57 protein-coding genes (1 of these 57 running past the window's edge) are annotated in these 54,488 nt (G+C 68.8%); 27 read left to right on the plus strand and 30 right to left on the minus strand.

The features are described 5' to 3' along the window. Positions 1-89 precede the first annotated feature (89 nt). Entirely contained in the window at positions 90-1,142 is a 1,053-nt protein-coding gene (locus ACFXKA_RS32280; protein ID WP_354847052.1) for an NAD(P)-dependent alcohol dehydrogenase, read from the minus strand. Between the two features lie 106 nt (positions 1,143-1,248). Here ACFXKA_RS32280 and ACFXKA_RS32285 point away from each other — a divergent pair, with 106 nt between their 5' ends. Together ACFXKA_RS32285 and ACFXKA_RS32290 are read left to right on the plus strand one after the other, a co-directional pair. Then, the gene (locus tag ACFXKA_RS32285) at positions 1,249-1,986 is read left to right on the plus strand and encodes a ZIP family metal transporter (protein WP_354847049.1); all 738 of its coding nucleotides are present in this window, start codon (positions 1,249-1,251) and stop codon (positions 1,984-1,986) included. A 64-nt stretch (positions 1,987-2,050) separates the two neighbouring features. After that, a complete protein-coding gene (locus ACFXKA_RS32290) occupies positions 2,051-3,199 on the plus strand; it encodes a S1C family serine protease (RefSeq protein WP_379430189.1) in 1,149 nt (382 codons plus the stop codon). On the opposite strand, the gene ACFXKA_RS32295 is transcribed toward ACFXKA_RS32290, so the two are convergent. The 5 genes from ACFXKA_RS32295 to ACFXKA_RS32315 form a co-directional block, all read right to left on the minus strand. After that, positions 3,196-3,762: a vitamin K epoxide reductase family protein gene (locus tag ACFXKA_RS32295; RefSeq protein ID WP_354847044.1), complete on the minus strand. Its 567-nt coding sequence runs from the start codon at positions 3,760-3,762 to the stop codon at positions 3,196-3,198. The two genes, ACFXKA_RS32290 and ACFXKA_RS32295, sit on opposite strands and share 4 nt — an antisense overlap. After that, positions 3,762-4,556 carry a thioredoxin domain-containing protein gene (locus ACFXKA_RS32300; protein ID WP_354847041.1) on the minus strand — a complete coding sequence of 265 codons (795 nt, stop codon included), beginning with the start codon at positions 4,554-4,556 and terminating at the stop codon, positions 3,762-3,764. Before ACFXKA_RS32300 ends, ACFXKA_RS32295 begins: the two co-directional genes overlap by 1 nt. A gap of 163 nt (positions 4,557-4,719) precedes the next feature. Continuing rightward, positions 4,720-5,571: a polyphosphate kinase 2 family protein gene (locus ACFXKA_RS32305; RefSeq protein WP_354847038.1), complete on the minus strand. Its 852-nt coding sequence runs from the start codon at positions 5,569-5,571 to the stop codon at positions 4,720-4,722. Positions 5,572-5,640: 69 nt separating this feature from the next. Next, a complete protein-coding gene (locus ACFXKA_RS32310; protein ID WP_379430190.1) occupies positions 5,641-6,348 on the minus strand; it encodes an ESX secretion-associated protein EspG in 708 nt (235 codons plus the stop codon). A 126-nt stretch (positions 6,349-6,474) separates the two neighbouring features. Continuing rightward, positions 6,475-7,104, minus strand: coding sequence for a TetR family transcriptional regulator (locus ACFXKA_RS32315; protein ID WP_354847032.1), 630 nt, complete (start codon positions 7,102-7,104; stop codon positions 6,475-6,477). Between the two features lie 83 nt (positions 7,105-7,187). Between ACFXKA_RS32315 and ACFXKA_RS32320 the strand changes: the two genes are divergently transcribed. Beyond that, the gene (locus ACFXKA_RS32320) at positions 7,188-8,144 is read left to right on the plus strand and encodes a hypothetical protein (protein ID WP_379430191.1); all 957 of its coding nucleotides are present in this window, start codon (positions 7,188-7,190) and stop codon (positions 8,142-8,144) included. Positions 8,145-8,226: 82 nt separating this feature from the next. Here the strand turns inward: ACFXKA_RS32320 and ACFXKA_RS32325 are convergent, their stop codons facing one another. The 3 genes from ACFXKA_RS32325 to ACFXKA_RS32335 all read right to left on the minus strand — a co-directional run bounded on the left by ACFXKA_RS32325 (position 8,227) and on the right by ACFXKA_RS32335 (position 11,778). Beyond that, positions 8,227-9,468: a saccharopine dehydrogenase family protein gene (locus ACFXKA_RS32325; RefSeq protein WP_379430192.1), complete on the minus strand. Its 1,242-nt coding sequence runs from the start codon at positions 9,466-9,468 to the stop codon at positions 8,227-8,229. Between the two features lie 25 nt (positions 9,469-9,493). Continuing rightward, the gene (locus ACFXKA_RS32330; RefSeq protein WP_354847023.1) at positions 9,494-10,927 is read right to left on the minus strand and encodes an AarF/ABC1/UbiB kinase family protein; all 1,434 of its coding nucleotides are present in this window, start codon (positions 10,925-10,927) and stop codon (positions 9,494-9,496) included. Between the two features lie 110 nt (positions 10,928-11,037). Beyond that, on the minus strand, positions 11,038-11,778 hold the full coding sequence (locus ACFXKA_RS32335; protein WP_379430193.1) for a TetR/AcrR family transcriptional regulator: 741 nt from the start codon (positions 11,776-11,778) through the stop codon (positions 11,038-11,040). Positions 11,779-11,964: 186 nt separating this feature from the next. On the opposite strand from ACFXKA_RS32335, the gene ACFXKA_RS32340 reads away from it, so the two are divergent. The 6 genes from ACFXKA_RS32340 (at position 11,965) to ACFXKA_RS32365 (ending at position 17,431) form a co-directional block, all read left to right on the plus strand. Further along, entirely contained in the window at positions 11,965-13,260 is a 1,296-nt protein-coding gene (locus ACFXKA_RS32340) for a DUF445 domain-containing protein (RefSeq protein WP_379430243.1), read from the plus strand. 136 nt (positions 13,261-13,396) lie between these two features. After that, positions 13,397-13,933, plus strand: coding sequence for a helix-turn-helix transcriptional regulator (locus tag ACFXKA_RS32345; RefSeq protein WP_354847020.1), 537 nt, complete (start codon positions 13,397-13,399; stop codon positions 13,931-13,933). Then, positions 13,930-14,598, plus strand: a complete 669-nt coding sequence (locus tag ACFXKA_RS32350) for a heparin-binding hemagglutinin (protein WP_379430194.1) — start codon at positions 13,930-13,932, stop codon at positions 14,596-14,598. The genes ACFXKA_RS32345 and ACFXKA_RS32350 overlap by 4 nt, the downstream gene beginning before the upstream one ends. 179 nt (positions 14,599-14,777) lie before the next feature. After that, positions 14,778-15,074, plus strand: coding sequence for a DUF2516 family protein (locus ACFXKA_RS32355; protein WP_354847175.1), 297 nt, complete (start codon positions 14,778-14,780; stop codon positions 15,072-15,074). Between the two features lie 181 nt (positions 15,075-15,255). Further along, positions 15,256-16,278: an alpha/beta fold hydrolase gene (locus ACFXKA_RS32360; RefSeq protein WP_379430195.1), complete on the plus strand. Its 1,023-nt coding sequence runs from the start codon at positions 15,256-15,258 to the stop codon at positions 16,276-16,278. A 148-nt stretch (positions 16,279-16,426) separates the two neighbouring features. Then, the gene (locus ACFXKA_RS32365; RefSeq protein ID WP_354847013.1) at positions 16,427-17,431 is read left to right on the plus strand and encodes an alpha/beta hydrolase; all 1,005 of its coding nucleotides are present in this window, start codon (positions 16,427-16,429) and stop codon (positions 17,429-17,431) included. A gap of 59 nt (positions 17,432-17,490) precedes the next feature. Here ACFXKA_RS32365 and purU read toward each other — a convergent pair whose 3' ends face one another. Then, positions 17,491-18,372, minus strand: coding sequence for a formyltetrahydrofolate deformylase (gene purU, locus ACFXKA_RS32370; RefSeq protein WP_354847010.1), 882 nt, complete (start codon positions 18,370-18,372; stop codon positions 17,491-17,493). An 82-nt stretch (positions 18,373-18,454) separates the two neighbouring features. Continuing rightward, on the minus strand, positions 18,455-19,003 hold the full coding sequence (locus ACFXKA_RS32375; protein ID WP_379430196.1) for a GNAT family N-acetyltransferase: 549 nt from the start codon (positions 19,001-19,003) through the stop codon (positions 18,455-18,457). 105 nt (positions 19,004-19,108) lie between these two features. On the opposite strand from ACFXKA_RS32375, the gene deoC reads away from it, so the two are divergent. Then, positions 19,109-19,735 (plus strand): deoxyribose-phosphate aldolase, encoded by a 627-nt coding sequence (gene deoC, locus ACFXKA_RS32380; RefSeq protein WP_379430244.1) that lies wholly within the window; start codon positions 19,109-19,111, stop codon positions 19,733-19,735. Here the strand turns inward: deoC and ACFXKA_RS32385 are convergent. Beyond that, a complete protein-coding gene (locus ACFXKA_RS32385; RefSeq protein ID WP_379430197.1) occupies positions 19,732-20,868 on the minus strand; it encodes a DUF2993 domain-containing protein in 1,137 nt (378 codons plus the stop codon). The two genes, deoC and ACFXKA_RS32385, sit on opposite strands and share 4 nt — an antisense overlap. 112 nt (positions 20,869-20,980) lie before the next feature. Between ACFXKA_RS32385 and ACFXKA_RS32390 the strand changes: the two genes are divergently transcribed. Beyond that, positions 20,981-21,598 (plus strand): hypothetical protein, encoded by a 618-nt coding sequence (locus tag ACFXKA_RS32390; RefSeq protein ID WP_354846999.1) that lies wholly within the window; start codon positions 20,981-20,983, stop codon positions 21,596-21,598. A 72-nt stretch (positions 21,599-21,670) separates the two neighbouring features. Then, on the plus strand, positions 21,671-23,161 hold the full coding sequence (locus ACFXKA_RS32395; protein WP_379430198.1) for a hypothetical protein: 1,491 nt from the start codon (positions 21,671-21,673) through the stop codon (positions 23,159-23,161). 23 nt (positions 23,162-23,184) lie between these two features. Here the strand turns inward: ACFXKA_RS32395 and ACFXKA_RS32400 are convergent, their stop codons facing one another. The 3 genes from ACFXKA_RS32400 to ACFXKA_RS32410 form a co-directional block, all read right to left on the minus strand. Then, positions 23,185-23,985 carry a class I SAM-dependent methyltransferase gene (locus tag ACFXKA_RS32400; protein WP_379430199.1) on the minus strand — a complete coding sequence of 267 codons (801 nt, stop codon included), beginning with the start codon at positions 23,983-23,985 and terminating at the stop codon, positions 23,185-23,187. Continuing rightward, positions 23,955-24,470 (minus strand): DUF2505 domain-containing protein, encoded by a 516-nt coding sequence (locus tag ACFXKA_RS32405; RefSeq protein WP_354846992.1) that lies wholly within the window; start codon positions 24,468-24,470, stop codon positions 23,955-23,957. Before ACFXKA_RS32405 ends, ACFXKA_RS32400 begins: the two co-directional genes overlap by 31 nt. A gap of 75 nt (positions 24,471-24,545) precedes the next feature. After that, positions 24,546-25,031, minus strand: coding sequence for a DUF2505 domain-containing protein (locus ACFXKA_RS32410; RefSeq protein WP_354846989.1), 486 nt, complete (start codon positions 25,029-25,031; stop codon positions 24,546-24,548). Positions 25,032-25,075: 44 nt separating this feature from the next. Here ACFXKA_RS32410 and ACFXKA_RS32415 point away from each other — a divergent pair, with 44 nt between their 5' ends. The 3 genes from ACFXKA_RS32415 to ACFXKA_RS32425 all read left to right on the plus strand — a co-directional run bounded on the left by ACFXKA_RS32415 (position 25,076) and on the right by ACFXKA_RS32425 (position 28,802). Beyond that, on the plus strand, positions 25,076-26,167 hold the full coding sequence (locus ACFXKA_RS32415; protein WP_379430245.1) for a UDP-N-acetylmuramate dehydrogenase: 1,092 nt from the start codon (positions 25,076-25,078) through the stop codon (positions 26,165-26,167). Positions 26,168-26,264: 97 nt separating this feature from the next. Next, positions 26,265-27,473, plus strand: a complete 1,209-nt coding sequence (locus ACFXKA_RS32420) for an Ig-like domain-containing protein (RefSeq protein WP_379430246.1) — start codon at positions 26,265-26,267, stop codon at positions 27,471-27,473. Between the two features lie 15 nt (positions 27,474-27,488). Next, the gene (locus ACFXKA_RS32425) at positions 27,489-28,802 is read left to right on the plus strand and encodes a hypothetical protein (RefSeq protein WP_379430200.1); all 1,314 of its coding nucleotides are present in this window, start codon (positions 27,489-27,491) and stop codon (positions 28,800-28,802) included. Here the strand turns inward: ACFXKA_RS32425 and ACFXKA_RS32430 are convergent. From ACFXKA_RS32430 to ACFXKA_RS32450, 5 genes are all read right to left on the minus strand, one after another. Continuing rightward, complete coding sequence (locus tag ACFXKA_RS32430; protein WP_379430201.1) at positions 28,770-30,341, minus strand: AMP-binding protein; 1,572 nt, start codon at positions 30,339-30,341, stop codon at positions 28,770-28,772. The two genes, ACFXKA_RS32425 and ACFXKA_RS32430, sit on opposite strands and share 33 nt — an antisense overlap. Next, entirely contained in the window at positions 30,338-31,090 is a 753-nt protein-coding gene (locus ACFXKA_RS32435) for a glycosyltransferase (RefSeq protein ID WP_379430202.1), read from the minus strand. Before ACFXKA_RS32435 ends, ACFXKA_RS32430 begins: the two co-directional genes overlap by 4 nt. A 30-nt stretch (positions 31,091-31,120) precedes the next feature. Continuing rightward, a complete protein-coding gene (locus tag ACFXKA_RS32440) occupies positions 31,121-32,020 on the minus strand; it encodes a hypothetical protein (protein WP_354846976.1) in 900 nt (299 codons plus the stop codon). A 6-nt stretch (positions 32,021-32,026) separates the two neighbouring features. Beyond that, positions 32,027-33,061, minus strand: a complete 1,035-nt coding sequence (locus ACFXKA_RS32445) for a 3-oxoacyl-ACP synthase III family protein (protein WP_379430203.1) — start codon at positions 33,059-33,061, stop codon at positions 32,027-32,029. A gap of 136 nt (positions 33,062-33,197) precedes the next feature. Beyond that, on the minus strand, positions 33,198-33,932 hold the full coding sequence (locus ACFXKA_RS32450) for an SDR family NAD(P)-dependent oxidoreductase (RefSeq protein ID WP_379430204.1): 735 nt from the start codon (positions 33,930-33,932) through the stop codon (positions 33,198-33,200). Between the two features lie 59 nt (positions 33,933-33,991). Here ACFXKA_RS32450 and ACFXKA_RS32455 point away from each other — a divergent pair, with 59 nt between their 5' ends. The 6 genes from ACFXKA_RS32455 (at position 33,992) to ACFXKA_RS32480 (ending at position 41,128) form a co-directional block, all read left to right on the plus strand. Continuing rightward, positions 33,992-34,816, plus strand: coding sequence for an alpha/beta fold hydrolase (locus ACFXKA_RS32455; RefSeq protein WP_379430205.1), 825 nt, complete (start codon positions 33,992-33,994; stop codon positions 34,814-34,816). Between the two features lie 119 nt (positions 34,817-34,935). Beyond that, positions 34,936-36,303 (plus strand): D-inositol-3-phosphate glycosyltransferase, encoded by a 1,368-nt coding sequence (gene mshA / locus ACFXKA_RS32460; RefSeq protein WP_354846965.1) that lies wholly within the window; start codon positions 34,936-34,938, stop codon positions 36,301-36,303. Further along, a complete protein-coding gene (locus ACFXKA_RS32465; RefSeq protein ID WP_354846961.1) occupies positions 36,300-36,854 on the plus strand; it encodes a YbjN domain-containing protein in 555 nt (184 codons plus the stop codon). The genes mshA and ACFXKA_RS32465 overlap by 4 nt, the downstream gene beginning before the upstream one ends. Before the next feature lie 211 nt (positions 36,855-37,065). Further along, on the plus strand, positions 37,066-37,989 hold the full coding sequence (locus ACFXKA_RS32470) for an ROK family protein (RefSeq protein WP_379430206.1): 924 nt from the start codon (positions 37,066-37,068) through the stop codon (positions 37,987-37,989). Then, on the plus strand, positions 37,986-38,723 hold the full coding sequence (locus ACFXKA_RS32475) for a phosphoglyceromutase (RefSeq protein WP_354846955.1): 738 nt from the start codon (positions 37,986-37,988) through the stop codon (positions 38,721-38,723). Before ACFXKA_RS32470 ends, ACFXKA_RS32475 begins: the two co-directional genes overlap by 4 nt. A 356-nt stretch (positions 38,724-39,079) precedes the next feature. Next, complete coding sequence (locus ACFXKA_RS32480; RefSeq protein ID WP_379430207.1) at positions 39,080-41,128, plus strand: CocE/NonD family hydrolase; 2,049 nt, start codon at positions 39,080-39,082, stop codon at positions 41,126-41,128. An 87-nt stretch (positions 41,129-41,215) separates the two neighbouring features. On the opposite strand, the gene ACFXKA_RS32485 is transcribed toward ACFXKA_RS32480, so the two are convergent. From ACFXKA_RS32485 to ACFXKA_RS32495, 3 genes are all read right to left on the minus strand, one after another. Further along, a complete protein-coding gene (locus ACFXKA_RS32485; RefSeq protein ID WP_379430208.1) occupies positions 41,216-42,247 on the minus strand; it encodes a medium chain dehydrogenase/reductase family protein in 1,032 nt (343 codons plus the stop codon). An 81-nt stretch (positions 42,248-42,328) separates the two neighbouring features. Continuing rightward, on the minus strand, positions 42,329-42,892 hold the full coding sequence (locus ACFXKA_RS32490) for a TetR/AcrR family transcriptional regulator (protein WP_379430209.1): 564 nt from the start codon (positions 42,890-42,892) through the stop codon (positions 42,329-42,331). 47 nt (positions 42,893-42,939) lie between these two features. Continuing rightward, positions 42,940-43,635, minus strand: coding sequence for an NAD(P)-binding domain-containing protein (locus tag ACFXKA_RS32495; protein ID WP_354846943.1), 696 nt, complete (start codon positions 43,633-43,635; stop codon positions 42,940-42,942). Between the two features lie 88 nt (positions 43,636-43,723). Here ACFXKA_RS32495 and ACFXKA_RS32500 point away from each other — a divergent pair, with 88 nt between their 5' ends. The 3 genes from ACFXKA_RS32500 to ACFXKA_RS32510 all read left to right on the plus strand — a co-directional run bounded on the left by ACFXKA_RS32500 (position 43,724) and on the right by ACFXKA_RS32510 (position 46,212). Beyond that, positions 43,724-44,110 (plus strand): helix-turn-helix domain-containing protein, encoded by a 387-nt coding sequence (locus ACFXKA_RS32500; protein WP_354846940.1) that lies wholly within the window; start codon positions 43,724-43,726, stop codon positions 44,108-44,110. A gap of 165 nt (positions 44,111-44,275) precedes the next feature. Then, the gene (locus tag ACFXKA_RS32505; protein ID WP_379389222.1) at positions 44,276-45,526 is read left to right on the plus strand and encodes a sensor histidine kinase; all 1,251 of its coding nucleotides are present in this window, start codon (positions 44,276-44,278) and stop codon (positions 45,524-45,526) included. Then, positions 45,523-46,212, plus strand: coding sequence for a response regulator transcription factor (locus tag ACFXKA_RS32510; RefSeq protein ID WP_154790977.1), 690 nt, complete (start codon positions 45,523-45,525; stop codon positions 46,210-46,212). The genes ACFXKA_RS32505 and ACFXKA_RS32510 overlap by 4 nt, the downstream gene beginning before the upstream one ends. A gap of 105 nt (positions 46,213-46,317) precedes the next feature. Here the strand turns inward: ACFXKA_RS32510 and ACFXKA_RS32515 are convergent, their stop codons facing one another. From ACFXKA_RS32515 to ACFXKA_RS32545, 7 genes are all read right to left on the minus strand, one after another. Beyond that, entirely contained in the window at positions 46,318-46,674 is a 357-nt protein-coding gene (locus ACFXKA_RS32515; protein ID WP_379430210.1) for a hypothetical protein, read from the minus strand. A 256-nt stretch (positions 46,675-46,930) separates the two neighbouring features. Beyond that, a complete protein-coding gene (locus ACFXKA_RS32520; protein ID WP_379430211.1) occupies positions 46,931-47,410 on the minus strand; it encodes a hypothetical protein in 480 nt (159 codons plus the stop codon). Between the two features lie 22 nt (positions 47,411-47,432). Continuing rightward, complete coding sequence (locus ACFXKA_RS32525) at positions 47,433-47,888, minus strand: Ig-like domain-containing protein (protein WP_379430212.1); 456 nt, start codon at positions 47,886-47,888, stop codon at positions 47,433-47,435. Positions 47,889-48,065: 177 nt separating this feature from the next. Beyond that, positions 48,066-48,611 (minus strand): hypothetical protein, encoded by a 546-nt coding sequence (locus ACFXKA_RS32530; protein WP_354846926.1) that lies wholly within the window; start codon positions 48,609-48,611, stop codon positions 48,066-48,068. A 55-nt stretch (positions 48,612-48,666) separates the two neighbouring features. Continuing rightward, positions 48,667-49,293: a hypothetical protein gene (locus ACFXKA_RS32535; RefSeq protein ID WP_354846924.1), complete on the minus strand. Its 627-nt coding sequence runs from the start codon at positions 49,291-49,293 to the stop codon at positions 48,667-48,669. Positions 49,294-49,327: 34 nt separating this feature from the next. Beyond that, the gene (locus ACFXKA_RS32540; protein ID WP_379430213.1) at positions 49,328-50,164 is read right to left on the minus strand and encodes a hypothetical protein; all 837 of its coding nucleotides are present in this window, start codon (positions 50,162-50,164) and stop codon (positions 49,328-49,330) included. Positions 50,165-50,271: 107 nt separating this feature from the next. Next, complete coding sequence (locus ACFXKA_RS32545) at positions 50,272-51,192, minus strand: hypothetical protein (protein ID WP_379430214.1); 921 nt, start codon at positions 51,190-51,192, stop codon at positions 50,272-50,274. Between the two features lie 65 nt (positions 51,193-51,257). Between ACFXKA_RS32545 and ACFXKA_RS32550 the strand changes: the two genes are divergently transcribed. The 3 genes in view from ACFXKA_RS32550 to ACFXKA_RS32560 are tightly spaced (at most 22 nt apart) and all read left to right on the plus strand, a layout consistent with a single transcriptional unit that may run on beyond the window. Continuing rightward, positions 51,258-52,250: a Ppx/GppA phosphatase family protein gene (locus tag ACFXKA_RS32550; RefSeq protein WP_354846918.1), complete on the plus strand. Its 993-nt coding sequence runs from the start codon at positions 51,258-51,260 to the stop codon at positions 52,248-52,250. Further along, the gene (locus tag ACFXKA_RS32555; protein ID WP_379430215.1) at positions 52,247-53,971 is read left to right on the plus strand and encodes a hypothetical protein; all 1,725 of its coding nucleotides are present in this window, start codon (positions 52,247-52,249) and stop codon (positions 53,969-53,971) included. Before ACFXKA_RS32550 ends, ACFXKA_RS32555 begins: the two co-directional genes overlap by 4 nt. A 22-nt stretch (positions 53,972-53,993) precedes the next feature. Continuing rightward, positions 53,994-54,488, plus strand: the 5' portion of a protein-coding gene (locus ACFXKA_RS32560; RefSeq protein ID WP_379430247.1) for a sugar phosphate isomerase/epimerase family protein. The gene runs 426 nt beyond the window's last position; 495 of the gene's 921 nt are visible here — the first part of the coding sequence; the start codon lies at positions 53,994-53,996; its stop codon lies off the right edge, out of view.

A 54,488-nucleotide genomic window follows, 5' to 3' on the forward strand; every position in this document is an offset into this window, starting at 1 on the left:
CCCGCCGGGGCGTGCTCGGCGTCGCGCGCGGCGCGCCCGGGGGGGGCGGCGGGCGGCGCGCCCCCCCCCCCCCACCCCCGACCGCGGCCTCACATGGTGGCGGCGTCGATGACGAAGCGGTAGCGCACGTCGGAGGCGATCACTCGCTCGTAGGCCTCGTCGATGCGGTCGGCGGCGATCACCTCGATCTCCGCGCCGATGCCGTGCTCGGCGCAGAAGTCCAGCATCTCCTGGGTCTGCGGAATGCCGCCGATCATCGAGCCGGACAGCGAACGGCGGAGGCCCGCCAGCGCGGAAGCCCGCACGCTGTAGGGCTGCTCGGGTAGCCCGAGCGCCACCAGGCTGCCGTCCAGCCGCAGCAGTTTGAGGTAGTCCTCGATCGGCAGGTCGGCGGAGACGGTATTGATGATGAGGTCGAAGGATCCGCGCAGCTTCTTGAAGGTGTCGCGGTCACCGGTGGCGTAGTAGTGGTGCGCCCCGAACCGCAGGCCGTCCTCCTGCTTGGACAGCGAGTGGCTGAGCACGGTGACCTCCGCGCCCATGGCCGCGGCGATCTTCACGCCGATGTGCCCGAGCCCGCCCATACCGATGATGGCGACCCGCTTGCCGGGTCCGGCGTGCCAGTGCCGCAGCGGCGAGAACAGGGTGATGCCCGCACACAGCAGCGGCGCGGCCACATCCAGCCCGATGCCCTCCGGAATGGCCAGCACGAAGCTCTCGGTCACCACGATCTGCGTGGCGTAGCCGCCGAGGGTGCGCCCGCCCGCCTGCTGTTCGGCGGGCACCGGGCTGTTGTAGGTCCAGACCGCCCCGTTCTCGCAGTACTGCTGTTCGCCGGCCAGACAGGGGTCGCAGTGTCCGCAGGAGCCGACCAGGCAGCCCACCCCGACCCGATCGCCGATCCGGTGCCGGGTCACCTCGGAGCCGACCGCGGCCACGATGCCGGCGATCTCGTGGCCGGGCACGCACGGATAGGCGGTCCCCCGCCACTCGTTGCGGGCGGTGTGGATGTCGGAGTGGCAGATACCCGCGTACTTGACGTCGATCAGCACGTCGTAGGGGCCCAGTTCGCGGCGCTCGATGGCGATTTTCTCGAAGGCCGCGTCCGGGGCGGAGACCGCGTAGGCGGTAGCAGTGCTCATGAGGTCATGCCTACTCCCGCATGCCCGCAATGACCAAGCGATCGTTCGATTTCTCACCCGCGGCGCGGCCTGGCACTCCGGCCGCCAACGGCGTCATGCTGGCGGAATGGCCATTCTGCTGTCCCTGCTCTCCATGTGCGCGACCCTGATCGGCGGGCTGCTGGCGGTGCACATCGGTGATCGCAAGCGGCTGGTGCTCGGCCTGGCCGCGGGCGTCATGCTGGGCGTGGTGGCCTTCGACCTGATGCCCGACGCGTTGGAGCAGGACGGCCGCATCGCGCTCGGCGTGCCGGTGCCGCTGCTGGCCGCGGTGGTCGGTTTCTTCACCGTGCACGTGATCGAGCGCTCGATGGCCCTGCACACCGGCTACGAGGACGAATTCGTCGCGCACCGGCACAATCACGACTTCTCCTCGCTGGGCCTGCTCGCGGGCGCGGGCCTGGTGTTCCACTCCACCCTCGACGGCCTCAGCATCGGCTTCGGTTTCCAGGCCGGCGCGGCGGTCGGCGTGGCGGTGGCCATCGCGGTCATCTGCCACGACTTCGCCGACGGATTCAACACTTTCACCCTGACCACGCTGTACGGCAATGCCCGCACACGCGGCCTGATCATGCTGGGGCTGGATGCCGTCGCCCCGGTGGCCGGCGCGATCATCGGCACGCTGGTGCGGGTGCCCGCCGAACTCGTCGGCTTGTATCTCGGCTATTTCGCGGGCTTCCTGCTCTATCTCGCCACGGCCGATATCCTGCCCGAGGCACATGCGGGCAAACCCGCCCGGGGACCGCTGCTGTGCACCCTGGCCGGGGTGCTGGCCATGTTGGCTGTTGCGGCACTGAGCCATTGAAATACTGGTACACCAATAGACAGACATGCTCGAGCCGGCGGGCGAACCGCAATCGGGAGGGTCCGTGGACAGCGACACGCGCGGGGTTGATCCGGCGGGCGGCGCTACCGGCCCCTACCCGGTCCGGGGCCGTCGGCCCGGGCGGGGCGGGCGCACCCTGGCACTGGTCGTCGCCGCCGTCCTCGGCATCACCGGATTCCTGGGCTACCGCGGCGAACTGCCGCGCTGGCCGTTCCGCGACGATGCCACCACGGCTGAGCTGGCCGGCCCGTCGCTGCCGCCGCTGGATGTCGATCTGGTCTCACGGGTGGCCGAACCAGCGCTGGTGAACATCACCGCCGGCATCCGGCCCTACGGCCTGGGCGCGGCCGGCTCCGGCATCGTGCTGACCGCCGAGGGCGAGGTGCTCACCAGTCACCACGTCATCAAAGGCGCTGACACCGTGACGGTTTCGGATGTCGGCACCGGCGCGACCTACACCGCCACCGTCGCCGGCTACGACTCCGGCGCCGATATCGCCGTGCTGGATCTGAACGGCGCCGGCGGGCTCCCGGTCGCCCATATCGGCAACTCCGCCCCACTGCACCTGGGCGACGCCGTGCTGGCCATCGGCAATGCGGGCGGCACCGGCTCACCGACCGCGGTGGGCGGGCCCATCACCAATCTGGATTCGGCCATCGTGGCGCGCAATGCCGCCGACCTGTCGCGGAAATCGCTGCACGGCATGATCGAGGTCGCGGCCGCGGTGGCCGCCGGGCAGTCCGGCGGCGCGCTGGTGGACCGCTACGGCTCGGTCATCGGCGTCATCACCGCCGCCTCGGGCGACATGCAGAAGGCAACGGGCAAGGGCCCCAACGGTTATGCCGTGCCCATCGACACCGCCATGAATGTGGTCCGCCAGATCCGTTCCGGCACACCGACCGACACCGTGCACATCGGCCCGACCGCCACCCTGGGCATCCTCACCTCCGACGCGCAGCCGGCCGGCGCGCGCATCGACGTGTCCATCTACGGACTGCCCGCCTACGAGGCCGGACTCACCGACGGCGAGGTCATCACCGCCCTCGACGACCGCCCGGTCACCAGCTCACAAATGCTGAAAGCCGCACTCAACGCCCACAGACCGGACGATGTGGTGCGGCTCGAGGTCAGCGACCCGAACGGCGGGCACCGGACGGTGAACGTGACGCTCACCGTCGGCCCGCCCAACTAGAACTTGCTGTTCCAGTACGACTGGAACTGGAGGTACACGATCAGGATGACCACCGCGTAGAAGACGGCGACCAGCGTCCACCGCCACTCCACCAGGATCTGCAGCAGTCCCCGCGAGCGTCCCCACAGCACATTGGTCACGATGGCCAGCAGCGCCGGCGTCACCGCCCACACCACCATGCACCACGGGCACAGCGCGTGAATCTTGAACACCGCGTCCCACACCAGGTAGCAGATGGACGCCACGCCGAGCAGCAGGCCGAACCACATGGCGCCGAAGAACCAGCGCGGCAGGGCGATTCCGCACACCAGCAGCACGCCGACGGTGACGAAGACCGAGAACCCCACCACGCCGATGATCGGATTGGGGAATCCGAACATCGACGCGGTCGGCGATTCCATGACCGTCGAGCACGAGAGGGTCTGATCGATGGAACAGATCGGCTTGTAGCCGGGCTCGGTCAGCGACTTGAACTTCTCCACCAGCAGCGTCACCGACGCCGCCCAGCCGATCAATGCACCCAGCAGCAGCGGCCAGGCCGAGCGGGGACCTGCCGCGATCATCACTTGCTCGCGTTCTCGATCGCCGAGGTCATGCCGCCCGGGCTCATGAGCGTCTTGGCATCCTGCACCTGGCTGCCGTTCACGTACACGGTCGGGGTGGACTGCAGACCGGTGGCGAAGACCGCCTTGGTCTCGTCCTTCACGAACTGGATGTACTTGCCGTCCCGAATGTCCTGTGCCACCTGCGGATCGGTGTATCCGGCGTCGGCCGCGATCTGGACGAGCTGGTCATCGGTCATGCCGTTGCCGTTCTCCGGCGGCTGCTTGCCGAACATGGTGCCCAGCCAGGCCTGGAACTTCGACGGGTCCGCGGCCGCGACCACATAGGCGGCATTGGCCGCGCGGGTCGAGTACTGGTTGCCGTTGGAGGCCCGGTCCAGGAAGGAGATGATGTTGTAATCGATGGTGGCGGAACCGTTCTGGACCGCCTTGGCCAGCACGTCGGAGTTGTAGCCCTCGAACATCTTGCAGGCCGGGCACTGCAAGTCGGCGACGATCTGGATCTTCGCCTTGGCGTCCGGATTGCCGATGCGGATGGCGCCGCCGGGGGTGACGTTCGGCGGAGTCGCGCCCGAGCTCGGATCGTGGGTGACGGCCGGGGCGAACGACGCCGACGACGCGGCCGGCGCGCCCTTGTTGTCGTCGTGCTTGCGGATCGCCAGACCGATGCCGATGGCCGCCACCAGACCGACCAGGACCGCGGCCACGCCGACCTGGATGAAGATCTTGCGGTTGCGTTCGGCCCGCGCCGCTTTCGCGAGCGGATTTTTACGGTCACCCGGTTTAGTGCTCACCTCTGTGCTCACCACGCCTTCCGTTGTCACGACACGTGCGCGCCCATCTTCACCCGAGAACCTGAGAGATTCCTGCATGTGCGCGTGCCGAGTCGCGCCCGGTCCGCGGCGACGAGCGATTTTCCGTGGTCAGCGGCGAGAATTCACCCGGTAGCGGTGTTTATCACCCCTGGATGAGACGTTTTTTCTGTTCGGCGATATCGAACTCCGCGGGCGGCCAGTCCAGCTTCAGGCCCTGCAGGGCGTCGATGAGCAGTTCGGTGACGGCCAGCCGTGCGTACCACTTGGAATCGCAGGGCAGCACGTACCAGGGCGCGTAGTCGGTATTGGTGCGATCCAGCACCGCCTGGTACGCCTCCTGGTACTGCGGCCAGTACGCGCGCTCATCGATATCGCCCGGGTTGAACTTCCAGTACTTGTCGGGCCGGTCCAGCCGCTGCATGAGCCGCTTCTTCTGTTCGTCCAGCGAGACGAACATGGCCACCTTCACCACGGTGGTGCCGTCGTCCACCAGCTTGCGCTCGAACTTGTTGATCTCGTCGTAGCGCTTGCCCCACACCTCCGGCGCGACCAGATCGTGCACCCGCACTACCAGCACGTCCTCATAGTGCGAGCGGTCGAACACGCCGAGCTGCCCGCCGCGCGGCAGCTTCTTGCGAATGCGCCACAGGTAGTGGTGCTTCTGTTCCTCCGGCGTCGGCACCCCGAAGGCCGCGTGGTCCACGCCCTGCGGGTCCACCGAACCGATCACGTGCCGGACGATGCCGCCCTTGCCCGCGGTGTCCATGCCCTGCAGCACCAGCAGCACGCTGCGGGTGTCACCGGAACGGCCGTTGGCATAGAGCTTTTCCTGCAGATCCGACAACACCGCGCGGCGTTCCTCGAGCAGGGCCTCGCCGGCGCGCTTGTCGCCCTTGAAACCCGGAGTCGCGGATGTATTCAGATCCTTCACCCTGACGCCATCGGCGCGTAGCGCCTTGGTGACCGGTTTCGACCAGGATGTCGCCTTCGCCATTCATCATGCCTAGCACGGGGGCGTGGTTTCCCGCAGGCAACCGCGCCGAACTCCGACCGGTGCCCGCACTCACACCCGGGCCAGCCGCACCAGGTGGGCGGCCAATTCCTCATCGGTGACCGGGGTCAGGGTGAGGTCGGCGGCCGTGGTCAGCAGATAGCGGCCGTCGCCGGAGAAGTCCAGCCAGGTGCGATGCCGGGTCGGCGGCGACAGCGGATTCGCCGGTTCGACCGTGACGGTGATGAATCCGCGCCCGTCCACCGGATCCCGCAGTTTGCGGCGGAAGCGGTCGGCCTCCGCGCCGGTGCCGGCGGCGTCGGGATACAGCACCGCCTGCTGCGGTTCGCGCAGCGGCTCCAGCCGTCCCGGCGGCGCCGATCCGATGACCTCCACCAGTTCCCGCCCCAATTGCTCAGCGGGACACAGCGATACCGTCACCGCGTCCGGCAGTGAGACCAGAATGCCCACCCGCTGCTGTGCCACCGCCGCGAAGGCGAGAATGCGCCGGGCCTCCGGGCCCGCGGTGCGCTCGCCGTACAGGGTGACGGTGGTGGTGTCGGTGCGGGCGCACAGGGTCAATGCCGCGGCCAGGTCGGGATCGGTGCGGCGCAGGAAGCGCGCCGGCGCTCCGCCCGGGGTATTCGGCCCGAATTGCGATGCGTCGCCGGGGTTCTCGGGTGCCGCCGGAGTCGTGTCGAGTGGATAGGGACGGCGTTCCAGATCGGTTTCGCGGGTCCAGATCATCGCGAACTCGTCCGGGGTCAGGATCCATTTCACGTGGCCGACCCCCCTTTCTTGGGTACCACCTCCGTCCCGTCCGCGACCCTACCGGAGAGATTCTGCGGGTGCTGCCTGTCACCGGCACGCGCAATCTGTGACCTGCCGCACTCCTTCGGCGGGTTGCTATCGCCGGGTGGCGAAATCGGCGAGTCCCGCTACCGCCGTGTCGAATCCGTCGGTCGCCGCTCGGATCACGGTGGCGCGCACCGTCTCCGGGTCCGCGCCGGCCAGCGTGGCCCGGCGGATCTCCGCGTGCAGCGCGCGATCCAGGCCCGCCAGGGCGGCCGCGACGAGCCGCGCGGTGGGGTCGTCCGGGCCGGTGCCGGTGGCCTCGGCGAGCGCCTCGGCCAGCGCGGTCTCGGTCTGCTCGCCGAGCCGGCGCAATCGGGCCTGCAGGGCGGGACTGTCGTCGATCAGGCGCCAGAAGGTGGTGGCGCCGGGGGAGAGGCCGAGGGTGGGATCCTCGCGCCGCACCCGGTCGAGGAAGGCCCGCCGCACGGCCGCGGCCGCCGACTCGCCCGGTACCCGGTCGCGCACCGCGGTGGCGAGCCGGTTCGCGACCTCGTCCTGACGGTCGAAGAACAGGTCCTCCTTGGTCGGGAAGTAGTTGAACGCCGTGTTGACCGACACGTTCGCGGCGCGCGCCACCTCGGCGACGGTCACCTTGTCGAAGCCCTTCTCCACGAACAACGCCATGGCGGCGTCGGCCAGCGCGGTCCGGGTGGCGCGCTTCTTCTCCTCGCGCAGTGCCAACGACCACTCCTTCCTGTCGCGGAGCAGTATAGGTGTGACACTAAAATTGGTGCGACACCAAAATTTGAGATACGGTCGGACCCATGACGCTCAGATTCGGCATCTACGCCGGCGGACTGGCCGGCGATCAGTTCGGCAATGTCACCCCCGGCCCACCGGAACAGGCCGACCGCATCACGGCGGCCCTGGACGAACTGCACGGCGAGCATCCGTTCGTGGTGCGCGGCTACGTCCTCTACAGCGACGCGCGCGGCGGATTCCAGCAGGCCCCGCCGCAGCCCTGGCAGTACGCCACGGCGCACCGGAAACTCGATCTGGTGGTGTGCTTCCACGAACCCGGCGACGACCTCACCGGCTGGCTCGCGTTCCTGCGCAAGCAGATTCGTGACTACGGACCGGTGCTCTGCTCACTGCAGATCGCGGAGGAGCCCAACCATGCCGGACCCGGCGGCAACGGCGGCTACCCGCAGGTCCGGCAGGCCATCATCGAGGGGGTGCGCGCCGCCCGCGCGGAGGTCGACCGGCTCGGCCTCGCGGTCCGCATCGGCTGCAACGCGACACCGATCTTCGATCCGGCACAGGAGTTCTGGACCGATCTGGGCCGGCGGGGCGGGCGCGAATTCGCCGCCGCGCTCGACTATGTCGGCCTGGATTTCTTCCCCGACGTCTTTCGCCCGATCGCCGCCGAGAGCCTGGAAGCCGCCATCACCGCGGTGGTGACCGCCTTCCGCCGCGAAAGCCTGTCCGCCGCAGGCATTCCGGCCACCACCCCCATCCACATCACCGAAAACGGCTGGGCCACCGGGCCGGACCGGTCCTGTGCGCGGCAGGCCGAGATGCTCGGGACCGTGGTGCGCCTCGTCGACGGCTTGGCCGGCGAGCTCAACATCACCACCTACGAGCACTTCGGCCTGCGCGACTCCTACAGCGATCAGGGCGATATGAACCTCGAATTCGGGCTCCTGCGTTCGGATTACACGCCGAAGCCCGCCTTCGATCGCTACCGCGAGCTCATCGCGGAATACAGCACTCCGGCGTGATCGCCGTGGCGCGCCGGACGTGATCGCCGTGGCGCGCCGGATGTGATCGCCGAGGCGCGCCGGACGTGATCGCCGCGGCGCGTCAGACGGGCGCGACCTCGATGGTGATGCCCGCCGCGCGCAACCGCTCGGTCAGCGCGTCACCCATGGCCGAGGCCGGGGTGAGAATGCCCGCCAGCTCCGGCAGGCTGTCGAACGCCAGGCACAGGCCGGACTGGCCCAGCATGACCGAGGTGGCCTGATAGCCCGGGTCACCCTTGCCGGCGAAGGTGCACTCGTACTTCGCGCCCGAGGTGGTGTGCGCGAAGGTGCGCATGGTGAACCAGCCGCTGCGCCGGGCCTGCTCGCTCGGCCCGGTGCCCGGCTTGGGCACGATGCGGTCGATCAGCCTGCGGCCCACGGCCACTCGCGAGAGCACCGCGCCCGCCGCCATGGTGGCCACGATCCCGCCCGCGATGCCCGCGGCGACCAGCGGCGCGGTGGCCGAGGAGCCCGCGCTCATGACCTCCCGGTAGCGGAAGTTCTTGCCGTACGGCCAGCCCAGCAGGCCATTGGAGCGGCGCACGATCTTGGTGTTGTGCGCGCCCATGACGAAGGTCGCCACCCAGCCGTCCAGGCTCGGATCGATGGCCGAGGCCCGCGAGAGCGCCTGATCGCTCTGGCGGCCGACATCGGGCTCCATGGCCTTGTCGGGGCTCAGCGAATACGGGTGCGACATCACCGACGCCTTGCTCGGATCCTCCGCGATGGCCTCCATCATGGCCCGCCCGGAATCGATGGTGCCGCCGCTGGCGCCACCCTTGAGCCAGGCCACCAGGGTGACGTCGGTGAGCTCGCCGGCGTTGTCCGCGACACTGCGCTTGTACAGCTGATACACGCTCAGATCCGACGGAATCGAGTCGTAGCCACAGGAATTCACGATCTTCGCGCCGGTCTCGGCGGCCCGCTCGCCGAAGTGGTCGATGCACTCCCGGATGAACAGCGGCTCACCGGTGAGATCGGCGTAGTGCGTACCCTTCTCGGCACACGCCTGCACCAGCGGCAACCCGTAGCGCAGGTACGGGCCCACGGTGGTGACCACCACCGAGGTGCGCGCCGCCAGCGCGTCCAGGCTGGCCTGATCGGTGGAATCCGCCTGCACCAGCGGCCATTCCGCCGCCGCGGCCCCGAGTTCCGCGCGCACGGCGGCCAGCTTCTCCGGCGACCGCCCGGCCAGCGCGATGCGCGCACCGGCCGGTGCCGCCTCGGCGAGATACTGCGCGGTCAGCGTGCCTACGAAGCCGGTCGCCCCGAATAGGACGATGTCGAATTCCCTGTTGGCCATGGCTCTCTTTCCCGTCGGTGAGGTTTCACGCCTTGGCGGCGCGCTTACGGGTCTTCTTGGTCGGCCCCCCGGTGGTCGGCGCCGGAGCCGGGCGGCTCGCCAGCCAGTCGTGATGGGCGCGGCCGAGTTCGGTGACCGGCTCGTCCCCGTAGAGCCACTCGCGCGCGATGCGATGCCAATTGCCGGTCGCCTCCAGCTGCCCCAGCATGCCGAAGGTGAGGAAGTCGGCCCGCCGGGAGAACAGGTGCTCGGGCGGCAGATTCTGCTGCTTCATCCCGGTGAACTCGCTGGCCCGCGGATCCACCGCCAGAACGAAAGCGCCGGAGGCCAATTCGGGAGTGATGGTGAGATCCTCGTCCACCAGCGCCCATTCACAGGCCGCCAGCACGTATTCCAGGCACTCCTCGGGCGTGATCTCCTCCGGCGAATCGATGACCCCGCGCTCGACCATGAGATCGCGCAGATCCTCGGCCCGCTCCTCGGCCGCGGCGCGAATACAGATGGCCTCGAACTGCACGTGCTCGGGATCCATCCGGTTGAAGAGCCCGAAGTCCAGGAACGCCACCCGGCCGTCCGGGCCCAGCAGCAGATTGCCCGGATGCGGGTCGCCGCAGAACTCGTTGAAGGTGAACAGCGAGCCCACATAGAAGCGGTAGATGATCTCGCCGATCCGATTGCGTTCCGCCGCTGGCAGTTCCCGGATCTCGTCGAAGCCGCGGCCCGGGAAGTACTCGCTCACCAGCACGCGGGTGGTGGACAGTTCCGGGTAGGTGGTCGGCACCACGATGAACGGGTGCCCGGTGAACAACTCCGAAATCTGTTTCTGGGTAGTGGCTTCCGCGACGTAGTCGAGTTCGCTCTCCAGATTCAGGCGCAGTTCGTCCAGCACGGCCGGGGTCACCCACGGCATGGCCGACTGCAGGATGCGCCGGAACATGGCCAGGTTCTTCAGATCCGCGCGCACCGCGACGTCGATGCCCGGGTACTGCACCTTCACCGCGACCTCGCGGCCGTCGTGCAGCGTCGCCTTGTAGACCTGCCCGATCGAGGCCGCGGCCACGGGTTCCGGATCGAATTCGGCGAAAACGGCCTCCAGCGGCTGCCCGAAGTCCTCCTCGATGACCGCCCGCATCACCTCGAACGACACCGTGGGCGCGCTGTCGCGCAGTACCGCCAGCCGGCGCTGGAACCGATCCCGATGCTCCGGCGGCACCAGATCCAGGTCCAGTACGGACAGCATCTGCCCGAGCTTCATGGCCACACCCTTCATGGTGCCCAGCACCATGACCATCTGCTCGGTGGCCCGGATCATGGACTCCTCGGCCATCCGCGCCCGCACGGCCTCCGAGCGGCCGCGCATGGATCGTCGAGTCTTCTGGGCGCGCAAGGCATTACCGGCGACGGCAATTCCCAGCTTCGTCCCCCGCGCAAGCCTGGATGTGGGCAGCTCTTTCGCCATAGTGACCCTCCATGGGAGCCAACACCCCCGTTGGTGCCGACACGGCGGATACCCCGTGGTGTGGTCCGCCGGGTTCAGCCTAACCACACTGCGAACTCGAGTGCTAGCCGTCAGCTAGCACTGTCTTCGCGGTTTTCCGGGTCCGGCAGCACGTGCGGGCGCGCGTTGAAGTAGTGCCGGTCGCCGCCCGCGCGGACCATGCCCTCGATGGCGCTCCACGCCATCATCGTGAGGTAGTCGAGCATTTCCTCGCTGGACATGGTGCGGTTGGAGATCCACCAGTCGGTGGCCAGCTGTACGCCACCGACCAGCACGTAGGACCACAGCATCGCGCCTTCGGTCTGGATGCCGCGGTCGAAGGACTTGTCGATGATGACCGCCGAGACCACCTGCGCGAAGAGCTTCTCGAAATCGGCGAGGGTGGAGGTGTCGGTGGCCGAGCCGTTGCCCATGATGAACCGGTAGACATCGGTGTCCGAGTCGACCGTGTGCACATAGGCCGCCAAGGTATTGCGGACCAGCTGATACTCGTCGAGGTCGTCGCTGATGGCCTCGTAGATGCGCGGCATCAGCGTGGTCTCGATGAAGCGCTCCATGGTGGCGCGGGTCAGGTCCTGCTTGTCCGAGAAATACCGGTAGAGCACGGTTTTCGAGACGCCGATCTCGGCGGCGATCTCATCCATGCCGGCGTCGCCGCCGCGCTTGCGGATGGCGGCGAGGGTGCCGTCCACCAGCTCCTCGCGCCGGTCGATCTTGTGCTGTTGCCAGCGGCGTTTGCGGCCGTCGACACGACCACCGCGTGGACCGGTGGCCGCCTCCACGGCGGCACTCACGCTGCCTTTGGTGGTCACGCTGCGTTGGCTCCTTGTTCGCGTCCTGGGCCTGGGCCTATTCAGCTTAAGCCTCCCATGCTGTGGATCGTCGCCGATCGGGAAGGGCCCGGTGGCGGGGAGTTCGTCACACCACGCGCCAGAATGGACGATATGGAGCAACCTGCCGGCGGTGCCGGGGTACTCGACACGACCGAGCCGAAGCCGATGAAGACCACACCCAACGGCGGCGGAGCGTTCGCCGATCTCCTGGACGAAGAGGGCAAGAAGCGCGAGCTGTGGCGCATGAAAGGCATTGCCACCGGCTTTCTCGCCGCGGCCACGATCATCTACATCGTCTGCGCCTGGATGAGTTCGCTCGGCGCGGGCGGCGAGTGGGTCGGCTATGTGAAGGCCGCCTCCGAGGCCGGCATGGTCGGTGCGCTGGCCGACTGGTTCGCCGTCACCGCGCTGTTCCGGCATCCGCTGGGCCTGCCGATTCCGCACACCGCGATCATCCGCAAGAAGAAGGATCAGGTGGGCGCCGGACTCGGCGAATTCGTGCGCACCAATTTCCTGTCGCCGGATGCCGTCACCGTCAAGGTGAATTCCGCGCAGATCCCGCTCCGGTTCGGCCGCTGGATGGCCGAGCCGGAGCACGCGGAACGCATCTCCGACGAGAGCGCGACCATCTTGCGCGCGGTCATCGGCGTGCTGCGCGACGAGGATGTCGAGCAGATCATCGACAACACCATCGTCAAGCGGATCGCCGAGCCGCTGTGGGGTCCGCCCATCGGCAAGGTGCTCAAGGAGCTGATCGCGGACAACCGGCAGGCTCCGCTGCTGGACCTGCTGGCCGAGCGCGCGCACCAGTGGGCGCTGGACTCGCAGGAGACGCTGGACCGCATCGTGAACCGGGACGCGCCGTCCTGGGCCCCGAAATTCGTGAATTCGCTGCTGGCCGAGCGCATTTATCGGGAGCTGGTGGAATTCACCTGGAAGGTGCGCACCCAGCCCGATCACGAGGTGCGGCTGGCGGCGAATCGCTTCCTCGAGGATTTCGCCCACGATCTGCAATTCGACGACGCCATGATCGAAAAGGCGGAAAAGATCAAGACCGAGCTCATGGGCCGGCGCGAGGTCACCGGGATGGCGCAGGCCACCTGGCGGGCGGCCAAGCGCATGATCCTGGAGTCGGCCGATGATCCGAATTCCACGCTGCGCCGCAAGGTGGCCGACAATGTGCAGCAGCTGGGCGAGCGGCTCTCGACCGACGCCGCCATGCGGGACAAGGTGGACGGCTGGCTCGAGCGCGGCGTCCGGTACCTGGTCACGAACTACGGCGCCGAGTTCGCGTCGCTGGTCAGCGACACCGTTGCCCGCTGGGACGCGGAGGAGGCCAGCCGCAAGATCGAATTGGCGGCGGGCAAGGATCTGCAATTCATTCGCATCAACGGCACGGTGATCGGTTCGCTGGCGGGCCTGGTCATCTATGCCATCTCTCATTTGCTGTTCAATGGCTGAACATTTGACCAATAAGCGCCGCGGGCGGAGCGCCGGCTGTTTGCCGCGCGCCATTCGGTGAACTGCGCTAGCAGAGCGCTTGCAAGAGCTAGCACCCCGTCCTAGAATTGACCGCACAACCGCCGGAAGGTGAGTGATGAAGCACGATCCCGAGGTTCCCGAACCGATCGAGGGCGACAGCGCGGAGACGTCCGCCGCCGGAGATCGGACGGGTCGCGTAGCCAACGCGGCTCACGACATCGGGGGCTTCATCCGGGCGCAACGCGAGGCCGCCCAGGTCTCGCTGCGTCAGCTCGCACAGCTGGCGGGGGTGAGCAATCCGTACTTGAGTCAGATCGAGCGCGGGCTGCGCAACCCGTCCGCCGAGGTACTCGCCCAGATCGCGAAGGGTCTGCGGGTCTCCTCGGAGGTCTTGTACATGCGGGCCGGGTACCTCGAGCAGAGGCCGCACGGCCCTGTCCGGGATGCCCTGCTGGCCGATACCGGCCTGACCGAACGTCAGAAGCAGGTCCTCCTGGACATCTATGAATCGTTCTGCCGGGAAAACCAGGCGAACGAGGACAGAGGGGACGCAACGGACCTAATGGGGGGCGTTCCCGGGGGAGACAGGGACAACGAGGTTCCGCACCGCACAACCGAAGTTCCGCCACGCCAGGAGAGCGAACCATCATGACCGAATCGAACCTGACCGCGACCGTGACCAAGCCCATCTACGCCACGGTCGGCGCGGGTGACGCCATCTACGCCGCCGTGCTCGACGCCGTCTCGCAGATCCGCGAGCGCGCCACCTCCGCCGACGTCCAGGGCCGCATCGACGAGGCCCGCGAGCGCGTCGCCAACCTCCCGGCCGACCTGCAGGAGCAGGCCGAGACCCTGCGCCAGCGCGTGCAGGCGCTGCCGTCCGAGCTGCCCGAGGACCTGGCCGAGCTGCGCGAGAAGGCCACCGCCGAGGAGCTGCGCAAGCTGGTCGACCAGTACTACCACCAGCTGCTGGACCTGTACGCCGACCTGGCCGCCCGCGGCGAGGAGACCGTCGAGAAGCTGCGCAGCAACCCGGCTTTCGAGGAGCGCTTCGAGCAGGTCGAGACCCGCTACAACGACCTGCTGTCGCAGACCCAGGACATCATCGGCAAGGTGACCGACCAGGTCGGCCCCTACATCGGGCTCGCCGGCAAGGAAGAGGCCGAGGCCGAGGAGGCCGTCGACGCCGAGGTCGTGGACGTGACCACCGAGACCGCTCCGGTCGAGGACGAGGCCCCGGTCAAGAAGGCTGCCGCCAAGAAGGCTCCGGCCAAGAAGGCTGCCCCCGCCAAGAAGGCTGCCCCCGCCAAGAAGTAGATCTCGCACTTCGCGAAAAAGCTTGTCGCCCTCGCACACTCACGTGTGCGAGGGCGGCCGCGTTTCGGGGGAACGCAGCCGGCCTCCGAGGATGCGATGCCACCGGGCGGCGTGAGCATCGGAGTTCCGCAACCCGTGTCGTGGTGAGAAGCCCTGGTGGGCAGGGCTTCACCCGTATGATGGGTGAGGTGATGGGAATCCCCAGCTTGATCTTGACAGTGTTGCAGCTGTGTGCCCTCGGCATGACGGTGTTCGCGCTCGTGCACGCGATTCGCCAGCGCCCGGATGCCTTCACGGCCGTCGACAAGCTGACCAAGCCGGTGTGGATCGCGATTCTGCTGGCATCGCTGGGCGCCCTGCTGCTGGCGCAGACCCCGGTGGGGATTCTGGGTATCGCGGCGATCGTGGCCACCGGCGTCTACCTCGCCGATGTCCGGCCGAAGGTGGATGAGATCCAGCGCGGGCCGCGCTGGTAAACCCGCGTTCGAGACACTCGGCCGCCACTCCGGAGCATCCGGGTGGCGGTCATTTTTTGTTCACATCAATGCGCTGGCCGGGGTGAGGTGGGTTCCGTCTCGGGAACTTTCGGGTGCTTGCACTAGCAAGCACGGGCCGGCACGGGTTACTGTATCTAGCAGTAACACAAAGGAGTGTCCAATGCGGGCAATGCTGCCTCACCGGGCGAACCTCAGCCGGAAGGTCCGTGACCTGGTGCGCGAGCATCGGGCGGACCTGCGCACCCGGACCTACGGCAATGCGGATCTGAATCCGCCGGCCGGTCCCTACGAGGTCGTCCTGGTCACCGCCTCCGATGGCGCCCGGCTCCGGGTGCACGCCTACGGCCCGGCAGACGGCGACGTGATCGTTCTCGTGCACGGCTGGACCTGCTGCCTCGAATACTGGAACCCCCAGATCAACGCCTTCGCCGGCGAATACCGCGTCATCGCCTACGACGTGCGCGGCCACGGCGAGAGCGACGAGGGCACCGCCCCGCTCACCATCGACCAGCTCGCGGACGATCTCGCCGATGTGCTGGACGCCGTGCTGCAGCCGGGCCGGCGTGCGGTGCTGGTGGGGCACAGCCTGGGCGGCATGACGATTCAGGCCTGGGCGGGCCGGTATCCGCAGCGGGTGCGGCGGCAGCTGCTCGCGGTGCTGCTCACCAATACCGCGGCCGGCGACCTGATCGCCGAGACCACCGTGGTCCCGTTCTTCAATCGGGGCATCGCGAAGCTGCCGTTCCTGGTCGGCCTGCTCGGGCTGAGCGCCCCGATTCTCTTCCCGCCGATCTTGCCGGTGACGTGGGTGTTCCGGCGGCAGATCATGAGCCTGGCCGCGGTCGGCGATCTCGCCGCCTTCGGCCTGAACATCGTGCGCTCGTGCCCGGCGCGGGTGCGCGGCCGGTTCGGGACCCTGCTGTCCTACCTGGATGTCGGGCGCGGCGCGGCCAAACTGACCGTGCCGACCACCGTCATCGCCGGGTCGGCCGACGATATGACCCCGCCGGTGCACTCGGAGCGGATCGTCGAGATGCTCACCGCGACCGGCAGCCTGGACGGGTACCGAATTCTGCCGACCGGTCACCTGGGGAATGTGGAGGCGTACCGGGAGTTCAATGCCGAACTCGACCGGATCGCCAAGTCCGCGTTCGGAATCCCCGCGCGGGTGGTGGGCGCCTGAGGGGTGGGTCCGCCCCACCCCTGAGGTTCCTTAACGGAGACGGCAGTCACAACGAACATAGTTGTAGAGCAAGAAGATATACCCCTGCTTGCTATTGCAAGCACCTTGGTTAGCGCGCTACGGTGGTCTGGAACACAAAGGAGTGCTCATGCTGGTGAAACTGCCAGAGGCCGGTGTCGGCGCCGACGCGCTGACCGCGCCCTTCCGCTCCGGGCTGCGGTCCCGGAACTACCGGACCGCATCGCTCAATACCCCGCGGCCCACCGAGGTCATCCCCGTTACCACGCGTGACGGCGCGAAGCTGCGCGTGCACGCCTACGGTCCGGCCGACGGTGAGGTCATCGTGCTGGCGCACGGCTGGTCCTGTGCCATCGAATACTGGAACCCGCAGATCAATGCCTTCGCCGGCGAATACCGCGTGGTCGCGTTCGATCAGCGCGGCCACGGCGAAAGCGAAAGTGGCAAGCGCACTTTCAGCGCTCATCAGCTCGCGGACGATCTGTCCGATGTGCTCGACGCGGTGTTGCGCCCGGGCCGGCGGGCGGTGCTGGTTGGGCACAGCATGGGCGGCATGACCATTCAGGCGTGGGCCGACCGCTATCCGCACCAGGTCCAGCATCGGGCCTCGGCAGTGCTGCTGGCTACCACCGCCGCGCGTCAGATTCCCAACCGCGCCACCGTGATTCCGCTGCTCAATGATGTGATCCCGGGCCCGGACTGGCTGGCGCTGGCGCTGTTCGGCACGCCGGTGCCGCTGCCCGGCGGTCCCGCGGTCAACCTGATCGCCAAGCATCGGCTGATGACTCCGGCCGCCACCCGGGACCAGATCCTCTTCGGCACCTCGATCGTCCGTTCCTGCCGCCCGTCGGTGCGCGCGGCCGTGGCCCGGGGCCTGCTCGAACTCGATCTGCACGGTGCCGCAGCGCATTTGACGGTCCCGACCACGGTGATCGCGGGCTCGCACGATCGGCTGCTGCCGGAGGTGCATTCGCGCGAGATCGCCGACACCCTCGCCGCCGCCGGACATCTCGACCGGTACACCATTCTGCCCACCGGGCATCTGGTGAACATCGAGGCCGAGAAGGCGTTCAATGTGGAGCTGCACCGGGTGATCCGCCGGTCGCGCCGCGCCCCGGTCGCCGTCGCCGGCTGACCTCGGAGACGACAACGCCCGCCCTGGGAAAACCGGGGCGGGCGTTGGCTTTTCGGGTCCTATTCGAAGACGACGGTGCGGCGGCCGTGTACCAGCACCCGGCCCTCGAGATGCCAGCGCAGGCCGCGGGCCAGCACCACCCGCTCGATATCGCGGCCCTGGCGGACCATGTCGCGCACGGTGTCGGAGTGGTCGATGCGGGTGACGTCCTGCTCGATGATCGGGCCCGCGTCCAGCTCGGCGGTGACGTAGTGGCAGGTCGCGCCGATCAGCTTGACGCCGCGGGCGAAGGCCTGGTGGTAGGGACGCGCGCCGACGAAGGACGGCAGGAAGCTGTGATGGATATTGATGGCCTTGCCCGCCCAGTGCTCGCACAGCTCCGACGGCAGCACCTGCATGAACCGGGCCAGCACCACGGCGTGCGGGTCGTGCGCGTCGACCAGGTCGCGCACCTGTTCGAAGGCCGGGCCGCGTTCGGCCGGGTCCTTGGGGAAGGGCACGTAGTGGAACTTGATGCCGTGCGCCTCGGTCATGCCGGCCAGGTCCGGGTGATTGCCGATGACGGCCTCGATGGTGGCGGGCAGCTCGCCGCTGGTGGCCCGGCCGAGCAGGTCGTGCAGGCAGTGGCCGTCCTTGGAGACCAGCAGCACCGCGCGGCGGCGTTCACCGGAATCGTGCACCTGCCAGTCGGTCTCCGGGCCGAGGTCGGCGGCGACGGCGGTGAAGCGGCTGCGCAGCTCGTCCAGATCGAACGGCACGGTGGCGGCCTCGAGCGCCTGCCGGGTGAAGAACCACCCGGTTTCCAGGTCGGAGTGATAACCCGCCTCCACGATCGACCCGCCGAAATCGGCGATGAACGAGGTGATGCGGGCGATGATGCCGGGACGATCCGGGCAGCCCAGGGTGAGCACGTAACGACGGTCGTCCAGGGTGGAACTCATACCGCACATCCTCCCAGCAACCGCCGGGCACCGGATCAAAGGGGTGATTCAGTGCTGCCGCTCACCGCATGCCGGGCACCGCTCACAGCATGTAGAAGGCGTCGGCGTAGCGGAATTCGCCCTTGATCTCGAGTTCGTAGGCGGTGAGCGGGCGGACCTGGAAGTGGGTGGCCCACTCCGGCTGGTCGGGGACGATGCCCAGCCGGCTGCCCGGGACGAAACCGAAGCGCGGGTAGTACTCGAGGCTGCCGAGCAGGCCCACCAGTGGTTCGTCGAGCGCGTCGGCGGCGCCGAGGGCCGCGTGCATGAGAGCCGAGCCGATCCCTTGGCCCTGATGGTCGGCGCGGACGCCGATCGGGCCCAGCGCCAGCACCGGGAACGGGCCGATGCCGGCCCGGGTGAGGCAGACGTGCCCGACGATCTGATCGTGGAACTCCGCCACCAGCGACAGGGTCGGGATCCAGGCGGATCCGTCGTCGCGGAGGAGATGGACCAGACCGACTTCGACGGGGTCGCCGATCGGCTCGGAAGCGGGGGTATCACCGTCGGCATCCGCGGAGCGATCGAAGGCGCTGCGGTGCACCGCGTCGATCGCGGCGGCATCGCCGGTACGTTCACGACGGATCAGCACGCCTACAAGTCTGCGCGACAACGGTGGCGGCCCGCAACGAAATTCGCCGGGCGTGTGCCAAACTCGGTGCTCATGGCACAGATTTCCCGTCGTGACGTGGCGGCGATGATCGATCACACCCTGCTGTCGCCCGATGCCACACCCGCCGAGGTGGCCGCGCTGGTGGACGAAGCGCGCGAACTGGGCGTGTTCGCGATCTGCGTATCGCCATCCATGCTGCCGGTGCGTGCGCCGGGTCTGGTGGTGGCCACGGTCGCGGGTTTCCCTTCCGGCAAACATCATTCGCTGGTGAAGGGGGCCGAGGCGCGGCTGGCGGTGGACCAGGGCGCGGCCGAGGTGGACATGGTGATCGACGTCGGCGCGGCGCGGGCCGGCGATTACAACGCGGTGCTGGCGGACATCGTCACGGTGCGCGAGGCGATCGGGGATCGGGCGCTGCTCAAGGTGATCATCGAATCCGCCGCGCTCACCGACGAAGCCATTGCCGAGGTGTGCCGGACCGCCGAGCGGGCGGGCGCGGATTTCGTGAAGACCTCCACCGGATTCCATCCCGCGGGCGGTGCGAGCGCGCATGCCGTGCGGTTGATGGCGGAGACCGTCGGGGGGCGGCTCGGAGTGAAGGCCAGCGGCGGTATCCGGAGCGCGGCGCAGGCGGCGGAACTGATCGCCGCCGGCGCCACGCGGCTGGGACTGTCGCGGTCTCGTGAAGTGCTGGAAGGGTTTACGGACTAGCAGTCGATCGATTGCTGCTGCTGGTTCGGATCCGCCTTCAGCTCGGTGTGGCCGCCCTGCAGTGCGACGTGCAGGCCGTCCTTGGTGACCTCGACCTTGGTGGGCTGCAGGCCCAGCGGGTAGCTCTGCAGGCTCTGCGTCATGAGATCCACGATGCCCGAGACCAGATCGGTGGGCAGGCCGAAGCCGAGCAGTGAGGCCTGGAGGGTGTCGACCTCGATCTTGTCGCCGATAATCTTTGGCTTGACCTGCAATTGGGCCAGGCCGCCCAGCACCGCGAAGCTCAGCGTGCCGGAGCCGGGATCGGCGGTGGTGCCGGAGACCATGCCGCCCAGCGTCTTCGTGATGCCGTCGGTGCTCCAGGTGACATCGGCGGTGGAGCTGTCGACGGTGGCCTGCTGGCCGCCATCGGACATTTCGAGGTTTTTGAAGGTGGCGTGCACGACCATGCCCTGCGCCGGGCCGAACTTGGAGTCGTCGCTGTTCACCGTCACCGAGCCGACCTTGTGGTCGAACATGGTGAGCAGCAGTGGTTTCCAGCCGAACGACACATCGATCTTGGAGCCCATCTGTGCCTGGAACTGCGAGCTGATGCACTTCTCGACCTTGTTGCGGGCGTAGGCCTCACCGCCCGCCAGGCCGCCCGCCACCAGCAGCGTCGACACCAGGCCCACGATGAGCAGGGTCCGCTTGCGATTTCGTCGCTTGCCGGACGAGCCGCCCTGCCCGCCACCGCCGTACACCGGGGGCGGTGGCGTGCCGGGCGGCAGCTGCGTGCCGCCGGGCTGCGGAATCGAACCGGAGGTGTCGGTGCCGACCGGCAGCGCCGTGGTCGGCGCGGTACCGGTCGAGTGGCCCGGACCGGCGGTGGCGCCGGGAGCGTAGGCCGCCTCGCCCGGGTGGAGGGCCTGGGTGGGCTGGGCGCCGTGCTGGGCGGTGGGGTCGTTCCACCAGTCGGTGGTGGCGCCCTGGCCGTTGAGCACCTCGGTGGGCGAGTCGTGCTCCGCACCCAGGACTTCGGTGGGCGTGCTGTCCGGCTTGCCGAATTCGACCGCCTGCGCGGCAGGGTTGTCCGGCTGCGCGACGGTGGCGTCGCGCTTGGTCGCGTCGTCCGAGGTGGGTTCCGAATTCATGGAGGCGATTCTTCCCGAGCTTTCTGAGTGAGCTCTGTGCATCCTGTGAGGTGTCGGCTCACACGCGTGGATTGTGACATAACGCACATGAGTGCCGCTTATCCTGAATGTCATGGCTGGGAACGCGGCACCGGAGCCCGATCCGGAGTACGGATGGCACGCGTTGCGGGAGCAGGCCGCGCGGCACGCGGGGTATTTCACCACCCGTCAGGTGCTGCGCACCGGCTGTGAGGTCCGGATTCGCGACGGGTTGCGGGACGGCAGCATCCTGCGTTCGGGGGTCGGGTTGCTGCGGATGGCCGACTGGCCGGACGGGCCGCTCGACGAGTACGCCATGTGGTCGGCCTGGTTCGACGGGGCCGCGGCGGTCTCGCACCACAGCGCCGCCGAACTGCACGGGCTGGGACGGTTGCGGCCGCGGTTCGTGCACCTGTCGGCGCGGGTCGGGCGGTTCCCGCTGTCGCCGCGGCTGGTGGTGCTGCGGCGCAGCTTCGCCCGCAAGGATGTGGAGTCGGCGGGGGCCTTCCTGGTGACCACACCGCTGCGGACCGTGCTGGATCTGGCCGAAGCCGGGATCGGGCAGGCCGCGCTGGACGAGGTGGTGGCCGACGCCGTCGCCATCCACCGCTGCGCCCGCGCCGAAATTCGTTCCGCCAGTACCGCTCTGGATCCGGCCACGGCGGCCCGGCTGCACCGGGCCCTGACCCGCGCCCAGGAGGACCCGCGTTAGGGGCCGCCCGGGGTTTTCGCGGTGTGGTGGTCGAGTTTTGCGGCGGCTCATTTCATGGCAGGGTGACTGTTCATGGGGACGGTCGGTGCTGACGTGTGGGATCTGGTGTTTCCGCCGGGCCCGCCCGAGCGGATCGCGGACATGTTCTCGGCGGCCGTGGTCGCCGACGCGATCCGGCCCTACGACGCCGATCTGGCGCAGTCGGTGGAGACCTGCCGGGACTGGCGGCGCGGCTACCACCGGGTTTTCCGGGGCATGACGGCGCTGGCCATCGGCGCGCCGGAGGTTTCGATCGGCATGGCCGAGGCGGGGCTGGGCGCGGTGCGCCACATGCTGCGGTTCACGGTCGGGCGCACGGTGGCGGCGCTGGACACCGTCGATGTGGACGCCGAGGCCGGCGCGACGGTTCTGGAGACCGCTGAGGTCCCGGGCGCGGCCCCCGCCGTGAAACGCCTCGAGGTGCCGTGGCGCGGGCTGCTGCTGGCCGAGGACGCGCTGCGGTTGCGCCTGGCCGAGTGGCAGACCCGCGGGATTCTGGAAGCCGACTTCGTGGCGGCGATCGAGCGGGTTGTCGATCATCCGGAATGGTTGCGGCTGCCCGGTTTCCGGGTGACCGTGACCGGTGCGGACGCCGAGCTCGGACCGCTGCGGCCGCTGCTGGGGTGGGGCGCGGACGTGCTCGCGGTGGATCGGCCGGGCCGGGTGCGATGGGAGCGGTTGCGGGCGGTCGCGAAGGCCGGGGCGGGGGTCATGCGGTTCCCGGTCGCGGACGGCGAACCGGGCGTGGACATCTCCCGGAGTTTTCCGGCTCTGGCCAAGTGGATCACCGCGCACAGTGACGCCCGGCCGGTGCTCGGGTTGTATGCCGGGCTGCCCGGGGCGGCCGGTGTCCGGCTCGCCGCCGCGTCCGACGTGCTCGCCGAGACCCTGCTGCGGCATCATTCCGATGCCGCTCTGGCGCTGCTCGGCTCGCCGACCGACACCTACGCCGTGCCCGCCTCCGTGGTGGCGGCGGCCCGGGATCGCTTGGCCGAGCGCGGTATCCGTGGCAGCGCCCAGGATCTCCTGCATCGCGTGGCCCCGCACTCGCTCTATCGCCTCAACTACACGCGCCCGATCTTCGACTCCGAGGGCGGGGCCTGGGGTCTGTTCGACAATCTGCCCGCCCTGACCGGACCGGATTACGCCCTGGCTCAACGTCTTCCGCGCTGGCGAGCTGTCCTGGCCCGGGCGGCGGAGCGCACCGTGTCCTTCACGGTCGCCCCGCCCGCGTGGACCCGCAGCGTCGCCCGCGAATACCCCTGGCGCACTGCGGCATACCGTGCCGCCTCACGCTTCGGCATCGAGGTCTTCGACCCCGGCACCGCCCGCACCCTGCTCGCCGCCAAGCTGGTGGCGGATCTGTTCGCGGACGACGAACCCCGGAATGCCAACCCGGAGGCCCTCTTCGCCGCCGGCGCTGCCCACGGCGGCCTCTGGCGGCAGCCCTTCGCCCCGCGCTCCTTGCTGGCCCCGGCCGCGATCTCCGGCACGATCCAGGAGCTGCGCCACAAGCTCCCCTGATCCGCGTGCGGCGGCGTATCCGCTCAGGACAGGGGTGCGACGGCGGACCAGGGGACGGTGAGCAGATTGTCGCGCAGGCGGCGGCGGTAGGGGCGGAGCGGAAAACCCTGCTCGCGCAGGAGGTTCGAGGCGTGCCGCCAGCGGACCCGGGGGCCGTAGGGGGCCAGGGGCGCGGCGACGGCCCAGGCGCGGTCGGCGGCGGTGAGCAGGGTGTGGATGGGTTCGCCGGGGACATTGCGGTGGATGAGGGCCTTGGGGAGGCGTTCGGCGATGTCGGAGGGGGTGCCGACGGTGAAGGGATCCCAGGCGAGGGTCAGGGAGAGGGGTGCGGTGCGGTCGAGGAGGATCCAGGCGCAGCGGCGGCCCAGTTCGTCGCAGGTGCCGTCGAGGAGGAGGCCGTCCGGAGCCAGACCGGACTGGATGGTCGACCAGGCTTCGGGGACAGCGGATTCCGGGTATTGCCGCAGTACGTTGAAGGCCCGAACCAGGCTCGGGCGCAGCCCCGCGAGTTCGAAACCGCCGCGCGCGAACACCACCCCGTCCCGGCCGGGAACCACGCGCTCCGGATCGATCTCCAGGCCGACCACCCGCAGGTCCGACCGGACGGTCCGCAGCCGGGCCGCCATTTCCAGGGTGGTGACGGGGCTGGCGCCGTATCCGAGATCCACCACGAGCGGATCCTCGGCATCCAGCAATCGCCCGGCGACGAGGGAGTCGTGCGCCATCCAGCGATCGCCGCGGCGCAGCCGGTTGATGCCGGTGGTGCCGCGGGTGATCGTGCCGATCGGCTTGGTCAGGCGACGGGGTGCTGCTGATCCAGCCAAACCTTCGTCACCTCGGCTTCGGCGCGGAACAGGTCCACCAGGTTGACCAGCATGAGCTGTTCGAGCCTGCGCCCGAAGAACGGAAGGTGGACCTGGGCTCGCGAGGAGGTGCGCAGCGTGCAACCGGTCTCGGTGCGGAACAAACGCATGGTGCCGCCGAGAGTGCCTGGGCTGTTGGGGATTTCGGCGGTGTACTCGCCGGTCACCTCGGGTCCGTAGGGGCCGTAGGTTTCCCGGCGGGTGATCACCATGTCCCTGTGCACCACCATCTGCGCCATCTCGGGCAGGGTGTCGCGGGGTAGCACGTGCCGCAGTTCGATCGTGATGCCATGGTCCCCGGAGTCCAGGCTGACGATGTCGTTCGGGGAGTGCTTGCGCAGTTCCTCGATGCGGGCATCCCAGTGCTCGCGGTTCATCATCGCGGCGTACACCTCTCGGGTGGTGTGCAGCGGATACCGCGCGGAGTAGTCGAGTCGGCGTACCACGATCGGTCAGGTTACTGCCGGGCGACCCCGGTCAGCGCGACCTTGGGGCGGGTCGCCGGCTGTGAACCGGGGTGCTCAATGCGAACTCAGCCACGTGTCGGTGAACTCGGCCTCGCGCTCCAGCAGCTCGGTGAGGTGCTGCTGGATGGCGGCCTCGATCTTCTTGCCGAACAGCGGGATCTTCACGTCGATGGAGCCGTCCACCACGAAGGTGGAGCCGGAGCCGTTGTCGGTGACGGTCAGGGTGCCGTTCACGGTGGCGGGCGCGCCGTCCACGCGGGCCTCGACGGTGCCGCCGCTGCCGTGCCAGGTCTCGGTGCGCGGAATGGTCAGGCCGTCGGGCTTGATCGCGGTGATCTGCGCGGGCAGCTCTTCGGCCGGAATCGTCTGCACCATGTCGACGCGCACCTGGTCACCGGTGATGAGGAGGTTCTCGATGCGGGCATTGGGACCGCCGACCGCCTCGATGCGGTCCTTCCAGTACTGCTCGTCGGCGAACGCCGCGCGCACCGCGGCCATGGGATGTGTCGAGTGCGCAGTGAAGGCCAGAGGTGTCGCCATGGTCGGACAGGCTACCGTCTGTGCCTGTGCGTACTTCTCGGGTGGTGTCGTTCGACGACCTGCGGGACCGGCTGACGGCGACCGGTGCGCGGCCGCGTGCCGCGGTCCCGTTGGCGGAGCTGACGACCCTGCGGGTCGGCGGTCCGGCCACGGTCGCCGACTGCGCGACCACCGACGCCCTGGTGGCGACCGTGCGCGAACTGGACGCGGCCGGGGTTCCGGTGCTGCTCATCGCGGGTGGCTCCAACCTGCTCATCGGCGATGACGGGTTCGACGGGGTTGTCGTGCGGATCGCGACCGAGGACGTCGAGATCACCGGTGACACGGTGATCGCCGAGGCGGGCGCGAACTGGGACGCGGTGGTGGCCGCGACCGTGGCAGCCGGTTTGGGCGGTCTCGAATGCCTGTCCGGAATTCCCGGTTCGGCCGGTGCCACACCGGTCCAGAATGTCGGCGCCTACGGTGTCGAGGTGGCGAGTTTGCTGCGCCGGGTGCGGTTGCTGGACCGCGCGACCGGCGAGATTCGCTGGGCCGGGCCGGAGGAGCTCGGATTCGGTTATCGCACTTCGGTTCTCAAGCACAGTGACGCCGCCGTGGTGCTGGCGGTCGAATTCGCCCTGCGTGCTGACGGTTCCAGCGCGCCGCTCGCCTACCGCGAACTGGCCAACGCGCTCGGTGCGACCGAAGGCGAGTCCCGGCCCGCGGCGGAGGTGCGCGCCGCGGTGCTGCGTTTGCGGGCGGGCAAGGGCATGGTGCTGGATCCGGCGGATCACGACACCTGGAGTGCGGGATCGTTTTTCACCAATCCCGTAATTCCGGATGCGCAGGTGGCCGCGGTGCGCGCGGCGATCACGTCACATCTGGGGGCGGACGTGGCCGTGCCCACCTATCCCGCGGACGGCGGGGTAAAGTTCTCGGCGGGCTGGCTCATCGAGCGCGCCGGCTTCGCCAAGGGCTTTCCGGGCGACGGGTCTCCAGCGCGGTTGTCGACCAAACACACGCTGGCGCTGACCAATCGGGGCGCGGCTACCGCGACCGATCTGGTGACCCTCGCCCGCACGGTTCGCGAGGGGGTTGCTGAGCGCTTCGGCATTCATCTGGATCCGGAACCTGTGACCGTGGGAGTCAGCCTGTAGCGAGTGGCTTTCGCCACCAATTCAGCGTCCGGAATACACGGTTTGCGGGGGTAGGGTCGAGCGAGTGAGTAATCGAGGACTGTCCCGCCGGGCGGCCATGCGGGCCGCTCTGGTGGCGTCGACGGCAGTGATCGCGGCGGCGTGTTCGTCGTCGAACAAGGGTGGTGGCGGCCCCGCGCAGCCGGCCGCTCCGATCGCGTCCGTCAAGCTGGAGCCGGGTAGCGGCACCGACAATGTCAACCCGACCACCGCGGTGTCGGCGACGGTCAGCAATGGCCGCATCGATCAGCTGGCGCTGACCAATTCCAATGGCAAGCAGGTAACCGGCACCTTCGATGCCACTCACAGCAAATTCACGGTGAACGAACCGCTCGGCTACGGCGCCACCTACACCTGGTCCGGCACCGCCATCGGCACCGACAACAAGCCGGTGGCCATCGATGGCAAGTTCACCACCATCAGCCCCAAGAACACCGCGCCCGCCACCATCAATATCGGTGACGGCCAGGAGGTCGGCATCGCGGCGCCGATCATGCTCCAGTTCAAGGGGCACGTCGAGAACAAGGCCGCGGTCGAGAAGGCGCTCGTCGTCACCGCCACCCCGGAGACCGAGGGCTCGTGGGCGTGGCTGCAGGACGAAAACGGCGGCTCCCGGGTGCACTGGCGGCCCCGCGAGTACTGGCAGCCGGGCACCACCGTGCACGTCGGCGCCAAGCTGTACGGCCTGGACATGGGCAGCGGGCTGTTCGGCGACTCCGACCTGACCTCCGACTTCCGCATCGGCCGCGCCCAGATCGTGAAGGCCGCCGCCCCCACCCACCGCGTCCAGGTGGTCCGCGACGGGCAGACCGTCTTCGACTTCGCCTGCAGCTACGGCGAAGGCAACCAGGACCGCAATGTCACCCGCTCCGGCATCCACGTGGTGACCGAGAAGTACGAGGACTTCATGATGTCCAACCCGCCGTTCTACACGAACGTGCGGGAACGCTGGGCCGTGCGCATCTCCAACAATGGCGAGTTCATTCACGCCAATCCGGAATCGGTGTCCGCCCAGGGCAATTCGAACGTCACCAACGGCTGCATCAACCTCAACCCGACCGACGCCCAGGCCTACTTCCCGACCGCCCTCTACGGCGACCCGGTCGAGGTCACCGGCACCCGCATCCAGCTGTCCGCGGCGGACGGCGACATCTACGACTGGACCATCGACTGGGAGACCTGGAAGGGTCTCTCGGCACTGCAGGGCGAGCCGAAGAACCAGATCTCGGCCTCCCCGCTCCCGCCCCAGCCCGTCGGCGGCCGCTGAGAACCCTTCCGCGACATGCGCGCCCTGAGTCCCTCGGAGCGGTGGTTCTGGATCATCGACCGGATCTCGCCGTCGAATTGCACTGGGCGCGTGCGGGTTCACGGGCGGGTTGCGGCGCGGCGGCTGGAGGAGGCGGCCGCTGCGCTGGTGGCGGAGTATCCGCTCCTGCGGGTAGGGGTAGTGGCCGAGGCGGGCCGGGATCCGTGGTTCCGGGACTTGGCCGATCCGCGAATTCCGGTGCGGCGCATGGAGTCGCATGATTCCGAGGCGTGGGTGCGGGAAATCGATGCCGAGATGGCTGATCCCTTCGATACCGCGAAGGGGTTGGCGCGCATTGTCGATATCGCGGTCGAGGCGGGGACCACGGGCGAGTCCCATGACATCGTGCTCACGATCTCGCATCTCATCATGGACGGCCGGTCGCTGATGGCGTTGCTGCAGAAGCTGATCGGGCATGCGGCGGGGGCGAGTGCCGGGGTGGCAGAGCGTGCGGAGGTTCCGGCCGCGGATTATCTGATTCCCGCTGGGGCGCGCGGGGTGTGGCGGTGGGTGTATACGACGCTGTTCGATCAGGTGGCGGCGCTCGGGCAGCGGCCGCAGCGCGTGGCCGGTGCGCGGGCGGCGCTACCGGAGCGGCGAACCCGGGTCGTGCACCGGGTACTCGATCGGGAAGCGCTGGCGGCGTTGGTAACCGACTGCCGGCGCGCCGGAGTCACCGTCCACGGGGCGCTGGCCGCCGCGGCGGCGTCCGCGATCGGCGCCTCGAATTCCGGGGGGAGCGGAATCGCGGGGATCGCGTCGCCCGTGGATTTCCGGGAATTGCTCTCCCCGCGTCCGGCCGACGATGAGCTGGGGATCTATGCGCCGGTGCTGGTCGGATTCGTGCCGTTCGGAGTTCCGCTGTGGACCGCGGCCCGGTCGGTGAAGCGCCAACTCGAGCGCGGGGTGCGGCAGCGGCGGCATCTGGCGACGGTGGCGGGCATGCGATTCGGGACGCCGCGGGCGCTGGAATCCGGCCGGCGCCTGGCGGACCTGGTGGATCGGCGGGCGCCGTGGAATGTGTCGGTCACCAATCTGGGGCGGGTCGAATTCCCGGAAACGGCCGGGGCATGGCGGCTTTCGGGGCTGACGCTGGCCGCGTCGAATTCCTGTGTGAGCGTCCTGACGGTGGCGGTCGCGACCGCGCACGGGGAAATGCGCCTCGGGTTCTGCTACGCGGAACCGGTCCTGTCCGAGCGGCGGGCGGCGGATTTCGCGGACGCGATGCTGACCGCGCTGCGCGAGCGCCCGGATCCCTCAGCCGAGCCGCTGCGCCAGCCGGGCGCGTAGCGCGGCCCGGTCGGGTTTGCTGGTGCGCCCGCCGACCGGGATCTCCGCGACCAGCACGATATCGTCCGGCAGCGCGGAAACATCGATCAGGGAGGGTAATTCGCGGCGTAGCCGGTCCTCGATATCGGAGGCGTCCGGGTCCGGCACCACGGCCAGCACGATGCGCTCGTCGCCGATCTCGTCGGGAATGCCGACCATGATGGCCTGCCGCACGCCCTCGACGCCCGCGATGGCCGGTTCGTACAGACCCGGATAGATATTGGTCTTACCGCGGATCATCATGTCCTTCTTGCGGCCCATGAGCACCAGGGTGCCGCCCTCGAACCGGGCCAGGTCGCCGGTGGCGATCTCCTTCAGCGATGGTTCCCCGAGGTAGCCGCGGCACAGATTGGGGCCGGAGAGGATGAGCTCGCCGTCGTCGGCCACACGCGCGTCCACGCCCTCGACCGGCGGGCCGAGCGGGTCACCGGGTCCCTCGAAGGCCAGCTTGTCCGCGCCGGAGGTGATGGCCACCGGCAGGATCTCGGTCATGCCGTAGACGGCCAGCAATTCGGTGTCCGGGAGGGCGGCGCGGGCGCGGCGCAGCAGCGCGGTGGTGACCGGCGCGCCGCCCAGCGAGATCTCCTCCAGGTGCGTCGGCGCGACCAGTCGTCCGGCCTCGATGGCGTCCAGCACCACCGCCAGGTCGGCGGGCGTGAAGAAGGCGTGCGTCGCCGTGCCGAGGGTGCGCGCGAAGCCGATCGGGTCGATGTGGGTGCCGAAGCGCGGGTACCGCGGCATGGACCAGCGTGCGCCCTCCAGCACCGCGGGCAGCCCCATCATCAGCTGCTCGGTGTGCAGGTGCGAACCGGGCATGAGGCTGGTGCAGCCCGCCATGGCCGCCAGGCCCGCGCCCAGCGAACCGCGGGTGTGCACAACGGCTTTCGGGTCGGCGGTGGTGCCGGAGGTGAAGACGATGAGCGCCTCGGCGTCGGGGTCCTCCACGGGCGCGTCGAAGGTCGATGTGGTCCCGGGACCCTGCCAACCGGGCTCGGAACCCACCAGCTGCCGCAGCGGGAGGGCCCCACGCGGCGTGCCCGGTAGCCATGGCCCGCAGCGGATGTGCCGCACCGGCAGCTGCCCGAACTCCGGCAGCGACAGGCCGAATCGGCGGCCGAACCCGCGCAGCGGCCCGCTCAGCAGGTACAGCAGCGATTCCGTCGCGGCCCAGCTCGGCCGCACCAATTCGACGCGGCGCGCGAACAATTCGGGTCCGACGCCCGGGTCCACGAACACGATGGCGCCACCCGCCGCGATGGTCCCGAACACCATGACCACGGCGTCCACGCAGGGCCGGATGGAGAACAGCATGCGGTCGCCGGGCCGGAAGCCCATGCCGTGCAGGCGTTTCACGACCAGCCGGACACGGGCGTCGAGTTCGGCGAAGCTGAGCGGCGGTTCGCCGATCATGCCCAGCGCGGGCGCGTCGGGGGTGCGCAGTACCTGCTCGCGGAGCAGCGCGGTGAAATCCTCACCCGCCGAGGGGTATCCAGCGCTCACCGGATGTCCACCAGCTCCGGTTTGTAGCGGTGGTCGGCGTACCAGGCGAGAGTCTTGCGCACACCCCAGGCTCGCACGCGCCGGTTGGAGCCGTACACCCGCACGTCCCGGCGCAGCCCGTAGTCGGTGGTGAGCATGCGCACGGCGTTCACCAGCGCCCGATCCTCGTGCAGCTCCTCGATGGCGGTGCGCGGGAATCCGCCCGCGGCCTCGTACAGTTCGGCGGTGATGGCCATATTGCAGCCGGGCGTCATGACATACGGGCCCAGGTAGCGCGGATCGCGGTTGCCGGGCCGGAATTTCCCGAACAGGGAGGCCACCTCCAGCGCGACCAGGATGATGGTGCGATCACGCAGCCGCACGCCCTCGTCGGTGCGCGGGATCAGCTGCCCGCTGATCAGCCGCAGCCCCGAATCGAAGGCGGCCCGGATGCGCGCGGTCCAGTCGGGGGTGGGCAGGCAGTCGGCATCGGTGCGGGCCAGCCGGGTCGCACCGGCCGCGATGGCGTGCCGCATGCCGGTGTCGGCGGCCGCGCCGGTGCCTTTGCGCAGCTCGGTGATCACCTCGACGTGCAGGCCCGGATGGGTGTCCGCGAAATCGCGCACCACCTTGACGGTGGCGTCGGTGGAGTTGTTGTCCACCACCAGCAGCGTGAAGTCCCGGTCCTGCTGCCCGGCCAGGGCGGACAGCGTGCCGGCGATGCCGTGCTCCTCGTTGTAGGCGGGCACGATCACCCACAGTTCGTTCATGGCCCTTCCCGGCGGATTCCTCGCCCCGGCTTACGGTTTCGGCAGGCGGTAGGCGATGGCCGCGGCCGAAGGCCCGGCCCCGGCGGCCACGAACAAGGCTACGTCGGCCCGATCGAGCTTGCCGCTGTCGCGGGCCGCCAGATACGCCACCGGGAGTGCCGAGGTGTGTGCGTCGAAGCGCGGGGAGTCGGAGCGCTCGGTGTCGTCGGCGCTGACCGCCTCCGGCGCGATACCCAGGCGCTCGGCCAGCAGCGCGGGGAATCCGGCGGTGGGCCGCCCGCAGATGAGCACCGTCCGCGCGGGGGGAGCGTCGGCCACGTCGAGCGCCTCGGACGCTGCCGAAACCGCGTGGTGCAGCAGCTCTTCCACATCACCGGTGCGGTTCACGGTGATCGAGGACCGGCCGGTCGAGCCCATCTCCGACAGTCGCACGAAGCCCTCCGCCGCGGGCCGCCCGTCGGTGGCGCTGATGTGCAGCGCCCCGAATCCGGCTGTGCCCGGCCGCTTTTCCAGCAGCATGGCCGCGCCCACCGGCTTGATCGGGAAGCCCGGCTGCGGGTCGGGGGATTTCGACGGATGCGCGTCACCGGAGACCAGCAGCACCCGGTGCACGGTCGGGGCCTCCAGCAGCGCCTGGCTGACCTGGATGGCATTGAGCATGCCGCAGGCGCCGTTCATCAGGTCGAAGGACAGGCACGGCACATCGCCGCTGCGATATTCCAGCCCGATGCCGGCCTGCTGTTGAATCAGCGCGGACATGGCGGGTTCCACCATGTTCGAGTCGCGATAGACGCCGGTATTGATCAGCGCGTCGATCTGCTCCGGCGTGGCGCCGGCCTCCGCGATGGCCCGGCGCGCCGCGGCCGCCGCCTGCTCGATGGAGCTGCCGCCGCCGATTTCGGTGGTTACGGAAGAAATGACGATTCCCATGCTGCATCACACCCGAAGGTCGCCGAGCGTCACCGACAGGAACCCGGCCACGACGCCGGAAGCCGCGGGCACCATCAGTACTTTCGCCCCGGACGCTATCCGCTGTTGTTTGAGCGCGTCGTGCAATACCACGAAATGCGACGTGGACGCGGTGTTGCCATAGCGGTCCAGGACCATGAGCGCGGGCGGCACCGGGGCGTCGAATTCGCGTTCGGCGATCTTCGATACCAATTCCACCGCGGGTGCGCTGAATTGATGATGGATCACGTGGTCGTAGCCCTCCGCCGCGAAACTGCTGCCGTTCTCGCGCAGGAAATCCCGCTGCCGGGTCGTCCACAGCAGATAACGGGATTCATTGTGCATCGCCCGGTTGTCGGTGTACAGCGCGATGCCGGAACTGCGATCGCTGGGCATGCCCAGGCACAACTGTGCGAAACCGGCGCTGGTATTGAGTTCGATGTAGTCGATACCCTCGTCGGCACTGCCCTCGCTGTCCAGAATGACGGCGGCCGCACCGTCGCCGACCGTCAGCGAGGCGAACTGCGGATCATATTTCTCGGACATCTCACGCACGGCGGTGTCGGAGATGGGCGTGATGTACTCCCCGGAAACCACCAGCCCGCGTTTCACCATGCCCGCACGAATCATGCGATCCAGCACGAGAACTCCGCTCATCATCCCCGCGCAGGCATTGGAGACGTCGAAGTGGATGGCCCCGGTCGCGCCGAGTTCATTGCGGATCATGAGCGCGAAGGACGGCTCCACGCAGAATTCGCCGTCGCGAATGCGGGTGATGGAGCAGGAGATGACGATATCCAGATCGGCCGCGTCATAGGACGAATTGTCCAGTGCGGTCCGCGCCGCGGCCAGGGCGACGCTCAGGGAATCCTCGTTCTCGGCGCAGCGGCGGCGGTGCCGCACGCCGCTGATGCGCTCCAGGTCGATGGGGGAGTCGATGGCCAGCTGGGCCAGCAACTCCGCGGTCGATATCTCGGTGTCGGGCAGATAGGACCCGACCGCCTCGATTCGTGATCTCACCATGTTCACTCCCAGCAGCCCTCGGTTGCGGGCGACGCTAGCAGTGCCGGTATTTCGGTTTTGAAAAATCTATGATTCAGATCATGTGAGGTGAACTACATTGCGGCACAACGCCATTTGACCTACCCCGCAGCCGACTTCACAAGCGGCGGGCGAAACGTCCGGCCTCGGCCTGATCGCGCGGCTTGACGACAATGGTGTCCAGATTGACGTGCGGCGGGCGCGAGGCCACGAAGCCCACGATCTCCGCGATGTCCTGCGCGACCAGCGGATCGATGCCCTGGTACACGCTCGCCGCACGCTCGGCGTCGCCACCGAAGCGCACCAGCGAGAATTCGGTCTCCACCGCGCCCGGCGCGATCTCGGTCAGCCGCACCGGCTGACCCAGCAGCTCGCCCCGCAGCGTCCGGTGCAGCACGGCCTGCGCGTGCTTGGCCGAGGTGTAGCCGGAGCCGTTGTCGTAGGTGGAGAACGCGGCCACCGAGGTGATGGTGACGATCAGGCCGTCACCGGAGGCGATCAGCTTGGGCAGCAACGACTTCGTGAGCCGCAGCGTGCCCAGCACATTGGTCTCCCACATCCAGCGCCAGTCGTCCAGATCCGCCTCGAGCACCGGGGCCAGGCCCTTCGCGCCGCCGGCATTGTTGACCAGCACATCGCAGCGCTCGACGGCTTCGGTGAAGGCGTGCACCGACTCCTCGTCGGTCACGTCCAGCGGCAGCGCGGTCCCGCCGATCTCCGCGGCCAGCTGCTCCAGCCGATCGACCCGGCGGGCGCCGACGTACACGTGGTACCCCTGCTTGGCGAGTTCGCGGGCGGTTGCCTCGCCGATACCCGAACTGGCTCCGGTCACCACAGCGGTACGAGTGCTCATGTCCCTGAGCTTAGGCAGGGCGTGTCGCCGGTGCGTCGCGGGTGGTTAGCCTCACTCCTATGGCAATTCGGGAAGTAGCGAGCGCGGACGGCACGACCATCGTTTACCGGGTGACCGGTCCGGAGGGGGCCCGGCCGCTCGTGCTCCTGCACGGCTGGTCCGGAAACCTGCGCTGCTGGGGGCAGGCCGCCGACCTGCTCGCCGAGCAATTTCGCGTGATCGCGGTCGACCTGCGCGGCCACGGCTACTCCGACGCTCCCGAGGCCGGATACGACGACCCGAAGAACTGGGCGGCCGATATCGCCGCGGTGCTCGCCGCCGAGGACATCTCCTCCGGCGCGATCCTGCTGGGCTGGTCCTACGGCGGCATCGTGCTGTCCGACTACCTGACCGCCTACGGGACCGGCGCGATCGCGGGCGTCGTCTACACCGGTTCACAGGCCAATATCGGCCGCGGCGTCCAGGGCGCGGAGACCGGTCCGGGCATGAGCAAGGCCATCCCCGACGTCTTCGACGAGAGCGCGGGCAAGGCCATGCGCGGTTTCGCCGCGTTCGGCAATGCCAATACCGGACCCGGCCGCGACAAGGGCGTGGACGCCCAGCGCCTGTTCGGCGGCAGCATCGCCACCCTGCCCCGGGTGCGCAAGGCCCTGTTCTATCGCACCGTCGACAACACCGAGACCCTGCGCGGCCTGGACGTGCCGGTGCTGGTGCTGCACGGCACCGCCGACCCGGTCGTGCCGATCGAGAACGGCCGCTACATCGCCGGCGCCGCGCCGGAGGTGCGGACCTCCTACTGGGAGGGTGCGCAGCACGGCCTCTTCATCGAGGATCCCAGCCGGTTCGTGACGGAGATCACCAATTTCGTTGAGGCGCTGGGGTAATCGCGCGTCGCGGGAGATCGGGGACGGAGTCCTCGTGCGGCCTACGCGAGTTGTGACCGACCTCACTTGGGAAGGTAACCCGTGCATGGGGTGTTACTACCCCCGTGCACACTGGAGTGGTGAGTCAGCGCCTGGACCTACGGCCCAATCGGATTGCCGTGTTATCGGTGCATACCTCACCACTCGCCCAGCCCGGGACCGGCGACGCGGGCGGCATGAACGTCTACGTGCTGCAGACCGCCATCGAACTGGCTCGTCGGGGCACCGAGGTCGAGATCTTCACCCGGGCAACCTCCTCCAATGACGAACCGGTGGTCGAGGCCGCGCCGGGCGTGCTGGTCCGCACGGTGGCCGCCGGGCCCTTCGAGGGGCTCGACAAGCACGATCTGCCCACCCAGCTGTGCCCCTTCGCCGCCGAGGTGCTGCGCACCGAGGCCCGCAATCTGCCCGGCCACTACGACCTCATCCACTCGCACTACTGGCTCTCCGGTCAGGTCGGCTGGCTGGCCCGCGACCGCTGGCGGGTGCCGATGGTGCACACCGCCCACACCCTGGCCGCGGTCAAGAACGCCTACCTCGCCGAGGGCGACTGCCCCGAGCCCGCGGTCCGCGAGATCGGCGAGAAGCAGATCGTCGCCGAGGCCGACCGGCTGGTGGCCAATACCGCCGACGAGGCCCGGCAGCTGATCGAGCTGTACGGCGCGGACCCCGACCACATCGATGTGGCCCTGCCCGGCGCCGACCTGACCCGCTACCAGCCCGGCGACAAGCTCGCCGCCCGCCGCGAGCTCGGTCTGCCCGCGCACGAGCGCATCGTCGCCTTCATCGGGCGCATCCAGCCGCTCAAGGCCCCCGACGTGCTGGTGCGCGCGGCCGCGCAGGTGCTGGCCGAGGAGGCCGCCCTGCCGATCCCGCCGCAACGCCCGCTGCGCGTGGTGATCGTGGGCGGCCCGTCCGGCAGCGGACTGAAGAAGCCCGAGGCCCTGATCGAACTGGCTGCGGCCCTGGGTATTTCGGACCGGGTCACCTTCCTGCCACCCCAGCCCGCGCACCGGCTGGTGCAGGTCTACCGGGCCGCCGACCTGGTGGCCGTGCCCAGCTACAACGAATCCTTCGGCCTGGTCGCCATCGAGGCGCAGGCCAGCGGGACCCCCGTGCTCGCCGCCGATGTGGGCGGGCTGAGCACCGCCGTCCACGACGGTGTTTCCGGCCTGCTGGTCCCCGGCCACCAGACCGGCGACTGGGCCGCCGCCCTGCATTCACTGCTCGACGATCCGGGCAAGCTCGAGGACATGGGCCGGGCCGCGGTCGGGCACGCCGCCAACTTCTCCTGGGCGCACACGGCCGAGGCGCTGCTCGACAGCTATGCCGCCGCGCTCGCCCAGGCGCCGGCCGTCCGGCCGCACAGCGGTAACCTGCACATCGACAGCAATCACGCCAGATCGCTGGCGCTGTGGCGGCGTCGGATGGGAGCAGTACGCAGATGAGCGAGGCCGACCGCACCGAGGAGTGGACGCCCCGCCCGCATGCCAGCACCGGCGGCCTGAACGACGAAACCGCCCGTGCCACCGCGCAACTCATCGACGAGACGCTCCGCGAACGCGAGATCGAGTACACCCGCGACGCCCCCGACCTGTTCGTGGTGGTGCTGCCCGGTGAGCGCAAGCTCAAGACCGTCATCGGCGTCAGCGTCGGCAAGCACGGCGTCCGCATGGAGTCCTTCGTCTGCCGCAAGCCCGACGAGAACTTCGAGGGCGTCTACAAATTCCTGCTCCGCCGCAACCGCCGCCTCTACGGCGTGGCCTACACCATCGACCGCGTCGGCGACATCTACCTGGTCGGCCGGATGTCCAACGACCGCGTCACCCCCGACGAACTCGACCGCTGGCTCGGCCAGATCCTCGAGGCCGTCGACGCCGACTTCAACACCCTCCTCGAACTCGGCTTCGCCGAATCCATTCGCAAGGAATGGAAATGGCGGGTCGCCCGCGGCGAATCCCTCAAGAACCTCCGCGCCTTCGAACACTTGATAGATTGACCCGCCTCCCCGGGACTTCAGTGCGCGGCTGAGAGCTGTCGGCGTCGGGAACGCGTGCCGGAGGCTGGGAGCCGAACCGATTTTGGACGTCCCGACGAGTCACCCCGACCGTTACGAAATCAGTCGTCACCTCGGCATACGGAGAACGAGCTCCGTGCGCGACAATCGGCCGGGCCATCGGAACACGGAAGCGCACAGGAGGCGGTCGGCGATGACGGTATTAGCGCTGGATATCGGAGCGACCAAATTCGCTGCGGCGACCGTGGATTCGGATGGGGTGGCCGGGGATCCGCGGCGGATCGCGGTGCCGGAATCCGGGGTGTGGGACGCCTGCCGGGCATTGCTGACCGATGTTGCCGGGGATGCCCGAATCAGTGCGGTCGGTATCGGGTCGGCCGGGCCGGTGGATGTGGGTGCCGGAGTTTGCGGGCCGCTCAATATTCCGGAGTGGGCCGAGGGATTTCCGATCGTGGATGCGGTGCGGAAACTGTTTCCGGAGGCCGAGATTCGGTTCGCCATCGACGGTGTGTGCCTGGTGCTGGCCGAGCAGCGGTTCGGGGCTGCGCGCGGGGTGCCGAATATGCTCGCCATGACCGTTTCGTCAGGGATTGGTGGCGGCATCATCTCCGATGACCGGGTTGTCATGGGACGCACCGGAAATGGCGGGCACGTCGGTCATATTGTCGTGCCCGGTCAGGACGAGCCCTGCGCGTGCGGTGGATTCGGTTGTGTGGAAGCCGTGGCGAGTGGCAAATCCTCGGTGCGCTGGGCGCGGCGGCAGGGCTGGACCGGAACGACCGGGGTGGAGCTCGCGGCCGCGGCGCACGCGGGGGAGCCGATCGCGGTGGCCGCCCTCGAGCGGGCGGGCACCGCGATCGGGACGGCTGTCGCCTCGGCCGCCGCTTTGCTCGACACCGATCTGGTGGTCATCGGGGGCGGTTTCGCGCAATCCGGCGAACCGCTGTGGGGTCCGCTGCGGACCGCCGCCGCGGCGCACGCGCGACTGAAGTTCCTGCGCGGACTGCGCGTGGTGCCGTCCGAATTGACCGATCAGGCCACCCTGCAGGGTGCCGCGATTCTCGCGCTCGGGGCCGCGAATGCAGGCGAAACCCCGCGTGGGAGGATGAGCCCATGACGTACACCCTCGTGTTGCTGCGCCACGGCGAGAGCGAATGGAATGCCCTGAACCTGTTCACCGGTTGGGTGGACGTTCGTCTCACCGACAAGGGTGTCGCGGAAGGCAAGCGTGCCGGTGAATTGCTCGCCGAGCACGGGATTCTGCCGGATATCGTCTACACCTCGTTGCTGCGCCGTGCCATCAGCACCGCCAACAATGCCCTCGACGCCTGCGACCGGCACTGGATTCCGGTGGTCCGCGACTGGCGCCTGAACGAGCGCCATTACGGCGCGCTGCAGGGCAAGAACAAGGCGGAGATCAAGGAGCAGTACGGCAACGACCAGTTCATGCTGTGGCGCCGCAGCTACGACACTCCGCCGCCGCCGATCGAGGTGGACAGCGAGTACAGCCAGGACGGCGACCCGCGCTACGCCGGCATCGAGGTGCCGCGCACCGAGTGCCTCAAGGACGTCGTGGCCCGCATGGTTCCCTACTGGGAGGACACCATCGCGGCCGATGTGCGCTCGGGCAAGACGGTTCTCGTTGCCGCGCACGGTAATTCGCTGCGCGCCCTGGTGAAGCACCTGGAGAACATCTCGGACGAGGAGATTTCCGAGCTGAACATCCCCACCGGTATCCCGCTCAAGTACGAGCTGGACGAGAACCTGCGGCCGATCGGCAAGGGCGAATACCTCGACCCCGAGGCCGCCGCGGCGGGCGCCGCCGCCGTGGCCGGCCAGGGCGGCAAGTAACCAGCCAGGGCGGCAAGTAACCAGCCAGGGCGGCAAGTAACCAGCCAGGGCGGCAAGTAACCAGCCAGGGCGGCAAGTAATTCGAAACGAAACTCGCGCTGTGACCGGGATTATCCGGTCACGGCGCGTTTTTCATTTCCGGCGAGGTTTTCGCGTCGAAGCCTCGATCGGAATGTCTTATCCGCTACTGTGATCCGCGTCTCACTACGTGAGCGTAGGGTATTTCCCTGTCTCGCAAAGGAATTTGCCGAAGCGTTGCCAGTTTAAATAGGTGTCTGTAACCGGGGTTTGCAACTTACTTCGCAGTAGATATGCTGCTGGGCGTTCGACCATTTGCGAGAGGTAGATCACGTTCGATGAAGCACGCGCTACGGGCCACGGTCTCGGCCGCCGCGGCCGCTCTGCTCCTGCCTGTTGCCGGCATCACCGCCGATGCCGCCATCCCCACCGGCCCCGACGGCGGTGCCGCGGGCGCCGAATGGACCACCACCGAGGACGGGCAGCAGCAGTACCCCAACGTCTTCATCGACTGGGACGTCCCGATCACCATGAGTGACGGCACCGTCCTGAAGGCCAATGTCTACCACCCGGCCGACGCCGCCGGTCATCCCATCGACAGCCCGACGCCGACCGTCGTCAATATGACGCCCTACACCAAGCTGGTGTCGAACGTCGCCGACAGCGCCTTCTCCATCCCCGGCCTGTCCGACGCGCTCCTCGACGTCTTCCGCAACATCCACCTCGACGGCACTCCGCTCACCGGCTTCGGTGAACTGCTGAACGCGGCGGGCAACGGCGAACTCCGCAACTTCTCCGTCGACCGCCAGCTCATCAGGTCCGGGTACACGCAGGTCGTCGTGGACGTGCGCGGCACCGGCTTCTCGCAGGGTGAGTGGGACATGCTGCGCGGCCGCGAACAGCAGGACACCGTCGAGGTCATCGACTGGGCGTCCAAACAGGGCTTCAGTAATGGCCGCATCGGCATGAACGGCCTGTCCTACTCGGCCATCAACCAGGTGCAGGCCGCCGAGAAGCAGCCGCCCGCGCTGAAGGCCATCTTCCCCATCGTGCCCGGCAGCGACCTCATCGACGACGTGCTCGCGCCCGGCGGCGGCTTCGGCTTCAACTTCATTCCGTTGTGGCTGAGCGCCGTCAACGGCCTCAAGTGGGTGCCGGACCTGGCCTCGATCGCCCACGGCGCCTTCGACTTCACATGGCTGCAGGATCGCGTCAACGATCCGTTCGGCTACCTCGACGTGCTCATGTCGGCCTACACCAGCACGGACATGAACAGCATCGACCCGCGCGTCAAGGACATGCTCAACGGCTTCAGCCAGGAACGCCAGGAGTGGCTGGGCGACCCGGCCAAGATCCAGGTGCCGACCTTCGTGACCGGCGGCTGGCACGATCTGTTCACCTACTCGGAATCCAAGATCTACAACCAGATTCCGCTGCCGCCCGGCCAGAAGCAGCTGCTCATGGGCAACACCTACCACGTCACCTCGGGTGCGGATGTCAACCGGGTCGGGGCGCCGCCGCGACTGGACGTGCTGCAGCGCGCCTGGTTCGACAAGTGGCTCAAGGGCATCGACAACGGCATCGATCAGTACGGTCCGGTGACCCTGAAGCAGCAGGGTGGCGGCTGGACCACCCAGGGCGGATTCGGGCCGACCGCACCGGTTTCCGAGGCCGCCGACTACCGCCGCATGTACCTCTCGTCGCAGCGCTCCGGCACCGCGAACAGCCGCTACGACGGCTCGCTCACCGCGGACGCCAATGGCGACACCGACCGGCTCACCGTCGCGCCCGGCCTGTCCACCGTCTGCTCCAATGACGCGGCCCAGGCCACCGCGGGCATCCTGAACCTGGTCGACGCCTGCGCCAAGGACTCCCGCATCGCCGAGACCAACGCGCTCACCTTCACCAGCGCGCCGGTGGTCGAGGCCACCATTGTCTCGGGCCCGATCGCGGTGCACCTCAACACCGTTCAGGACGCCGCCGACGGCTACTGGACCGTCACCGTCAACGACGTCGCCCCCGACGGCCAGTCGACCGTGCTGACCTCCGGCGAGCTCATGGCCTCGCTGCGCCAGGTCGACGAGGCCAACAGCAGTCGCTCCGCCAACGGCGACTACACCGACCCGCGCGCCTTCACCTCCCTGGACAAGCGCGAGGAGACCGTCCCCGGCGAGGCCACCACCCTCGACATCGCCCTCGGCGGCACCCAGGCCGTCCTGCAGCCGGGCCACCGCCTGCGCGTCGACGTCTTCGCCGGCAACTTCCCCAAGGGCCTGCCCATCCTGCCGATGCTCATCGACACCGGTCTGAAGCCCGAACACCTCCAGCTCGACCCCGACCGTCCGAGCTTCGTGAACATCCCGGTCCGCGGTAACACCGGCTGGTGAATCCGTCCCTCCGGGATCGAAGCCCCGGGTGCGCACAACGGCGTGCACACCCGGGGTTTTGCTTTTCGCCCGCATCGGTGCCGAGGTTCAGGCTTCGCCGACGATGACGACTTTGCCGGTGACGGTGCCGGATTCGGCGAGGGTGAGCGCCCGTGCGGCCTCCCGCAACGGGATTCGGGCCGCGATCTGGGGGTGCAGCACGCCGCGCTCCGCGAGATCGAGCACCGCGCCGAGGTCGGCGGCGAGCTGGGCCCGGAACCGGGCGAGCCGGCGGCGTCCGGCCCAGATGTTGTAGAAGGACGCATTCCGCCCGTTGGGCAGCGCGTTCCACCACAGCAGCCGGGCGAACAGCTTCAGCACCGGCAGCCGGGAATCGCCCTCCTCGTTCTTGGTGGCCGCGCTGCCGTAGGAGACGAGGGTGCCGCCGGGCGCCAGCAATGCGAAGGAGTCCACGATGCCGGGACCGCCGAGATGATCGAAGACGGCATCCACCCCGTTCGGCGCGAGCGCCCGCACCTGGGCCGCCACGTCCCCGCGATAGTCCACCGGCAGTGCGCCGAGCGCGGCCACCGCGTCCGCATTGCGTGCCGACGCCGTCCCGATCACCCGGATCCCGGCGGCGCGCGCCAGCTGCACCAGCGTCGAGCCGACACCGCCGTTCGCGCCGTGCACCAGAATCGTCTGCCCCGCACGGGCTTTCGCCTTCCGGTGCAGCATCTGCCAGGCGGTGATGCCATTGACGACGAAGGTTTCCGCCACGTCCGCCGCCAGTCCGTCGGGTACCGGCACCAGATCGCCCGCGGGCACCGTGAGGTGACTGCTCCAGCCGCCGATCTTGGTCAGCGCAGCGACCCGGCGGCCGACCAGGGCCGGATCGACCCCGGCTCCGACCGCGATCACCTCGCCGACGATGTCGTAGCCGGGCACGAATGGAAACGCCGGCTGGTCGTAGTACTTGCCGCGCCGCATCTGCTGTTCGGCGAAGGACACGCCCGTCGCCTCCATGCGGACCAGCGCCTCGCCGCTGCCCGGCGGCGGCAATTCGCGGTCGGTGACGGTCAGTCCCTCCGGCTCGACGCGTCCCGGCAGCACTACCTCGGTGGCGATGATGTTCGACATCGGCCTGTCCCTCTCAGGTGTGTGATTGGTCAATCACTCTGTGGTTGAAAGAAAACGCCCTCGTCGGAGGGCGTGTGAAGGTCAGTTGAAGTGGCGGATTCCCGCGGTCAGGGTGGCGGCCCAGGCGCCCTCGCCGGCATCCAGGCCGAGAGTGGTGATCAGGTGGCACAGCTGTCCGTGGGCCATGAAGTGCTGCACCTGCTCACCCGTTGCGCCGGAACGGGTTTCGGCGAAGTCGGTAATGCGCTGGAGGCCGCGGCGCAGGGCCGCGGCGATATCGGGCGTATCGGCCGCGGACAGGGCGTGCACCTGCAGCATGAGCAGGCTCTTGTCCGCGATCAATTCGGCGTAGGCCCCGCCCATTTCGTGCAGCACCCGCTCCGGATCGCCGCCCGGTGTCCGGGCGGCTCCAGTGGCCAGTGCCCCCTCGACCCGCTCGAAACACCGGTCCAGCGCGGCGACGAACAACTCCACCTTGCTGGGGAACAGTTTGAACACGTACGCGGGGGAGATCCCGGCCGTCGCGGCGACGGTGTTGATCGGGGTCCCATGGAATCCGGTCTTGGCGAATTCGGTGATGGCCGCGTCCAGCACGGCTTCCCGCCGAATGTCCGAAGTCGAGAGTGCGATCCCGCGCCTGTTCATGTGAGTGACCGTACACTCACTCTCCGTTTTCCCGCAAGCCCACCGGCCTAATCGGCAGCGGCGAAGGCGGACTCCAAGGGCGGGAACATGGCTCGGGCGTCATGGCCCGCGAACCAGAGGCCGACGACGAAAGCCGAAGTCGCTTCGAGGTATCGGGCCTGGGCGAGGCCGCCCGCGTGGACCGGATGCAGCTTCAGGTCTGTGGCCAGGGCGGCCACCGTCGCCATGGCGTTCGGGTCGTCGCCGCACAGCGGAACGGTCAGGGGGCGGCCCTCGAACTCGCGGTGGGGGCCCGCCCAGACCTCGGCCGCAAGCAGATTGAACGCCTTCACCACACGTGCTCCGGGCACAGTGTCCGCGATCCGTTCCGCGACAGCGGGTTCGGAGAGGGTGAACCCTCCGCTGTCGGGAGCGAAGGCATTCGTGCAGTCGATCAGCGTGCGGCCCGCCAGGGCATGCCGTCCGTCGGTTCCGTCCGCCGCACCCACCCCTGTCGCGTCCTCCGAGTTCGCCGCGGCGAGCACCTCGGCGAGGGCGTCGACCGGGACGGCCAGCAGTGTGATGTCGCCGAAGCGAGCGGCGTCGGTGATGGTGGTGGCTCGTGCGCCGTGGCCGATGACAGCGACTGCCTCGTCGGCGCGGGCCGAAGTGCGTGCACCGAGCGCGATTTCGTGTCCGGCCGCGGCCCAGCCGCCGCCGAGGGCGCGGGCCATCTGTCCGGCTCCGATGATTCCGATTCGCATGTGAACTCCTTGGTCTGGCTTGCGCAATCGACGCTAGGGATTCCGATGCGCACTCCCGGGTGCCCAATGACGGTGGCAGGCTGGATGCATGACGGCCGAGATCATCGAACCGGTGGAATTCGCGGAGTACGGCGGGCTCGAATCCGATTGCCCCGCGCGGCTGGCCGTGGACGTGTTCGGCAATTCGTGGCTGACTGTGATCGTTTACACACTCCGCGAGGGCCCGATGCGGCCGGTGGAATTGCGGCGGGCGATCGGCGGCATCAGTCAGAAGATGCTCACCCAGACGCTGCGGCGCATGGAGCGGATGGGATTGCTGGAACGTCGCCGATATGCGGAATCCCCACCGCGCGTGGAGTATTCGCTGACTCCGGCGGGCGCGGATCTGCTCATCCCCATCTTCGCGCTGGGAGAGTGGGCGGACCGCCACGGGGACACCGTCCGCACCGCCCTCTACGGCGACGCCGAGGACTGATCCGCGATCGCGAAAGTGGTTGCCGCAAGGGCGCTCAGCGGTCGAGACACGCTGACCGAACATTGCGTAAACGCCGGGCTAACGAGGATGGAAGTGCCCATGACCTGCGTGAAACTTCCAGCACCCGGGGTTTGACCCCGCGTCGGCGACCGTACGATTCAAAGTGTGAGCGTTCCACAGGCCGTGCTTTTGGCAGTCCTGGCGGCCGTAGTCGGACTGGCCGTCGGAGGACTGCTCATTCCGTATGTGAACGCTCGCCAGGAGCGCCTGCGCGCCGCCACCGACACCGGGCTGACCATGTCCCAGGTCCTGGACCTGATCGTGCTCGCCTCCGAGTCCGGCATCGCCGTGGTGGACCAGTACCGGGACGTGGTGCTGGTGAACCCGCGCGCCGAGGAGCTGGGCGTCGTCCACGACCGCCTGCTCGACGAGCGTGCCTGGGCAGCGGTGGAACAGGTGCTGGCCGGCGGCCAGGATGTCGATTTCGAACTCACCGCCAAGATCCCCATGCCGGGCCGCGCCCGCCTCGCTGTCCGAGGAGTTGCTCGGCCGCTCTCGCAGGAGAACACGAACTTCGTGGTCCTGTTCGCGGACGACGACTCCGAGCAGGCCCGCATGGAGGCCACCCGCCGCGACTTCGTCGCCAATGTGAGCCATGAGCTCAAGACCCCGGTCGGCGCCATGAGCCTGTTGGCCGAGGCGTTGCTGGAATCCGCCGACGATCCGGACTCGGTGCGGCACTTCGGGGAACGCCTGCACGGCGAGGCCCGCCGCATGGGCAAGATGGTGACCGAGCTCATCGCACTGTCCCGCCTGCAGGGCGCGGAACGGCTGCCGGAACTGGAAGCCGTCGACGTCGACACCGTCGTCACCCAGGCCATCGAGCGCTCCCGCAACGTGGCCGAGGCCGCGGGCATCACCGTCTCCACCGACGCCACCAGCGGCCTCGAGGTGCTCGGCGACCAGACCCTGCTGGTGACCGCCCTGTCCAACCTGGTCGAGAACGCCATCGCCTACTCCCCGCGCGGCTCGCACGTGTCGGTGAGCCGGGCGCTGCGCGGCGGCTACGTCAATATCGCGGTCACCGATCGCGGCATCGGCATCTCCAAGGAGGACCAGGAGCGCGTCTTCGAGCGTTTCTTCCGGGCCGACAAGGCGCGCTCGCGTGCCACCGGCGGTACCGGCCTCGGGCTGGCTATCGTCAAGCATGTGGCCGCCAACCACAACGGTGAGATCACCCTGTGGAGCAAACTGGGCACCGGATCGACGTTCACCCTGCGTATCCCGGCCCACCCTGCCGATTCCAACGGGCAGGTCGACAAGAGACTTGCCACCGGTGTTCCGGTGGCCAAGAAGGAAAACGGCTCGCGCCCCCTCGGGCGGGCCAGAACCAACGGTGTGGAGGCAACCCGATGACGAGTGTGCTGATCGTCGAGGACGAGGAGTCGCTGGCCGATCCGCTCGCGTTCCTGCTGCGCAAGGAGGGGTTCGAGGTCACCGTGGTGGGTGACGGCCCGGCCGCCCTGGCCGAGTTCGACCGTTCCGGCGCGGACATCGTCCTGCTCGATCTCATGCTCCCCGGCATGAGCGGCACCGACGTGTGCAAGCAACTGCGCGCTCGCGGCAGTGTCCCGGTGATCATGGTGACCGCGCGCGACAGCGAGATCGACAAGGTGGTCGGCCTGGAACTGGGCGCCGATGACTACGTCACCAAGCCCTATTCCTCGCGCGAGCTGATCGCCCGCATCCGGGCCGTGCTGCGCCGCGGCGCCGGCGAGGAACCCGACAACGGCAGCGAGACCAGCGTGCTGGAGGCCGGCCCGGTGCGCATGGACGTGGACCGCCACACCGTCCAGGTGAACGGCAAGGCGGTGACCCTGCCGCTCAAGGAGTTCGACCTGCTCGAATACCTGCTGCGCAATTCGGGTCGCGTGCTCACCCGCGGACAGCTCATCGACCGCGTCTGGGGCGCCGACTACGTCGGCGACACCAAGACCCTCGACGTGCACGTCAAGCGCCTGCGCTCGAAGATCGAGGCCGACCCGGCCAAGCCGGAACACCTGGTCACCGTGCGCGGCCTGGGCTACAAGCTCGAGGCGTAGCCCACCCGGACGACAAAGAACCCGCCCGCTTCGAATTCGCGAAGCGGGCGGGTTCGGCTTACTCCCGACCAAGTCCTTCGAACGCCCCCCGGCAGTCTTCGGTGCTCAGGCGTTGGGGTCGTTCTTCATGCTGTCGACCCACGCGGGGCCGAGGCCCGGCAGCTCCTGCTTGTCCAGAATGATCCAGCCCAGGCCCGGGTTGTCCTGCTGCATGCAGCCGTACCACGGCACGTCGGCGCCATTGCCCTTGCACGCGATGGTGTGGCTGGTGCCGTACGGGCTGACGATGATCTGCTTGCCGGCATCCTTGGCGCTCAAGACGGCGGGATCGTTGTACGCGACGAAGTCGGCGGTGCGATCGCTGTACACATTGGGGTCGGCGTTGTCGGCGAACGCCTGCGGCGCGATGGCGAGAACGGCACCTGCGGCCAGCGCAGTGACGGCGAGAGTTTTCTTGATCATGGCCAGGATGTCTAACACGCTCCGGTGAATTCGCAATAGCGGAACGATGTCGCGCATACTTCGGGCTATTCACTTCCCGAGGTCATCGGACCGGGTGGGATGCGAAATATACTTCTGCGCAGCCTGATTCGTTTGTCGCCCGGCCGCATCGGCTGTTCACCTCCCGGCCACCCGCGATCGCGTCACATAACGACGCGGGCCGGGCTCGGGACAGTCGCGCCCGCCGCGATGTGACGGCGGGCACGAAACCGGTGCGCTACGAGCCGGCGCTGCCGGTCAGCCCGCCGAGCAGGCCGCCCAGCGCCGAACCCGCGCTGCCGGTCCCGCCGCCAGCGCCGGTGCCACCGCCACCGCCCGGCTGGGACGGATCGGTCACGTTCACGATGATGGTCTTGGTGTTGCCGCCCTGCGAGGCGGTGATCATGTGCTGGCCCGCGGTGGTGGGCTTCCAGTCGATGCTGGAGTAGCCGATCGGCCACGGCACCTTGCCGGCCGGGGTGAGGCTGGCGCCGTTGTCCGACCAGTAGACGAGCAGGCCGATGCCCGCGCCGCTGAGGTTGGCGGTGAGGGTGTAGCCGGTGTTGATGGTGTACGGGGCGCTGCCGGAGATAGCGACCGAGTCGACCGTGGCGGCGGCCTGCGGCGCGGCCAGTACGGCGACGGCGGCGGTGGTCACGAGACCCGCGACGCCCGCGCCGATCCGGCGGGCTGATTTCGATGCACGAATGGTGCTCATGCGGAAAGTCCTGTCTCGCTTGCTAGTTCGGCGTGGTGCCGCTGCTGCCGCTGCCGAGCGGGCCGGCGGGCCCGAAGCCGCTGCCGGTGCTGCTGGAGCCCGAGCCGAGCGGTGCGTCGGCCACCTGCACGACGATCGACTGGCTGTTGGGGCCCTGGGACGCGGTGATGATGTGCTGTCCGCTGGTGGTGGGCCGCCAGCTGATCGAGGCGTGTCCGGGCGGGGACGGGATCTTGGGCGGGCCGATCTCGTTGCCGTTGTCACTGAAGTACACGAGCAGGCCGATCGAGGCGCCGCTGAGGGTGGCCGAGATGGTGTATGCCTTGTCGACCACCGGGTTCGACTGGTCGATGCTGACCGTGTCGACCGCGGCCAGGGACGCGGGGGCCGCGACCACGGCCGCGGCGGCGAGGGCGGCGAAGCCGGTGATCCCCACGCCGGCTCGGCGCGCGCTGATTCTCGGTGGTGTGTTGCGCATGTGTTGCTCTCCTGTGCTGCCCCACGGGGAGATGTGCGGGCTTCCGCACCCTAAGGGACCGGATGTGTGAAGCGTGGCTATTTCGAAAAAATAATCAAGCAAGCGTCCGCTTGGTGCTGGTGGGCGTGACGGGCCCCACCGGAAAACCCGTCACGCCGTACCCGAATCGGGTGGTTGCTAGCTGCTGCCGAACAGCCCGCGCAGCAGTCCGCCGACCAGGGTGCCCGCGCTGCCGCTCGCGCTGCCCGTGCCATTGCTGCCCGTGCCGCCGCTGCCCGGCGTGGTGGTGGTCGGGTTACTGGTGGGCGGCGTGGTGGTGGTCGTGGTCGGCGGCGTGGTCGTGGTCGTCCCGCCGGAACCGGTGCCGACATTCACGACCAGGGTCTGGGTGCTGTTGCCCTGCGAGGCCGTGATGATGTGCTGGCCGGGGGTGGACGGCGACCAGTCCAGGCTGGCCTCACCCGGGGGCCACGGGACCTTGCCGACCGGAGTCAGGCTGGCGCCGTTGTCGCTCCAGTAGACGAGCAGGCCGACCGACGCGCCCGACAGGGACGCGTGCAGGGTGTAGTCGCCGCCGACGGTGGGCGTGGCGCTGGAAATGGTGATCACGTCGACGGTCGCGCTCGCGGTCGGCGACATGACCACCGCGACCGCGGCGGCAGCCGCGACCGTGACGCCGGCCAGTCCGGCCCCGACCACGCGGCCCGAAGGTTTGCTGCGCATGGGTACTCCTGTGCTTCTCATGGTGTGCCCCAAGGGAATTGGGATGGGAATCGGGTCAGAGCCCGAAGGGCAGGCCATTGGCGCTGCCGGTGCCGCCGCCGCTGCTGCCGGTGCCGCCGTTGCCCGGCGACGTCGTGGTGGTCGGCGGGACCGTGGTGGTGGTCGTGGGCGGGACCGTGGTGGTCGTGGTGGGCGGCACCGTGGTGGTGGTGGTCGGCGGCACCGTGGTCGTAGTGGTGGGCGGCACCGTCGTGGTCGTGGTCGGCGGGACCGTGGTCGTGGTGGTCGGCGGCACGGTCGTGGTGGTGGTGCCGTCGCCGACGTTCACGATCAGGGTCTGGGTGGTGCTGCCCTGCGAACAGGTGATGATGTGCTGGCCCGGGGTGCTCGGGGTCCAGTCCAGGCTGGCGTGGCCGGGGGGCCACGGGACCTTGCCGACCGGGGTCAGGCTGCTGCCGTTGTCACTCCAGTAGACGAGCAGGCCGACCGACGCGCCGGAGAGGTTGGCGCTGAGGGTATAGCTGGTGCCGACGGTCCAGTTCGATCCCGAGATGGACACCGAGTCGACGCTGGCGTGCGCGGCCGGAGCCTCGTGCGTGGTCAGGACGGTGACCGCACCGGTCGCGATGGCCAGCCCGGCCAGACCCGCGCCGAGGCCGCGCCCCATGGGGGTAATTCTCATGAAAACTCCTGGATTTCAGGGGAATTGGTCTCGATCAGAGACCGAAGGGCAGCCCGTTGGCGCTGCCGGTGCCACCGCCGCCACCGCCGCCGGGGGTGGTCGTGGTGGTCGGGGGAACCGTTGTGGTGGTGGGCGGTTCAGTGGTGGTGGTCGGCGGTGCCGTGGTCGTCGTCGGCGGAACCGTTGTGGTGGTGGGCGGTTCGGTCGTGGTGGTCGGCGGCACGGTGGTGGTCGGGGGAACCGTTGTGGTGGTGGGCGGTTCGGTGGTCGTCGTCGGCGGCACCGTTGTGGTCGTCGGCGGTTCGGTGGTGGTCGTCGGCGGCACCGTGGTGGTCGTCGGCGGCACTGTTGTGGTGGTCGGCGGTTCAGTGGTGGTCGTGGGCGGGACCGTGGTGGTCGTGGTCGGTGGCACCGTGGTGGTGGTCGGCGGGACCGTGGTCGTGGTGGTCGGCGGGACCGTCGTGGTGGTGGTCGGCGGGACGGTCGTGGTGGTGGTGCCGTCGCCGACGTTCACGATCAGGGTCTGGGTGGTGCTGCCCTGCGAGCAGGTGATGACGTGCTGCCCTGGGGTTTTGGGGGTCCAGTCGAGGCTGGCATGGCCGGGGGGCCACGGGACCTTGCCGACGGGGGTGAGGCTGCTGCCGTTGTCGCTCCAGTAGACGAGCAGGCCGACGGAGGCGCCGGAGAGGTTGGCGCTGAGGGTATAGCTGGTGCCGACGGTCCAGTTCGATCCCGAGATGGAAACCGAGTCGACCGAGGCGTGGGCGGCGGGGGCTTCGTGTGTGGCCAGAACGGTGACTGCGCCCGTCGCGATGGCCAGCCCGGCGAGACCGATGCCGAGATGGCGGCCGCCCAAGGGGATTTTGCTCACTATGCGTACTCCTGTGCTGCGACCCATGTGGATAGGGGTCCGTCGCACAGTAAGGGAGCGGCAATGTGAAATTGTGTGATTTCAGAAAATTACTGGCTAGTTCTCCGCTATTGCTGCGCGGACTTAGCCTTGCGGGCCGCCTTCTTCGCGGACGTGGCCTCCCGCTTCGCGGCCTCGGCGGCCTTCTCCTCCGCGATGGCCGTGGCCGGATGCACCGCCACGATGCCCAGGCCCTGACGGCGCTTGCAGTGCCGCGCCAGCTCGTCGTAGGCCGGCTTGCCGATCAGCTCGATCAGCTCGGGCGCGTAAGCCTCCCACACCGGGCGGGTGCCGACGTGCGCATCCGGCGAACCGGTGCAGTACCAGTTCAGATCCAGGCCGCCGGGACCCCAGCCGCGGCGGTCGTACTCGGTGATCACGGTGCGCAGGATCTCCACCCCGTCCGGCCGGTCCACCCATTCCTGGGTGCGGCGGATGGGCAGCTGCCAGCACACTTCCGGCTTCACGGTGAGCGGCTCCAGGCCCTTGCGCAGCGCCATGGTGTGCAGCGCGCAGCCGATGCCCCCGGCGAAGCCGGGCCGGTTGAGGAAGATGCAGGCGCCGTCCACCCGCCGGGTGCGCAGAGCGGGTTCGTCGTCGAGGTCGTCCTCTTCCAGATACATCTTCTTGCGGACCCGGCCCTTCTCGTCGACGGCCTTGTCCATCAGCTGCCAGTCCTCGGGTGTGAGCATTTTCACAGCCTGGTGCAGCTTCTTGCCGTCCTCCTCGTCGGAGAGGAACGCGCCGTGCGAGCAGCAGCCGTCGTTCTCCCGGCCGTCGATGATGCCCTGACACGCCGGAGTGCCGAAAACGCAGGTCCAGCGCGAGAGCAGCCAGGTCAGATCGGCCGCGATCAAATGCTCATCATTTGCTGGATCGACGAATTCGATCCACTCCCGCGGGAAGTCGAGTTCAACTTCGGGCGCCGGGTCGATCTTCGCCGCTGGTCGCAGCCCGGTCGGTCCGCTCGCCGATGCACCTGCTGTCACAATGCGGAACGCTAACAGCTCAGTCGCCTGGCCAGAAGTCCGGACGCACCCAGTACCGTGTTCTTGTGCGGCTCGGTGTACTCGATGTGGGAAGCAATACCGTCCACCTGCTCGTGGTGGACGCGCATCGTGGTGGACACCCGATGCCTATGAGTTCGACGAAGTCGGCCCTGCGGCTGTCCGAGAACATGGACGACCAGGGCCGGATCACCTCCGCGGGCGCGGCGCGGCTCACCGCGACGGTAGCCGAATTCGCAAGTATCGCAAAGACTTCCGGCTGTGTGGAGCTGATGGCGTTCGCCACCTCCGCGGTCCGCGAGGCCACCAACTCCGACGAGGTGCTGGCCCGGGTGCGGCGCGAGACCGGAGTCAATCTGAAGGTGCTCACCGGTGTCGATGAGGCTAGACACACCTTCCTCGCGGTGCGGCGCTGGTACGGCTGGAGCGCCGGGCGGATGCTGAATCTGGACATCGGCGGCGGCTCGCTCGAGATGAGCAACGGTGCGGACGAGGTGCCGGACGTGGCGCTGTCGCTGCAACTGGGCGCCGGCCGGCTGACCCGCGACTGGCTGCGCCACGATCCGCCGGGCAAGCGGCGGGTCGCGGTGCTGCGCGACTGGCTCGACGCCGAGCTCGTGCTGCCCAGCAAGCAGCTGCTCGAGGTGGGCCGCCCGGATCTGGCGGTGGGCACCTCCAAGACCTTCCGCTCGCTGGCCCGGCTGACCGGCGCCGCCCCCTCTGTTGCGGGACCCCGGGTGCGGCGTACTCTCACCAGTTCCGGCCTGCGGCAGCTGATTGCGTTCATATCGAGAATGACGGCCGCCGACCGGGCAGAATTGGAAGGCGTAAGTTCTGATCGGTCACAGCAACTGGTGGCCGGTGCGCTGGTCGCGGAGGCGAGTATGCGGGCTCTGTCCCTGGACACGCTCGAAATCTGTCCCTGGGCACTGCGAGAGGGATTGATCTTGCGCAAACTGGATACCGACCTGGATAGCGAACCGATTACCGGCGGCCCCGACAACGGCCTGTCGGGCCCGATCGAAACGGTGTCTCGATGACCGAGGATTCAAGCCAGCTGTCCGTCGCCGAGCTGCTGGCGCGGAACGGCCAGCAGAGTGGGGCCCCCGCCGGCGGCGGCGGGCGCAGACGTCGAAGCGGCCGTGGCATTTCCGTCGCGGAACTGACCGGCGATATCCCGGTGGTGAGCGCGGGATCGTCCTCGCACGCCGCGCCCGACGAGGACGTGGCCGAGCCCGCCCCGATCGAATCGGACTATTCAAACTCTTCGAACTTCTCGAATCATCCTGATTATTCAAGCTTTCCGGATTATTCGGACCTGGTAGCCGCCGCATCGGGCAAGCCGGACTATTCACAGTACGACGCGGTACCCGATCCGGACCCCGCGTATTCGCCGCTCTCCGGGCCGATCTCGTACTACGACCCGCTGGCCCCCGCCCCGCAGCCACCGTCCCTACCGGAGCCGTCCCAGGACTGGTCCGCCGGTCTGGACTGGCCGCCGACCGAGAACCCGCTACCGGAGGCCCGCCCGAGCGGCGGCCGCCGCCGCAAGCCGGACCCGCTGGACTCCGATGTCGCGCTGGGCCGGTTGCCGGACATCGAATCTCCCGCCCCGCCCGCCGCGCCGCGCGAGGGCGGTCGCCGGCGCCGCTACGACCCGGACGACGAGAACACCGACGAGGTGCGTCCGTTCCGCGGCGACACCGGCCGGCCCGCCGACGGGGGCGCACGCACCCAGTTCAACCCCGCGGTCCGCGAGCCCTTCGACGACCGGCCGCCGTACGAGGACCAGCCGCCCTTCGGCGACCCGGCCCGCACCCAGTTCCAGCCGGCCGCCCCCGCGTGGTCGCCGGTGCCGGGACCCGAACCGCTACCGCGCACCCCCGGGCAGGATCGGCCGCACTTCGAGCCGCCGCAGGCCGCGCCCGCCGCGCCGCCCATGTCGCGCTCGGCGCGCCGGCACGCGGAATCGCAGGTCCAGAATGCCCCCCAGGGCCCGGCCGTCGACCGCCGCGGCGGCGTCGACCACGGCGCGGCCAACGGGCTTCCGGAATGGTCCGCGCACCGACGACCCGACGCCGATCCCGTCCGCGACCGCCAGGATCAGGCCGCGGTGCCGACCGCCGCGTGGTCGTCGCTGGCCGCCTCCGATCAGCAGCTGCTCTCCGGGGAATCGGTGGCGGGTGATCTGCTCCGCGACGCCCAGCAGCGCGACGATCAACGCGCGGAACGGAATTCGCGAAATGCCGGCAAACGTCCCGGCGGCGGGCGCGGCCGTGCGGTGGCGCCCGAGCCGGAGCCCGACGACCACCTCACCGATTTCTACGAGCCGTTCGACGACTACGACGACTATGACGACGACGAGCCCGAGACGTCGCTGGGCGGACGGCTTTCCGCGCTCACGCAGAAGGCCGGCTCCTTCGCCCGCAAGAGCAAGAGCAGGAGCACCCGCGGCGCCCCGGCCCGCTCGCGCGCCGCGGCCCGCTCCGACGACGATGAGCATCGCCGGCAATGGCTGATGATCGCGGGCCAGAGTGTGGGCGCCGCGGTCGCGGGCATGTTGCTGTTCAAGGGCTTCGAACGCATGTGGGAAATGCTCCCGTGGGTGGCTCTGGCCCTGGCCATGATCGTGATTCTCGGCCTGGTCGCGCTGGTGCGGGTACTGCGCCGCACCGATGACATCTTCAGCACTGTGATTGCCGTCGTCGTAGGCGTCTTCGTGACGCTCGGACCGCTAGCCTTTCTACTCAGTACGAACTGAGCAGGGAGCAGCAGTGGGGAACATCGTGCAAGCGCAGGGGGCGAGCACCGAGGACCGGGCGGGGCGAAAGGAAGTCCGGGTCGGGCTCTCGACCGCATCGGTGTATCCGGAGAACACCGAGGCCGCCTTCCGTTACGCGGCCGAACTCGGATACGACGGCGTGGAACTCATGGTGTGGGCCGAGCCCGCCAGCCAGTCCATTTCGACCGTGCAGCATCTCGCGCACAAATACGACGTGCCGGTGCTGGCGGTGCACGCGCCGTGCCTGCTGATCTCGCAACGGGTGTGGGGGTCGGACCCGATCGCGAAACTCACCCGCAGCGTGCACACCGCCGAGGCGCTGGGCGCGGCCACCGTGGTGGTGCACCCGCCCTTCCGCTGGCAGCGCCGCTACGCCGACGGCTTCGCGAAACAGGTTGCCGAACTGGAGGATTCGAGCCCGGTCGCGGTGGCCGTGGAGAACATGTTCCCGATGCGCGCCGACACCCTGTTCCGCGGCAGCTCGATCGAGCGGCTG

The sequence above is a fragment of the Nocardia sp. NPDC059228 genome (assembly GCF_042754245.1).
GTDB lineage: Bacteria > Actinomycetota > Actinomycetes > Mycobacteriales > Mycobacteriaceae > Nocardia.

What these genes read in the sequence shown, in the direction of transcription:
- ACFXKA_RS32280 (WP_354847052.1), bottom strand. Translation starts at nt 1,142, where the DNA reads ATGAGCACTGCTACCGCCTACGCGGTCTCCGCCCCGGACGCGGCCTTC.
- ACFXKA_RS32285 (WP_354847049.1), top strand. Translation starts at nt 1,249, where the DNA reads ATGGCCATTCTGCTGTCCCTGCTCTCCATGTGCGCGACCCTGATCGGC.
- ACFXKA_RS32295 (WP_354847044.1), bottom strand. Translation starts at nt 3,762, where the DNA reads ATGATCGCGGCAGGTCCCCGCTCGGCCTGGCCGCTGCTGCTGGGTGCA.
- ACFXKA_RS32305 (WP_354847038.1), bottom strand. Translation starts at nt 5,571, where the DNA reads ATGGCGAAGGCGACATCCTGGTCGAAACCGGTCACCAAGGCGCTACGC.
- ACFXKA_RS32320 (WP_379430191.1), top strand. Translation starts at nt 7,188, where the DNA reads ATGACGCTCAGATTCGGCATCTACGCCGGCGGACTGGCCGGCGATCAG.
- ACFXKA_RS32325 (WP_379430192.1), bottom strand. Translation starts at nt 9,468, where the DNA reads ATGGCCAACAGGGAATTCGACATCGTCCTATTCGGGGCGACCGGCTTC.
- ACFXKA_RS32330 (WP_354847023.1), bottom strand. Translation starts at nt 10,927, where the DNA reads ATGGCGAAAGAGCTGCCCACATCCAGGCTTGCGCGGGGGACGAAGCTG.
- ACFXKA_RS32340 (WP_379430243.1), top strand. Translation starts at nt 11,965, where the DNA reads ATGAAGACCACACCCAACGGCGGCGGAGCGTTCGCCGATCTCCTGGAC.
- ACFXKA_RS32345 (WP_354847020.1), top strand. Translation starts at nt 13,397, where the DNA reads ATGAAGCACGATCCCGAGGTTCCCGAACCGATCGAGGGCGACAGCGCG.
- ACFXKA_RS32350 (WP_379430194.1), top strand. Translation starts at nt 13,930, where the DNA reads ATGACCGAATCGAACCTGACCGCGACCGTGACCAAGCCCATCTACGCC.
- ACFXKA_RS32355 (WP_354847175.1), top strand. Translation starts at nt 14,778, where the DNA reads ATGGGTGAGGTGATGGGAATCCCCAGCTTGATCTTGACAGTGTTGCAG.
- ACFXKA_RS32360 (WP_379430195.1), top strand. Translation starts at nt 15,256, where the DNA reads ATGCGGGCAATGCTGCCTCACCGGGCGAACCTCAGCCGGAAGGTCCGT.
- ACFXKA_RS32365 (WP_354847013.1), top strand. Translation starts at nt 16,427, where the DNA reads ATGCTGGTGAAACTGCCAGAGGCCGGTGTCGGCGCCGACGCGCTGACC.
- purU (WP_354847010.1), bottom strand. Translation starts at nt 18,372, where the DNA reads ATGAGTTCCACCCTGGACGACCGTCGTTACGTGCTCACCCTGGGCTGC.
- deoC (WP_379430244.1), top strand. Translation starts at nt 19,109, where the DNA reads ATGATCGATCACACCCTGCTGTCGCCCGATGCCACACCCGCCGAGGTG.
- ACFXKA_RS32385 (WP_379430197.1), bottom strand. Translation starts at nt 20,868, where the DNA reads ATGAATTCGGAACCCACCTCGGACGACGCGACCAAGCGCGACGCCACC.
- ACFXKA_RS32390 (WP_354846999.1), top strand. Translation starts at nt 20,981, where the DNA reads ATGGCTGGGAACGCGGCACCGGAGCCCGATCCGGAGTACGGATGGCAC.
- ACFXKA_RS32395 (WP_379430198.1), top strand. Translation starts at nt 21,671, where the DNA reads ATGGGGACGGTCGGTGCTGACGTGTGGGATCTGGTGTTTCCGCCGGGC.
- ACFXKA_RS32410 (WP_354846989.1), bottom strand. Translation starts at nt 25,031, where the DNA reads ATGGCGACACCTCTGGCCTTCACTGCGCACTCGACACATCCCATGGCC.
- ACFXKA_RS32420 (WP_379430246.1), top strand. Translation starts at nt 26,265, where the DNA reads ATGCGGGCCGCTCTGGTGGCGTCGACGGCAGTGATCGCGGCGGCGTGT.
- ACFXKA_RS32425 (WP_379430200.1), top strand. Translation starts at nt 27,489, where the DNA reads ATGCGCGCCCTGAGTCCCTCGGAGCGGTGGTTCTGGATCATCGACCGG.
- ACFXKA_RS32435 (WP_379430202.1), bottom strand. Translation starts at nt 31,090, where the DNA reads ATGAACGAACTGTGGGTGATCGTGCCCGCCTACAACGAGGAGCACGGC.
- ACFXKA_RS32440 (WP_354846976.1), bottom strand. Translation starts at nt 32,020, where the DNA reads ATGGGAATCGTCATTTCTTCCGTAACCACCGAAATCGGCGGCGGCAGC.
- ACFXKA_RS32445 (WP_379430203.1), bottom strand. Translation starts at nt 33,061, where the DNA reads ATGGTGAGATCACGAATCGAGGCGGTCGGGTCCTATCTGCCCGACACC.
- ACFXKA_RS32450 (WP_379430204.1), bottom strand. Translation starts at nt 33,932, where the DNA reads ATGAGCACTCGTACCGCTGTGGTGACCGGAGCCAGTTCGGGTATCGGC.
- ACFXKA_RS32455 (WP_379430205.1), top strand. Translation starts at nt 33,992, where the DNA reads ATGGCAATTCGGGAAGTAGCGAGCGCGGACGGCACGACCATCGTTTAC.
- ACFXKA_RS32465 (WP_354846961.1), top strand. Translation starts at nt 36,300, where the DNA reads ATGAGCGAGGCCGACCGCACCGAGGAGTGGACGCCCCGCCCGCATGCC.
- ACFXKA_RS32470 (WP_379430206.1), top strand. Translation starts at nt 37,066, where the DNA reads ATGACGGTATTAGCGCTGGATATCGGAGCGACCAAATTCGCTGCGGCG.
- ACFXKA_RS32475 (WP_354846955.1), top strand. Translation starts at nt 37,986, where the DNA reads ATGACGTACACCCTCGTGTTGCTGCGCCACGGCGAGAGCGAATGGAAT.
- ACFXKA_RS32480 (WP_379430207.1), top strand. Translation starts at nt 39,080, where the DNA reads ATGAAGCACGCGCTACGGGCCACGGTCTCGGCCGCCGCGGCCGCTCTG.
- ACFXKA_RS32485 (WP_379430208.1), bottom strand. Translation starts at nt 42,247, where the DNA reads ATGTCGAACATCATCGCCACCGAGGTAGTGCTGCCGGGACGCGTCGAG.
- ACFXKA_RS32490 (WP_379430209.1), bottom strand. Translation starts at nt 42,892, where the DNA reads ATGAACAGGCGCGGGATCGCACTCTCGACTTCGGACATTCGGCGGGAA.
- ACFXKA_RS32495 (WP_354846943.1), bottom strand. Translation starts at nt 43,635, where the DNA reads ATGCGAATCGGAATCATCGGAGCCGGACAGATGGCCCGCGCCCTCGGC.
- ACFXKA_RS32500 (WP_354846940.1), top strand. Translation starts at nt 43,724, where the DNA reads ATGACGGCCGAGATCATCGAACCGGTGGAATTCGCGGAGTACGGCGGG.
- ACFXKA_RS32510 (WP_154790977.1), top strand. Translation starts at nt 45,523, where the DNA reads ATGACGAGTGTGCTGATCGTCGAGGACGAGGAGTCGCTGGCCGATCCG.
- ACFXKA_RS32515 (WP_379430210.1), bottom strand. Translation starts at nt 46,674, where the DNA reads ATGATCAAGAAAACTCTCGCCGTCACTGCGCTGGCCGCAGGTGCCGTT.
- ACFXKA_RS32520 (WP_379430211.1), bottom strand. Translation starts at nt 47,410, where the DNA reads ATGAGCACCATTCGTGCATCGAAATCAGCCCGCCGGATCGGCGCGGGC.
- ACFXKA_RS32525 (WP_379430212.1), bottom strand. Translation starts at nt 47,888, where the DNA reads ATGCGCAACACACCACCGAGAATCAGCGCGCGCCGAGCCGGCGTGGGG.
- ACFXKA_RS32530 (WP_354846926.1), bottom strand. Translation starts at nt 48,611, where the DNA reads ATGCGCAGCAAACCTTCGGGCCGCGTGGTCGGGGCCGGACTGGCCGGC.
- ACFXKA_RS32535 (WP_354846924.1), bottom strand. Translation starts at nt 49,293, where the DNA reads ATGAGAATTACCCCCATGGGGCGCGGCCTCGGCGCGGGTCTGGCCGGG.
- ACFXKA_RS32555 (WP_379430215.1), top strand. Translation starts at nt 52,247, where the DNA reads ATGACCGAGGATTCAAGCCAGCTGTCCGTCGCCGAGCTGCTGGCGCGG.